At 39.0% G+C, this 57671-nt stretch carries 53 protein-coding genes (2 of these 53 cut by a window edge); 52 read left to right on the top strand and 1 reads right to left on the bottom strand.

Annotated features, from left to right (window positions below; genetic code table 11):
• From folE to ftsH, 12 genes are all read left to right on the top strand, one after another.
• Positions 1–188, top strand: the end of a protein-coding gene (gene folE, locus NE668_RS07950) for a GTP cyclohydrolase I (protein ID WP_004695394.1). The gene continues 382 nt to the left of window position 1, outside the view; the window shows 188 of its 570 coding nt (coding positions 383–570); the start codon falls outside the window, past its left edge; it ends in the stop codon at positions 186–188.
• A complete protein-coding gene (gene folP / locus NE668_RS07945; RefSeq protein ID WP_004695397.1) occupies positions 181–1014 on the top strand; it encodes a dihydropteroate synthase in 834 nt (277 codons plus the stop codon). The genes folE and folP overlap by 8 nt, the downstream gene beginning before the upstream one ends.
• Positions 1014–1376, top strand: coding sequence for a dihydroneopterin aldolase (folB, locus tag NE668_RS07940; RefSeq protein ID WP_004695400.1), 363 nt, complete (start codon positions 1014–1016; stop codon positions 1374–1376). Before folP ends, folB begins: the two co-directional genes overlap by 1 nt.
• The gene (gene folK / locus NE668_RS07935) at positions 1376–1846 is read left to right on the top strand and encodes a 2-amino-4-hydroxy-6-hydroxymethyldihydropteridine diphosphokinase (protein WP_004695402.1); all 471 of its coding nucleotides are present in this window, start codon (positions 1376–1378) and stop codon (positions 1844–1846) included. The genes folB and folK overlap by 1 nt, the downstream gene beginning before the upstream one ends.
• Before the next feature lie 101 nt (positions 1847–1947).
• Positions 1948–2763, top strand: a complete 816-nt coding sequence (locus NE668_RS07930; RefSeq protein ID WP_004695404.1) for a hypothetical protein — start codon at positions 1948–1950, stop codon at positions 2761–2763.
• A gap of 94 nt (positions 2764–2857) precedes the next feature.
• Positions 2858–3805, top strand: a complete 948-nt coding sequence (locus NE668_RS07925; RefSeq protein ID WP_227037919.1) for an L-lactate dehydrogenase — start codon at positions 2858–2860, stop codon at positions 3803–3805.
• Between the two features lie 177 nt (positions 3806–3982).
• Positions 3983–4315 (top strand): FtsB family cell division protein, encoded by a 333-nt coding sequence (locus tag NE668_RS07920; RefSeq protein WP_004698500.1) that lies wholly within the window; start codon positions 3983–3985, stop codon positions 4313–4315.
• Positions 4316–4384: 69 nt separating this feature from the next.
• Positions 4385–4786: a S1 RNA-binding domain-containing protein gene (locus NE668_RS07915; protein ID WP_004695410.1), complete on the top strand. Its 402-nt coding sequence runs from the start codon at positions 4385–4387 to the stop codon at positions 4784–4786.
• 97 nt (positions 4787–4883) lie between these two features.
• Positions 4884–5780, top strand: a complete 897-nt coding sequence (locus NE668_RS07910) for a Ppx/GppA phosphatase family protein (RefSeq protein WP_227037920.1) — start codon at positions 4884–4886, stop codon at positions 5778–5780.
• The gene (gene tilS, locus NE668_RS07905) at positions 5749–6747 is read left to right on the top strand and encodes a tRNA lysidine(34) synthetase TilS (RefSeq protein WP_105087045.1); all 999 of its coding nucleotides are present in this window, start codon (positions 5749–5751) and stop codon (positions 6745–6747) included. The genes NE668_RS07910 and tilS overlap by 32 nt, the downstream gene beginning before the upstream one ends.
• 23 nt (positions 6748–6770) lie before the next feature.
• Entirely contained in the window at positions 6771–7316 is a 546-nt protein-coding gene (gene hpt, locus NE668_RS07900) for a hypoxanthine phosphoribosyltransferase (protein WP_004698467.1), read from the top strand.
• Between the two features lie 88 nt (positions 7317–7404).
• Positions 7405–9333 (top strand): ATP-dependent zinc metalloprotease FtsH, encoded by a 1929-nt coding sequence (gene ftsH / locus NE668_RS07895; protein WP_227037921.1) that lies wholly within the window; start codon positions 7405–7407, stop codon positions 9331–9333.
• A 53-nt stretch (positions 9334–9386) separates the two neighbouring features.
• Here the strand turns inward: ftsH and NE668_RS07890 are convergent, their stop codons facing one another.
• On the bottom strand, positions 9387–10730 hold the full coding sequence (locus tag NE668_RS07890) for a threonine/serine exporter family protein (RefSeq protein ID WP_004695419.1): 1344 nt from the start codon (positions 10728–10730) through the stop codon (positions 9387–9389).
• 171 nt (positions 10731–10901) lie between these two features.
• Between NE668_RS07890 and NE668_RS07885 the strand changes: the two genes are divergently transcribed.
• The 40 genes from NE668_RS07885 to NE668_RS07690 all read left to right on the top strand — a co-directional run.
• Positions 10902–11876 carry a biotin--[acetyl-CoA-carboxylase] ligase gene (locus tag NE668_RS07885; RefSeq protein WP_008715815.1) on the top strand — a complete coding sequence of 325 codons (975 nt, stop codon included), beginning with the start codon at positions 10902–10904 and terminating at the stop codon, positions 11874–11876.
• Between the two features lie 9 nt (positions 11877–11885).
• The gene (locus NE668_RS07880) at positions 11886–12653 is read left to right on the top strand and encodes a type III pantothenate kinase (RefSeq protein ID WP_227037922.1); all 768 of its coding nucleotides are present in this window, start codon (positions 11886–11888) and stop codon (positions 12651–12653) included.
• Positions 12654–12747: 94 nt separating this feature from the next.
• Positions 12748–13734, top strand: a complete 987-nt coding sequence (gene dusB, locus NE668_RS07875; protein ID WP_008603473.1) for a tRNA dihydrouridine synthase DusB — start codon at positions 12748–12750, stop codon at positions 13732–13734.
• 123 nt (positions 13735–13857) lie between these two features.
• Positions 13858–14331: a transcription elongation factor GreA gene (greA, locus tag NE668_RS07870; RefSeq protein WP_227037923.1), complete on the top strand. Its 474-nt coding sequence runs from the start codon at positions 13858–13860 to the stop codon at positions 14329–14331.
• Positions 14332–14360: 29 nt separating this feature from the next.
• Positions 14361–15878, top strand: a complete 1518-nt coding sequence (gene lysS, locus NE668_RS07865; protein ID WP_227037924.1) for a lysine--tRNA ligase — start codon at positions 14361–14363, stop codon at positions 15876–15878.
• 589 nt (positions 15879–16467) lie between these two features.
• Positions 16468–17811 carry an NCS2 family permease gene (locus NE668_RS07860; RefSeq protein WP_004695433.1) on the top strand — a complete coding sequence of 448 codons (1344 nt, stop codon included), beginning with the start codon at positions 16468–16470 and terminating at the stop codon, positions 17809–17811.
• Positions 17812–17912: 101 nt separating this feature from the next.
• Positions 17913–19193, top strand: a complete 1281-nt coding sequence (gene guaD / locus NE668_RS07855; protein WP_004698462.1) for a guanine deaminase — start codon at positions 17913–17915, stop codon at positions 19191–19193.
• A gap of 242 nt (positions 19194–19435) precedes the next feature.
• Positions 19436–20389, top strand: a complete 954-nt coding sequence (locus tag NE668_RS07850) for a cation diffusion facilitator family transporter (RefSeq protein WP_227037925.1) — start codon at positions 19436–19438, stop codon at positions 20387–20389.
• Positions 20390–20514: 125 nt separating this feature from the next.
• Positions 20515–21795 (top strand): serine--tRNA ligase, encoded by a 1281-nt coding sequence (gene serS, locus NE668_RS07845; protein ID WP_227037926.1) that lies wholly within the window; start codon positions 20515–20517, stop codon positions 21793–21795.
• A gap of 13 nt (positions 21796–21808) precedes the next feature.
• Positions 21809–22453 (top strand): fructose-6-phosphate aldolase, encoded by a 645-nt coding sequence (gene fsa, locus NE668_RS07840; RefSeq protein WP_227037927.1) that lies wholly within the window; start codon positions 21809–21811, stop codon positions 22451–22453.
• Between the two features lie 59 nt (positions 22454–22512).
• Positions 22513–23475 carry a class II fructose-bisphosphatase gene (gene glpX, locus NE668_RS07835; protein WP_004695442.1) on the top strand — a complete coding sequence of 321 codons (963 nt, stop codon included), beginning with the start codon at positions 22513–22515 and terminating at the stop codon, positions 23473–23475.
• A gap of 202 nt (positions 23476–23677) precedes the next feature.
• The gene (murA, locus tag NE668_RS07830) at positions 23678–24943 is read left to right on the top strand and encodes a UDP-N-acetylglucosamine 1-carboxyvinyltransferase (protein ID WP_004695444.1); all 1266 of its coding nucleotides are present in this window, start codon (positions 23678–23680) and stop codon (positions 24941–24943) included.
• On the top strand, positions 24924–26309 hold the full coding sequence (locus NE668_RS07825; protein WP_038125913.1) for a rod shape-determining protein: 1386 nt from the start codon (positions 24924–24926) through the stop codon (positions 26307–26309). The genes murA and NE668_RS07825 overlap by 20 nt, the downstream gene beginning before the upstream one ends.
• Before the next feature lie 228 nt (positions 26310–26537).
• Entirely contained in the window at positions 26538–27878 is a 1341-nt protein-coding gene (locus NE668_RS07820; RefSeq protein WP_227037928.1) for a phosphodiester glycosidase family protein, read from the top strand.
• A gap of 88 nt (positions 27879–27966) precedes the next feature.
• Positions 27967–28251, top strand: a complete 285-nt coding sequence (locus tag NE668_RS07815) for a biotin/lipoyl-containing protein (protein ID WP_004695449.1) — start codon at positions 27967–27969, stop codon at positions 28249–28251.
• Positions 28252–28263: 12 nt separating this feature from the next.
• A complete protein-coding gene (locus tag NE668_RS07810; protein ID WP_227037929.1) occupies positions 28264–30246 on the top strand; it encodes a SpoIVB peptidase S55 domain-containing protein in 1983 nt (660 codons plus the stop codon).
• A 30-nt stretch (positions 30247–30276) separates the two neighbouring features.
• Positions 30277–31038 (top strand): MlaE family ABC transporter permease, encoded by a 762-nt coding sequence (locus NE668_RS07805; protein ID WP_004695453.1) that lies wholly within the window; start codon positions 30277–30279, stop codon positions 31036–31038.
• Between the two features lie 21 nt (positions 31039–31059).
• A complete protein-coding gene (locus NE668_RS07800; RefSeq protein ID WP_004695454.1) occupies positions 31060–31818 on the top strand; it encodes an ABC transporter ATP-binding protein in 759 nt (252 codons plus the stop codon).
• A complete protein-coding gene (locus NE668_RS07795; RefSeq protein ID WP_024061015.1) occupies positions 31818–33077 on the top strand; it encodes an MlaD family protein in 1260 nt (419 codons plus the stop codon). Before NE668_RS07800 ends, NE668_RS07795 begins: the two co-directional genes overlap by 1 nt.
• Positions 33078–33119: 42 nt before the next feature.
• Positions 33120–34580, top strand: coding sequence for a TolC family protein (locus NE668_RS07790; RefSeq protein ID WP_227037930.1), 1461 nt, complete (start codon positions 33120–33122; stop codon positions 34578–34580).
• A gap of 178 nt (positions 34581–34758) precedes the next feature.
• The gene (locus tag NE668_RS07785; RefSeq protein ID WP_227037931.1) at positions 34759–39048 is read left to right on the top strand and encodes a translocation/assembly module TamB domain-containing protein; all 4290 of its coding nucleotides are present in this window, start codon (positions 34759–34761) and stop codon (positions 39046–39048) included.
• A 176-nt stretch (positions 39049–39224) separates the two neighbouring features.
• Positions 39225–41393 carry a BamA/OMP85 family outer membrane protein gene (locus NE668_RS07780; protein ID WP_004695462.1) on the top strand — a complete coding sequence of 723 codons (2169 nt, stop codon included), beginning with the start codon at positions 39225–39227 and terminating at the stop codon, positions 41391–41393.
• Between the two features lie 106 nt (positions 41394–41499).
• Positions 41500–41988 carry an OmpH/Skp family outer membrane protein gene (locus tag NE668_RS07775; protein WP_004695463.1) on the top strand — a complete coding sequence of 163 codons (489 nt, stop codon included), beginning with the start codon at positions 41500–41502 and terminating at the stop codon, positions 41986–41988.
• A 29-nt stretch (positions 41989–42017) separates the two neighbouring features.
• Complete coding sequence (locus NE668_RS07770) at positions 42018–42989, top strand: coiled-coil domain-containing protein (RefSeq protein WP_227037932.1); 972 nt, start codon at positions 42018–42020, stop codon at positions 42987–42989.
• An 11-nt stretch (positions 42990–43000) separates the two neighbouring features.
• Complete coding sequence (locus NE668_RS07765; protein WP_012864064.1) at positions 43001–43528, top strand: OmpH/Skp family outer membrane protein; 528 nt, start codon at positions 43001–43003, stop codon at positions 43526–43528.
• 30 nt (positions 43529–43558) lie between these two features.
• Positions 43559–44590: a UDP-3-O-(3-hydroxymyristoyl)glucosamine N-acyltransferase gene (gene lpxD / locus NE668_RS07760; protein ID WP_012864065.1), complete on the top strand. Its 1032-nt coding sequence runs from the start codon at positions 43559–43561 to the stop codon at positions 44588–44590.
• A 6-nt stretch (positions 44591–44596) separates the two neighbouring features.
• The gene (locus NE668_RS07755; protein ID WP_128114131.1) at positions 44597–45499 is read left to right on the top strand and encodes a lysophospholipid acyltransferase family protein; all 903 of its coding nucleotides are present in this window, start codon (positions 44597–44599) and stop codon (positions 45497–45499) included.
• A gap of 263 nt (positions 45500–45762) precedes the next feature.
• Positions 45763–46602, top strand: coding sequence for a UDP-3-O-acyl-N-acetylglucosamine deacetylase (gene lpxC, locus NE668_RS07750; RefSeq protein ID WP_227037933.1), 840 nt, complete (start codon positions 45763–45765; stop codon positions 46600–46602).
• A complete protein-coding gene (fabZ, locus tag NE668_RS07745) occupies positions 46599–47024 on the top strand; it encodes a 3-hydroxyacyl-ACP dehydratase FabZ (protein WP_004695477.1) in 426 nt (141 codons plus the stop codon). Before lpxC ends, fabZ begins: the two co-directional genes overlap by 4 nt.
• Positions 47025–47044: 20 nt before the next feature.
• Complete coding sequence (gene lpxA / locus NE668_RS07740; RefSeq protein WP_004695481.1) at positions 47045–47857, top strand: acyl-ACP--UDP-N-acetylglucosamine O-acyltransferase; 813 nt, start codon at positions 47045–47047, stop codon at positions 47855–47857.
• Positions 47858–48185: 328 nt separating this feature from the next.
• Positions 48186–49022, top strand: a complete 837-nt coding sequence (locus tag NE668_RS07735; protein WP_227037934.1) for an LpxI family protein — start codon at positions 48186–48188, stop codon at positions 49020–49022.
• Positions 49022–50164, top strand: coding sequence for a lipid-A-disaccharide synthase (gene lpxB / locus NE668_RS07730; protein WP_227037935.1), 1143 nt, complete (start codon positions 49022–49024; stop codon positions 50162–50164). The genes NE668_RS07735 and lpxB overlap by 1 nt, the downstream gene beginning before the upstream one ends.
• Positions 50157–51887 (top strand): ABC transporter ATP-binding protein, encoded by a 1731-nt coding sequence (locus NE668_RS07725; RefSeq protein ID WP_227037936.1) that lies wholly within the window; start codon positions 50157–50159, stop codon positions 51885–51887. Before lpxB ends, NE668_RS07725 begins: the two co-directional genes overlap by 8 nt.
• Positions 51888–51889: 2 nt before the next feature.
• Complete coding sequence (locus tag NE668_RS07720; protein WP_012864072.1) at positions 51890–53194, top strand: 3-deoxy-D-manno-octulosonic acid transferase; 1305 nt, start codon at positions 51890–51892, stop codon at positions 53192–53194.
• Between the two features lie 54 nt (positions 53195–53248).
• Entirely contained in the window at positions 53249–54361 is a 1113-nt protein-coding gene (lpxK, locus tag NE668_RS07715) for a tetraacyldisaccharide 4'-kinase (protein ID WP_227037937.1), read from the top strand.
• Between the two features lie 44 nt (positions 54362–54405).
• Positions 54406–55137 (top strand): 3-deoxy-manno-octulosonate cytidylyltransferase, encoded by a 732-nt coding sequence (gene kdsB / locus NE668_RS07710; RefSeq protein ID WP_004698512.1) that lies wholly within the window; start codon positions 54406–54408, stop codon positions 55135–55137.
• Positions 55138–55956 carry a 3-deoxy-8-phosphooctulonate synthase gene (kdsA, locus tag NE668_RS07705; protein WP_008715784.1) on the top strand — a complete coding sequence of 273 codons (819 nt, stop codon included), beginning with the start codon at positions 55138–55140 and terminating at the stop codon, positions 55954–55956. It abuts the gene before it with no gap.
• An 11-nt stretch (positions 55957–55967) separates the two neighbouring features.
• Positions 55968–56939, top strand: coding sequence for a KpsF/GutQ family sugar-phosphate isomerase (locus NE668_RS07700; RefSeq protein ID WP_227037938.1), 972 nt, complete (start codon positions 55968–55970; stop codon positions 56937–56939).
• The gene (locus NE668_RS07695; RefSeq protein ID WP_227037939.1) at positions 56939–57460 is read left to right on the top strand and encodes a KdsC family phosphatase; all 522 of its coding nucleotides are present in this window, start codon (positions 56939–56941) and stop codon (positions 57458–57460) included. Before NE668_RS07700 ends, NE668_RS07695 begins: the two co-directional genes overlap by 1 nt.
• 14 nt (positions 57461–57474) lie before the next feature.
• On the top strand, positions 57475–57671 hold the start of the coding sequence (locus NE668_RS07690) for a lysophospholipid acyltransferase family protein (protein ID WP_004698446.1). It continues 736 nt past the right edge of the window; 197 of the gene's 933 nt are visible here — the first part of the coding sequence; the start codon lies at positions 57475–57477; its stop codon lies beyond the right edge, outside the window.

Raw genomic sequence — 57671 nt, 5'->3', positions numbered from 1 at the left:
TGAATGATTTATCTGCTCATGGTGTTTTTGTACGCATTACATCGACTCAATTATGTATGCTTATTAAAGGAACTATGCAGCAAGATTCAAAGGTAATTACATTAGAAAGCCGAGGCGTATTAGCTGAAACAGGTACAGTAAGGGATGAAGCGTTGGCAATGTTAGGCGGAGGACAGGTAAATGTTTAAACGTAGAAATTATACATGGAATGATGGCAAAAACTTATCTTTGTGTGATCGTACCCTTATCATGGGTATACTGAATGGTACACCTGACTCCTTCTCTGATGGGGGGCAATTTAATACACCAGAAACAGCTACTGCTCATGTGAAACAAATGATTGAAGATGGTGCAGATATTATCGATTTAGGCGTTGAGTCTACACGACCAGGTTCTACACCTTTGACTACGGACGAAGAAATAGAACGTCTTTCTTTATTGATAGAACCTGTGTTAAAGGCCTCTACCGTTCCTGTATCTATCGATACATATCATGCAAAAACCGCAGAATATGCTTTCTCAAAAGGGGCACATATTCTAAATGATGTATGGGGCTTACATTATGACCCTGACATGGCCGCGGTGGTGGCTAAATATAAGGTACCTGTTATCATCATGCATAATAGTAATGATACAAACTATGGTGATATCATTGAAGATATGAAAGCTTTCTTCTTCTGCGCTATTGATAAAGCGTTGAAAGAGGGTGTAACGCCACAACAAATCTGGCTTGACCCAGGTATTGGCTTTGGTAAAACTGAAGAACAAAATATTGAAGTTATGCAACGCTTGGGTGAGTTAACTGCTTATGAATACCCTGTTTTGCTTGCTCCAAGCCGCAAGCGTTTCATCGGATCTATGTTAGGCGGATTGCCTCCAGAAGATCGCGATGAAGGTACGGTAGCTGCTTGTATTACAGGCGTATTCCAAGGCGTCGATATGGTGCGAGTTCACAATGTGAAAATGCACAAACGCGCCTTAGCTGTAGCAGACGGCTTGTTACGAGGTGAATAATGGATAGAATCGTTTTAAAAAATATGGCATTCTACGGATATCACGGAAATTTGGCATCTGAGCAAGAACAAGGACAACGATTTTTTGTAGATGTAGAAATAATAACTGATCTTACAAAGGCTGGTCAAAGTGATCAATTAGAGGATTCCATCAATTATGTAGAGGTATATGAAACTGTAGAATCAATTATGACTGGTGAAAAGCATAATCTGTTAGAACGATTAGGGGCGCTTATTGCCGACTCCTTGTACCAATATTATCAAGGCATCGTAGGTCTATCTGTAACGGTGCGTAAACCATCTGTACCGATTTCAGGTATTTTAGATTATGTTGAGGTTATCACCACAAGAGGACAAATTTGATGTATACCTATTACATCGGTGTAGGCTCGAATATGGGGGATAAGAGAGGCTACATCAGTTCTGCTTTTCAATCCTTACTACATCATGAGGCAATTTCCAGGCTAGTCACTTCTCCTCTGATTGAAACTGAGCCGTGGGGATATACGGAACAAGACACCTTTGTCAATGGCGTATGGTCTTGTGAAAGCACTCTAGATCCACATCAAATGCTCAGCCTTATTCAGCAATTAGAGCAGGAGGCTGGACGAAAACGATTGATTCATTGGGGACCTCGCACATTAGATTTGGATATTATTTTAGTGTACGATATAGAGGGAAAGATGATTTCTTTGTGTGATGAGAGTCTTGTGATACCGCATCCTCATTTTTGGAATCGTAATTTTGTACTAGAACCGCTATCTCAGCTATTACCAACATTCACATATAAAGGGACTAAGATTGCTGACCGATTAGCTCAATTGGGTGCATAAGCTAGAATCGTATATAATCTAATGTTAGATACACTGTAAACACGATACATATTGTACGCATGCTTTTACGTTTTATGATTGGAAAGTCGTGGAGAGCGTAGATGAATATAAAACGTATTGGATTATTTGTACTGGCACTTATTATAATGGGGATATCTTACTGGCTTGCTGTAGGAGCAAATTATGATAGTAAAACAGTACGTATTGATCCAGAAGCGCATACACTGGTTAATTCTAGTGATGCCATTATTTCAAAACGAATATTAGCTATGAAGACTAGTGGATCACAAGTGTATTTCTTAGGTTATGAAGGACTAGGGATTTATAATTTATCTGATAATGCACTTCGTTTAATGCCAATAACCTTTAGGGGGCAACATATAGAGCCAACTAAATCGGATGATTACCAACGAGGTTTACGGAATATAACAAAGCTAAAATCTTTATCCGATTTCAGTGCTGAAGAGCAAAAAGAATTTAAAGGCTTGTTGGAGTCTACTGATGGAGGGGCCCATTATTATGGTGACTTTTACCATTCTGGTTATGAGTCGTCCCTCATTGATTTGAAGGACCAGTATTTTATTACGAATACAGTACGTGCATTAAAACGTGTTAATCATACATTATATGTGTATGATGGATCAGGTTTTATTATTATAGATTTAGGTAATCGTCGTATCCAAGGGTTCTTTAATAACCGCATTAGTGGTGAAGGCTCTAAGGGTGTACCTGATAGCTTACGTGGGCACTATGGTTCTGACTTTACTATGATATATGCATTATCAAAATTGGATCCTACAGATTTGGATATTTTATGGTCCATGCGTAAACAATATTTAGAAAAATCTCCTCAAGCGATGGAAGGAAAAGATTTGTTCCCACTCAATTTGGATGAGATGAATTTAAATGAGTTATGATTCTATTAAGATAAATCATATACAGATATACGTGATTTAAATAATTGGCATTTGAGGATATGCTATCGTTTTATGCTAAGGTATGGAGGCTCTTATGAAGTTACGTAAGGTAGGTATTATTGGCACTGGCCATGTAGGCTCTCATGTGGCATTTTCTTTAGCCTTGCAAGGTGAGGTTGATGAATTATATTTGATGGATATTGACGAGAAAAAAGCTCAGGCGCAAGCTATGGATATTAATGATGCCGTTAGCTATATTCCACATCAAGTAACTGCTACATCAGGTCCTATTGAAGAATGTGGAGATTGTGATATCCTCGTTTTTAGTGCGGGGCCTTTGCCGAATTTGTATCAGGATCGCCTTGAGAGCCTTGGTGAAACAGTGGCTGTACTAGAAGACGTTATTCCACGTATTAAGCAGTCTTCTTTTCAAGGTTTCATCATTTCCATTTCTAATCCTGTTGATGTAGTAGCTACCTATTTATGTAAACATCTTGAGTGGAATCCTAAGCGTATTATTTCAACGGGAACCGCTCTAGATTCAGCTAGATTGCAAAAAGAATTAGCTCATATCTTTACTATTAGTAATCGCTCTATTACGGCCTACTGTTTAGGTGAACATGGAGGTAGTGCCATGGTGCCGTGGTCCCATGTCTGTGTACAAGGTAAACCACTTTTAGAATTATATCGAGAGCTACCTCATAGATTTCCTAAACTTGACCATACAAAAGTACTAGATGATGTTAAAATTGGTGGCTATCATGTACTAGCTGGTAAAGGCTCTACGGAGTTTGGTATTGCGAGTGCTACCACAGAATTGATTCGCGCCGTATTCCATGATGAAAAGAAGGTATTGCCTTGCTCCTGTTATTTAAATGGACAATATGGAGAAGAAGGAATATTTGCATCTACTCCTGCTGTTATTGGTAAAGATGGTATCGAAGATGTTTTTGAACTGCAACTAACTAATGAAGAGCTAGCTTTATTTAAAGCTTCTTGTGCTGTCATTCGTGAACATGTTGCAAAGGCTGAGGCTATGTAAGTGGATATTTACTTTTGTATATAGAAAGTTTACATTGCATATGGAGTTTTAAATTTATACGGATTTATGTTACCGTTCTTAATGAGAAATATCTGTAATTTTCTTTAGTCCCAAGCTCTGTTATGTGGTATAATCTAAAAATGACAGTATACAGATGATGAATATTTGGGGGACATTATGACTCAGGACACTATGGATGTACAACGCCCAAAAAGGCCACGCAAACGGGTTCGTCCTAATCGCAAAGCACAGGACCAGCGTATTATCCTCATGTGGATCAAGCGAATTGGCATAGGGATTATGGTGCTGTTACTGTTAGGGCAGGCTTATCGCTTGGTGGCTGTATATCAAGAAAAACAACATATAGAGCAACAATTGCAAGAGTTACAGCAGCGAAATGAAGAGTTAGAACAGGAAAAGGCTAGGTTACAAGATCCAAAGACCATAGAAGGGGTTGCTCGTGAGGAGTTAGGATTGGTAAAGCCTGGTGAAGTACCATATGTAAAATAGAGTGTATTCTATTATTTTTTCTTTGCATCAGTTTGTAGTTTAAGGTTTCCGCATTAATTAGGAGGTTGCATGGCAATCGAAGTTGGTAACATTATTGATGGTACCGTATCAGGTATTACAAAATTCGGCGTATTTGTTGATTTAGGAGAAAAGCAAACAGGGTTAGTTCATATTTCTGAAGTAGCTCATGGGTATATTGAAGATATTAATACCCTTTTAAAGGTTGAGGATCCAGTAAAGGTTAAGGTTTTATCTATTGATGGGAATAAAATAGGACTTTCCATTCGTCAAACACAACCTAAAGAGGGGATGGATGAAGAAAAACGTCCTCATCGTGTTCAATCGAAACAAAGCATAGAGTCTTTCGAAGCGAAGATGAAATCATTTTTGCGCGATAGCAATGAACGATTACACGATTTAAAACGTAATACCGAAGGAAAACGCGGAGGCCGAGGTGGTCGTCGAGATTAATAGTGAGAGATGGCATCTAGCCATCTCTTTACTTATGTATAGAGTATTAACGCTATAATAGTATTAGGAAAAATCTATTTATATGTAAGGAGCAATTATGAAGTTAGCAATTATCGATATTGGCTCTAATTCGGTGCGCTTATTATTGGCTACCTATGAGAATAACGAGTGGCGTTATGAGCCTAAGCAGTTGTGGACTACTCGTTTAGGTCAACGAAATACAGATGGTACCTTGCGAGATGAATCCATGGAAGCATCCTATCAAGCCTTTACGGATATACAAAAAATAGCAAATGAATACAGTGCTGACTATTGCTTTGGTTTTGCGACGAGCGCTGTTCGTGAAGCGGCTAATGGACTTGCATTTATGGAACGTATTAATACATACTGTCCTATGGAGTGGCGAATTTTATCTGGTGCTGAAGAGGCCATGTATGGCTTTTATGGCGCTTTAGGAAATCAATTAGAGGATGGACGTCATTATACGACCATTGATATTGGTGGAGGTAGTACAGAACTTGCATTAGGTAACAAGGATGGAGTGTACTGGAGCCGTTCTTATCCTGTGGGAGCGGTACGCCTTCAATCTATATCTGACGAAGGGCCTCAACGAGTGTGGGAGGAAACCCGTTTTCTTTGGGATCCGATGATGATTGAAGGTGAATTTGGTGAATTCATTGGTATTGGAGGAACCCTAACAACCTTGGCTGCTATTGATTTAGGTTTAGACCATTATGATGGCACAAAGGTACAAGGTCATAAATTGAGCCGTGAAACGGTGGAAGGCATTATTATGAATTTGCGGTATATGAGTCGTGATGAGAGACTACAAGTAAAAGGTTTACCCGCTGGGCGTGCCGACATTATTGTTGCTGGGGCAGAGATTTTAACGTCCTTTATGGATTCCTATGAGGTCCCTCATGTATTTGTGAGCGACCAAGATGGTATGGAGGCGATGGCCCGTGAATGTGAAAGCACTCATTCGAACCGTTAATCACACTTTAAAATTACATGATATATTTCCTGAGAATTGTCGTATCTTGGTAGCTTGTTCTGGTGGTCCTGATTCGATGGCTTTATTGCATTTATTGCAAGATATTGCTACACATCGCCATACAGTATATGAGCTTGGAGTTGCTATAGTAGATCATTGTATTCGTCCTGAAAGTAAGGATGAGGTCCTATGGTTACGAAATCAAGCGGACGTACTAGGACTGCCATTTTATACGGCTGTCTTTGACGTGCCTAAATTGAGTCAAGCTCAAAAGCTATCAGAGGAAACTATAGGCCGCCAAGTTCGGTATCAATGGCTAACCGGTATAGCACAGTCTGAGGGGTATGACTATATTGCAGTAGCTCATCATAAAGATGACCAAGCAGAATCAATTTTAGCACATCTTATTAGAGGGACTGGACTTAATGGTTTGACAGGCATGGCCGTTGTTAGTAATGATTATACTGTTCCAGTAGTAAGACCTCTGTTAGATGTCACAAAAGAAGAATTACTTCTATATTTAAAAGAGAAAGATATTTCTTACTGTATAGATAGTACAAATGAGGATGTACGATATCAAAGAAATAGAATTCGTCATCGCATTATACCTGAGTTAAAAGCCATTAATCCTATCGTTAGCGATGCCATAGTAAGGCTAGGGGCTTCTGTACGCGAAGACATTTCTCTTATTTCTAATTTAACGGATATGGCGTTTGATGAGTTAGTAACTATCTCTGATGAGGGCGCGTTTATATCTCGTAGGGGGTTACGTAAGAAGCCGTTGTCTATCCAACGTCGATTGTGGCAAAGACTGGTGAGCATCTTTGATCCTGAAATCAAGCTTACCACTGCTCATCAAGAGCAATTACTCGATATTGTTAACACTGGGGAAGGGAAAACTTTCAATATTAAAAGTATAAAAGTAAGTGCTCAATGTGATACAATAAAGGTATATTGCAAACATTAATATGAATCGCGGAGGTCATATAGATGCATCAAGATGCAAAAGATATTTTATATACAGAGGAACAATTAAAGGCTCGTGTGGCTGAATTAGGTCGTCAAATCAGTGCTGACTATAAAGGGGAATCCGTAGTTCTCGTAGGTGTATTGAAAGGTGCTATCGTTTTCTTTACAGATTTAGCTCGCTCTATCGATGAGAATGTGGATGTAAGCTTCGATTTTATTTCTTGCTCTAGCTATGGCAGTGGTACAACTAGTACAGGTGTAGTTCGAATTTTAAAAGATTTAGATCGCTCTGTAGAAGGAAAGCATGTACTCGTCGTAGAAGATATTGTAGATACGGGTACAACATTACATTACTTGCTAGAAAATTTACATGCTCGTGGAGCTAAGAGTGTACGCCTTGCAGCGTTGTTGAATAAGCCTGAACGCCGTAAAATGGATGTAGAAGTAGACTATGTGGGCTTTGTCATCCCTGACTACTTTGTTATCGGCTATGGTTTAGACTATGCAGAAAAATATCGTCACTTACCTTATATAGGTATTTTAAAGGAAGAAATGTATCAAGATTAAAAATATGATATAATATATGAGTGCATCTCTCAACGAGATGTACTCAATTCGTTTATGCCACTAAACTATTATTGAAAGGGGTAATATTTTGGGTCGATTTACTAAAAATATCGTCCTTTATTTACTTATCATTGCCGCTTTCGTTATCGCCATTGACGCTTTCTCTGGTCAAAGTGCGAATAAATCTGAACTCAGTTATACAGGATTTATTCAACAAGTACAACAGAAAAAGGTTGAGTCCGTAACGATTACCAATGATCATGGTATTAAAGGTAAACTAAAAAATGGAACAGAATTCAATTCTTATGCGCCAACTGATGAAACATTAATCAAAACTTTACAAGATAATGGTGTAGAAATTACTGCAGCTCCACCTGAGCAACCTGCTTGGTGGATGAGCTTGTTAGGTTCTGCTATTCCGATTATCATCTTGGTAGTATTATTCTTCTTCATCATGCAACAAACGCAAGGTGGCGGTGGCCGAGTGATGAACTTTGGTAAAAGCCGTGCTAAATTGATGGGTGAAGGCAATGTAAAGGTTAGCTTCAAAGATGTAGCTGGCGCTGAAGAAGCAAAACAAGAATTAGAAGAAGTAGTAGAGTTCTTAAAGGATCCAGGCAAATTTACAACTATCGGTGCTAAAATTCCGAAAGGTGTATTATTGGCAGGACCTCCAGGTACAGGCAAAACATTACTTGCTAAAGCTGTTGCTGGTGAAGCAGGGGTACCATTCTTTACGATTTCTGGTTCTGACTTTGTAGAGATGTTCGTTGGTGTTGGTGCTTCTCGTGTGCGTGATCTTTTCACACAAGCGAAAAAGAACGCCCCATGTATCATCTTTATAGACGAAATTGATGCGGTTGGTCGCCAACGTGGTGCCGGCCTTGGTGGTGGTCACGATGAACGTGAACAAACATTAAACCAATTGCTCGTTGAAATGGATGGCTTTGGTGCCAACGAAGGTATTATTACTATCGCTGCAACAAACCGCCCAGATATTCTAGATCCTGCACTTTTACGTCCAGGTCGTTTTGACCGTCAAGTTATTGTAGGTCGTCCAGATCTACGCGGCCGTGAAGCAATTTTGAAAGTTCATGCTCGTAATAAGCCTTTGGCTGATGATGTAGACTTGAAAACGATTGCGAAGAAAACTCCAGGCTTTACTGGTGCAGACTTGAGCAATTTGTTAAATGAAGCAGCTCTTTTGGCGGCTCGTCTTAACAAAAAAGTAATTACTATGGCTGAAGTTGAAGAAGCCAGTGAAAAAGTTAGTATGGGACCTGAACGCCGCAGTCATATTGTGAGCGATAAGGATCGTAAATTGACAGCATACCATGAATCTGGTCATGCTATCGTGGCACATCTATTGCCTCATGCAGATCCTGTTCATAAAGTAACGATTATTCCTCGTGGTGCAGCTGGTGGCTACACTATGATGCTTCCTACTGAGGAACAAAACTACAAAACAAAATCTCAATTATTAGCAGATATTCGAGTTGCTCTTGGTGGTCGAATTGCAGAAGCCTTGATTTTAGATGAAATCAGTACAGGCGCTTCTGGGGACCTTCAAAGTGTAACTAATACTGCTCGCGCTATGGTAACGCGTTGGGGGATGAGCGATGAGCTTGGTCCTATCGTGTTTGGTGAACAACAAGAACAAATCTTCTTAGGAAAAAACCTAGGCCATGAGCGCAACTATAGTGAAGAAATCGCTGCGAAAATCGACTCTGAAATTCATCGTATCGTAGAAGAAGCTTATAAAGATGTAACAAAACTTCTTAGCGATAATGAAAAATTCTTACATGACATGGCAAATGCTTTGTTAGAAGAGGAAACAATCGATGCGAAAGCGGTAGATAATCTTTACAAATATGGTACAACAAAAGAACCTGAAGCTGAGGAGCCTAAAGTAGCTTCTGAAGTAGAAGGTAGCGTAGTACCAGAGAGTGTTGATGCTAAAGAAATAACTAGTACTGTAGCAGATCCTAGTGAAGCATCATCTAATGAAATTAAATAATGGATTTCGTCCAAATGAAAAAGAGCTAGCCTTTTTAGAAGGCTAGCTCTTTTTTACTGTCCATCGTTTATATGACGTGTGGCAAGAAGTTCTGTCATGCGTTGTTCTTTTAGTTTTTGCAAATATTTTTGTGCCAAAACATTTGGTATAGCTACACCGATTGCTATAGCTATAGTTGTAAATGTGCCAGTTACACCATTTTGTATCATAAGGATTAGACTAGCATCATTTAATGCATTGATGTGTAACATATCGAAGAGAAATCGGTAGTACAGTATACCGGGCATTAATGCGATGGCAGACGGTACGATAATGATAGTGCTAGATGTTTTTAACCAAGTAGAAACTTTTACAAAAATAATACTCATAATGGCAGCACCAATAAAGGTAGCACCTGGTGTAGAAAATCCTAATTCTACGGATAGTATATTGCGAATACATACACATAGTACGCCACCAATACCAATGGATACTAATAGCCTGACAGGAGCATTAAAAAGTACCGCAAAAGCGGCTGCAGCTGTAAAAGAACCGATAACTTGCTCTATGGAAATAACATGAGGTTTAATATCAACGAAATTAAATGCTGGTGCAGGACTAAAGTAGAGTGCCATGGCCATACCTAAAGTCATGCTACCCACGATGAGTAGTGTTCTAATAGCGCGTGTCATACCCGATAAAATATGATTATTAATAATATCGATGACACAATTGATCAATGGCACCCCAGGAATCATAAACAAGGTGCAGCAAACGAGTACATATAGTAAGGATTCATTATTTACATGACTATAAAAAGCGTAAGCCGATATCATGGCACCAAATCCGCCTAATGCGATTCCTACATATTCATTAAGCCCTAATCTGCCTGATAGGGTACGCGTAAAATAACCAATACTAGAACATATGATAGTAACGATGAATGCGATGATATCGCCACTGTAAAGGTATGCAAGACCTGCTGAACCTAGTGCACAAGCTAGTCCTTTTATCCAGTTTGGATACGTTGGTATAGTTGTATCCAGTTTGGCAATTAGTCGTTCATAGGTCGTTAGTGAGTAATGTCGCTCAAAGGCGCGCCATGTGAGCTTTGATACGGCATTGATCATAGCCATATTCGGAATGTGAACTGGTGTTTTTCTAAATACAGTTATGGATCGTTCTTTGTGTAATAGATTGACCATAATAGTGGTATATGAAATATGGATATTTAAGTAATCATGAGGAATTCCCATAAATGTTGCGGCTTTTAGCATTTCCTCAATGATTCGATTTGTATTTGCCCCACATTCCATTAGTAACTTCCCTATATTGAGTAGTACATCCAGTTTTCGATGAATATGAATAAAAGGGTTCTCTAAAACTTGATTTTTTTCTTCTAATGTAAACTGTTTCATATATCTCTCCGAAGGATAATAGATAGCATTATTGTTATCTATTTTTTTATGTATACCTTTATACTATATACATTATAACATTAATTATTTTAAATAATCCTTGCATTTTACAAGGTACACTTGTACAATCGAATTGTAAACCTAGGTTGACAAAGAAAGGGGCTCTAAACTATGCGTGATGAAGTGCTAGAATTCTTGAGACAAAACCAAGGTAGTTTCGTATCGGGACAAGATATGTCCGAAGCCTGCCATGTTTCGCGCACAGCTATTTGGAAACATATCAAGGCGTTACGTCAAAAAGGCTACAAAATTGAATCTTATACCAAGAGAGGGTATCGATTATTGGAAGAACCTGATTTGTTGAGCCCCTTGGCAATGAAACAAATCTTAAAAACAGATGTATTTGGTAAACGATATGTTTATATGGATACCACGGAGTCTACGAACTTAGAAGCTCGTCGTTTAGCTCAACAAGGTGCAGAAGAAGGTACGGTTGTGGTTACTGAGGAACAGGCTGCTGGTCGTGGGCGTTTATCTCGCGGTTGGTATTCTCCATTTGGCAAAGGCTTGTGGTTTAGCTTGATTTTACGCCCTGATTTTCCACCTGTAGAGGCTCCAAAATGTACTTTGATGGCTGCAGTGGCTTTAACAAAGGCCTTTCATAAGATGGGGCTCACTGATGCGGGGATAAAGTGGCCTAATGATATTCTTGTGAATGGTCGTAAGCTAGTAGGTATTTTGACAGAAATGTCTGGTTCTATGGAAGAAATTTCTCATATTGTAATGGGCATTGGGGTCAACGTAAAAACAAAACAAGAAGAACTACCAGAAGAGTTAAAATTAATTGCTACATCCCTTGCGATGGAAGATATTGATATTGAGCGCACAGAAGCATTTAGACTTATATTAGAAGAATTAGAACATCAATATTATGAAGTGCTCGATAGTGGCTTTGACGAAACCCTTAATGAATGGCGGCAATTATCTGTTACTCTCGGTGAAGAAATTGAAGTGCGTGCTCCTGGCAATACCTATGAAGGGGTGGCTACAGATATTGATGAAGATGGTAATTTATTAGTAAGAATCTCAGATGGGACAATTAAACGTATTGTGGCAGGGGACGTATCAATTCGTCCGCGTAAATAGGAGGCATTAATGTTATTAGTAATTGATGTGGGAAACACCAATATTGTTCTCGGTGTATACGACAAGACAGAACTTGTGGGTCACTGGCGTATTTCCACAGATCGGGTCCGTACCACCGATGAATATGGCATGCTGATGATGAACTTATTCTTTCACGACCGTAAGGTTGATGTAAAAGATATTAATGCTATCATTATTTCCTCGGTTGTACCACCATTAATGCCTACATTAGAGCGCGTGTGTTTGCGCTACTTTAATGTAAATCCTCTTATTGTAGGTCCAGGTACTAAAACTGGCATCGCTATTAAGTATGATAATCCTCGTGAAGTAGGGGCTGACCGTATTGTAAATGCTGTAGCAGCACATGAGCTTTATAAGGGCGATTTAATTATCATCGATTTTGGTACGGCTACAACTTATTGTGCGGTACAAGGTAATGGCGATTATATGGGCGGGGTTATTACTCCAGGGGTAACAATTTCTGCAGAGGCTTTATTCCAACGGGCGGCCAAATTACCTCGTATCGATGTGAGAGACCCGGGGCAAGTCATTTGTCGAAATACGGTGTCCTCTATGCAATCTGGTATGTTCTACGGTTATGTAGGTCAAGTAGAAGGCCTCGTGTCTCGTATGAAAGTGGAAATGGGAAATCATGTAACTGTAGTTGCTACAGGTGGTTTGGCACAGCTTATTAGCAGTGCTACAGACTGCATTGACCATGTAGAACCTATGCTTACATTAGAAGGCTTACGCCTTATTTACGAAAGAAATAAATAATGCTACTATAATATAGTTACGTATATGTAACGAAGTAGTGTACATTTGGGTACAGCTTATGCTGTACCTTTTTTATTAAGGGAAATAGAATTATATGAATAATAAACAGTGGCAAATTGGGGCTGTCAAAATTGATGGTCAAGCCATATTAGCGCCTATGGCAGGGGTTAGCGATATTGCGTATCGACTACTGGCTAAAAAACATGGTGCAGCCTTGGTATGTACCGAAATGGTCAGTGCTATGGGTATTAAATATAAGAATGAACGTACTCATGAATTATTGCGCATTGAAGAGGCAGAACGTCCTGTATCCATGCAAATTTTTGGCTCTAATCCAGAAGCAATCGCTTTGGGGGCTAAGGTTGTGGCCGATGCGGGCGCCGATATTGTAGATATAAACATGGGCTGTCCTGTAAAAAAGGTAGTTACCTCTGGCGATGGTTCGGCACTTATGAAAAATCCTGATCTAGCGGCTCGTGTTGCAGAAGCCGCTGTTGAGGCTGTTGATGTACCGGTTACTGTAAAAATGCGTATTGGTTGGGATAGTGACTCTATCAATGTCGTGGATTTTGCAAAGCGCATTGAGTCTACAGGTGTGGCTGCTATTGCTGTACATGGTCGTACAAAGGAGCAAATGTATAGTGGACATGCGGACTGGTCTTATATTAAGGCTGTGAAAGAAGCGGTATCTGTACCTGTACTTGGCAATGGTGATATTGTGGAGCCTGAAGATGCTAAGCAAATGCTTGATGAAACAGGCTGTGACGCTGTAATGATAGGTCGTGGGGCACAAGGGAACCCTTGGATCTTTGATCGCATTCACCACTATCTAGCTACTGGTGAAGTGTTACCTGCACCGACCGATATAGAGCGTCTAGATATGTTATTAAAGCATTTTGACTTGTTATGCCAATACAAGGGTGAAAGTATGGCCGTTAAGGAGATACGCACTCATGCGGGCTGGTATATGAAGGGACTTCCGGAATCTGCATATTGGCGCAATCGAGTGAATACAATTCATACTGTAACGAGCTTTCACAATGAGCTAGAATCATATCGCAAAATACTGTCCGAAGGGTAGTCAGATTGACAAATAAATAGTATTTTTATATAATGATTGAGATAATTTAGAAACAAGAGATAAGGTGTCATCTTATTATGACACTTTTTCTTATTATTTATATGTAGAAAGAGTGGGGTACCCATGGCAGACGTAAAAGAAACATTACTCACCGCCGAAGGTTTAAAGAAGTTAGAAGAAGAATTAGCGTACTATAAATCTGTACGCCGTATTGAAGTATCAGAACGTATTAAAACTGCTATTGAATATGGCGATATCAGTGAAAACTCTGAATATGATGATGCAAAAAATGAACAAGCTTTTATTGAAGGTCATATTGTAGAGTTAGAGAATAAGATTAACACTGCGAAGATCATCGATGAATCTGTAAAAGGTGACGTTGTATCTGTAGGTAGTAAAGTTACTGTACTTGACACTATGTACAACGATGAATTGGAATATGTTATCGTTGGTTCCTCTGAAGCGGATCCATTTAACAATCGTATCTCTAATGAATCTCCTGTAGGTAAAGCTATTTTGGGTAAACGTAAGGGCGATGAAGTAGAGGTTTCCACACCAGATGGTCCTGTAACATTCAAAGTGTTAGCAATCGAATAATTTACAATTACCGACAAAGAGGCGATAACATGAGTGAAGAAATTAAAAATATACAAGAAGAGCTGAATGAGCAAATGCAAATTCGCCGCGATAAATTAGCCGAATATCAAGCTGATGGTATTTACCCATTTGGACAACGTTTTGTCGTAAAAGATTACGCAAAAGATATTAAAGAAGACTTCTTCTTGAAATATGATGGCCAGCCTGTAGTTATTGCAGGTCGTTTGATGACAATCCGTTCCCATGGTAAAACGGCATTTGCGAATATTCGTGATAAATCTGGTGATATTCAAGTATACTTCCGTAAAGATGTATTGGGCGAAGAAGCTTATAAATACGTTAAAATGCTTGATATCGGTGATATCATCGGCGTAGAAGGTCACGTATTTAAAACGCATACCGGTGAAGTTACCATTAAAGTTAACAAATTAACATTGTTATCTAAGTCTTTACGTCCACTACCAGAAAAATGGCATGGATTAAAGGATACAGAACTTCGTTACCGTCAACGTTATGTTGATTTGATTGTAAATCCTGAAGTGCGTGATACATTTGTAAAACGCTCTCAAATCGTTGCTAAGATTCGCGAATACATGATGCGTGATGGCTTCATGGAAGTGGAAACACCGATGATGCATGCTATCCCTGGTGGGGCTGCTGCACGTCCATTTATCACTCACCATAATGCGCTTGATATCGATATTTACATGCGTATTGCACCAGAATTGTATCTCAAACGTTTAATCGTTGGTGGTATGGACCGCGTGTTCGAAATGAACCGTTGCTTCCGTAACGAAGGTATCGATAATCGTCATAATCCAGAATTTACTACTATCGAATCGTACCAAGCTTATGGCGATGTAGAGGATGCGATTCGCTTAACAGAAAATCTTGTGTCCTACTGTGCTCAAGAAGTACTTGGTACACAAGAAATTACATACCAAGGTACAGAAATTAATTTGACTCCTCCTTGGAATCGTATCACAATGGCTGAAGGTGTAAAAAAATACACTGGTGAAGATTTTGATGCAGTCACAACTATAGAAGAAGCTCGTGCTATTGCTGATCGCTTAAATGTAGAATACACAGAAAATGATGGTATTGGTAAAATCTTAAATCTTTGCTTCGAAGATTATGTAGAAGAAAACTTGATTCAGCCAACTATCGTATATGGTCATCCTAAAGAGATTTCTCCACTTGCTAAAGCAAGTCGTGAAAATCCATTGGCTACAGAACGTTTTGAAGCTTTCATCTATGGTCGTGAATTGGCAAATGGCTTCTCCGAGTTAAATGATCCAATCGACCAAAAACAACGTTTCTTGGATCAATTGAAAGAACGCGAAGCGGGTGACGATGAAGCTCATCGAATGGATGAGGATTTCGTTACTGCTCTTGAGTACGGCTTGCCTCCAACAGCTGGTCTTGGTGTTGGTATCGACCGTCTTGTTATGTTCTTAACAGACTCTGCATCTATTCGAGATGTATTATTGTTCCCGTTGATGAAACCAGAAGCTCCTAAGCATTTTGAAGCTGAAGAAGCAGAATAATAATCGACACTATTAAGGCTCCCTATTCTTTGAGTAGGGAGCTTTTTATATATTTATGAAATAGTTAGTATCATATAAAAATCATTTTAAACCTGTTACTACGATACTGCCTTTAAATATGTATTGAAACATGAATGCTATATGTAATTTTATACGATGGATTAATGGAGTGGTTAATATGTTGAGCTCCTGTAGCAGTCTATAAGTATATAACAAAATTAACGATATAAAGTCTATAGAAAATAATTTCTAGGATAAAAAATAGTTTATGATTATTCATCAATTGTTATTGACAGTGTATAAAAATAATTTTATACTAAGTGTGAGATGTGGTATTTACATAATATATATGATATAAATTCATGCATATAAAGTTTTTCTTATTTATCTTTGCTTTATCGAATCTGAATGTGATGATATAGATTAACTGTATAGAACTACTACATACCTTGTATAACCTTGACGGGATGGGTCAAGTCTCTCTAGCGTGAACCGAGATTTACGGCTACAAGAGCTTATTTATGATGCTCTTGTAGCCGTTTTTTATTTAACTAAATTTATATTTCTAAAAGTTTAGGAGGTAAGTGCGATGAGTTCAATGGATTATGAAAGAGGTAATCAAGCCAATGGTTGTCTTGATCGGTTTTTCAAGTTAACCAAACATGGAACATCAGTAAAGACTGAGATTTTTGCGGGTATTACAATGTTTATTGCATCAGTATACATTCTGGCAGTAATACCCAATCTATTATCTGTATCAGGAATGCCTCATGGTAGTGCTGTAGCGGCTGTAATTTTAACAACTGCCTTTGCGACAATGCTAATAGGTTTTGTTGCTAATGTTCCAGTTATCGTAGCACCTGGACTTGGCCTAAGTGCATTTTTCTCGTATACCATTTGTGGTGCTATGGGCCTTAGTTGGCAAACTGCATTAGGTGCCGTTTTTATTTCCGGTACAGTTTTTGTTATTTTAACAGTTACTAAAGTTCTTAATAAAATAGTAGATGGTATTCCACAAGTGCTGAAAACCTCTATTGGCGTAGGTATTGGTTTATTCGTTGCCTTCATTGGCTTTAAAAATGCTCATATAATTATTTCTGATAATGCTACATTTGTAACCCTTGGGAACATGAAAGATCCTGCAGTACTATTAACATTGTTAGGCTTGTTTATTACAAGTATTTTATTAGCTAAGCAGGTTAAGGGTGGATTGTTAATTGGTATGGCCTTCACTACGATTTTGGCTATGGTGTTAGGTTTGACTAAGGTTCCTATATCTAGTTCGGATATCTTTAACTTGGTACCACCATTTCCAGTAGACACATTTGGTCAACTTGATGTAATGAGTGCTATTGGGTATGGCTTTTTCTCCATTATCTTCTCCATTACTATTGTGGATATGTTCGATAATATCGGTACATTGATTGGTGTAACGAGAAAAGCAAACTTAGTAAATGAAGAAGGGAAATTTGAAGGTTTGAATCGTGCCTTGCTATGTACGTCTATTGGTGCCGCAGCAGGTGCCGTTGTAGGTACCTCTACAGTTACTTCTTATATTGAAAGTGCGGCAGCCGTTGCTGATGGTGGTCGCACAGGTCTTACGGCAGTAGTAACTGGCCTTTTATACTTGGTATCTTTATTCTTTGCACCATTGTTCTTATTGGTACCGGTACAAGCGACTGCACCTGTACTGATTACTATTGGCGTATTTATGATGAGTGAGGTAACGCATATTGATTTTACTGATTTCACGGAAGCATTGCCTGCGTTCTTAACAATTCTTCTTATGCCATTAACATTTAGTATTGCTCAAGGTTTATCCTTTGGTTTTATTTCTTATACATTAATTAAATTGGCCACAGGTCGTCATCATGAAATTCATCCTATTATGTACATCATGACTGTGGCGTTCATCATTCACTTTGCTATTTAAATAGCATATACTATGAATCATATAGCATAGTCTATTAAACGAAAATCTAGCGTAGTATATGGGCGCAGTACTTTAGGGCTCTAATCACGCGAGGAGGTTATATGAATTCAACGATTATTTTAAAAGGAAATATATTATATACACCGAATCCATCAGCACTTGTATCTATTCAACAGGGTTATGTTATTGCTGTAGATGGGGTGGTTGTTCATTGTGGTGAAAGTATTCCTACAGTTTATACAGAGTATGATGTTGTTGATTACGGTGATAATCTCATTATTCCTGGTTTTGTGGATACTCATGCGCATGCACCACAATATTGTAATCGTGGACTTGGTATGGATAAGGAACTGTTACCATGGCTTGAAACTTATACATTTCCTGAAGAGGCAAAATTTATTGATCCTGACTATGCTCGTCTAGTATATGGTGCCTTTGTTCACGATTTATGGCGCAATGGTACGACGAGAAGTATTTTGTTTGGCACAATCCATAAAGACAGTACATTGGTGTTGATGGAGCTTTTACAAAAAGCAGGATTGTCAGCTTATGTGGGCAAGGTAAACATGGACCGTAATAGTCCGGAATTTTTGATTGAAGAAACGAATCAATCATTAGCTGATACTAAAGTATGGTTAGATGCATCAGCTCAATTTGGACCTTTAGTTAAACCTATTATTACACCGCGCTTTGTACCATCTTGTACGAGTGAACTCATGACAGGACTTGCTAAATTAACGAAAGAATACGATGTTCCTGTTCAATCTCATTTGTCGGAAAATCACGGCGAAATTGATTGGGTCGCATCATTACATCCTGAGTCGTCAAACTATACAGATGTGTACTATGAACATCATTTGATGGGTACCGTGCCAACTGTAATGGCCCATTGCATTCATTTGAGTGACGTAGAAATGGATCGCATGGCTGAAACGCAGACCATGGTATCTCATTGTCCATATTCGAATGTAAATCTTTCTAGCGGAATTGCACCGATTCGTAAGCTGATTGAGCGGAATATACCAATTGGTTTAGGCTCCGATATTTCTGGTGGACATATTGTATCGATGGCAAAGGTCCTTACTGAAGCTATTGGTCTATCGAAAATGAAATGGGCTGAAGTAGACCCAAACTATGCACCTCTTACCTTGAGTGAAGCCTTCTATATGGCTACCAAGGGTGGTGGACAATTTTTTGGCCACGTTGGAAGCTTTGAAAAAGGCTATGAATTAGATGCCCTTATTATCGATGATACGTCCCTATTCGACCTAAATGAACGTTCTTTGGAAGAGCGTTTAGAGCGCTGGCTATATGTAGGGGATGATCGTCATATTATTGAACGCTATGTAGCTGGTCGCGTAGTTCCGAGTCCAAAAGGGTAAAGTTTATATCTTACAGAAAAAAATACTGATATATTTAAAGCAGCTAGTTTGTATACCCTTCAAACTAGCTGCTTTTTGGTGCCTCTTTCAGAAACTGACCGAGGTGTTAGATAAACTTTTGATTATGGTTTATGGTAGGTTTTATAGGCTTCCTGTTTATATTATTGAACAGGGCGATTTTGCTCATCAATTCACTTGGTGTATAATAAAAAAATGTACAAATTAAGAAAGTGGGGGTCTTAATGGATATATTAGGAGCAAGACGCTCTATTGAACAAAAGCTACTAATGCAATCTGTTGCTTTGATGGCGCTAGTTGCGGTGAGCGGTACTGTAATGGGGATTGTGACAGGATCTAGTGCAGTGTTGTTAGATGGGGTATTTTCCTTCGTTGATGTTGTTATTAAGATTATGATGCTTATGACAGCTAAGTTAGTTGCTAGAGAAACGAGTAAGCGATTCCAATTCGGTTTTTGGCAATTTGAACCTCTGGTGCTCGCCGTGGAGGGCTTTTTTATTCTTCTCATAGTAATTTATGCCTTATCTAGTGGGATTACAGATCTTTTATCTGGTGGACGTCACGTAGACTTCGGACCAGCTATTTTCTATGCTATATTCTTTACTGTTGCAGATACTGCTTACTATCTTTATGTACGTCGTATTAATAAAAGTTTACAGTCTAACTTGATTAAATTTGATAATGTAAGCTGGTATGTCGATGCTTTGTTAGAAGCGGCTATCTTGATTAGTTTCGTTGTAGCTACTATGCTAGAAGGTACTGAATATGCTAGATGGGCTACCTATATTGACCCTATTGTATTAATTATTTTAGCGGTACAGATGATACCCTCTGCATTTCGTATCATTGTGCCATCCATGAAACAAATATTGGGATGGGCACCGACTTCATTGCATAATGAAGTGCAAGAAATTATGGATCGCTTTATGGAAAAGTATAATTTTAAAGATTATGTGACGAGCGTGCAAGTATACGGCAATACTCGAATCATTGAAATTGATATTTTAGTTCCTAAAAGTTTTCCATATCAAACCATTGCTGAAATTGATGCTATTCGCAATGAAATTGACCAAGAAATCGGCGGTAACCCAACGGAAAAATGGGTGACCATTTCTTTTACAGGCACGCGTAAATGGATGGCAAAAGATTATTTGCTAGATGAAGAAGAGGATGAATAATATAAAATATTGATGAGAAGTCTAGTATATAGCACATAATTTAATGATAAATACACCAATATATGGTATACTTAAACGTATTGAATATATTGTGCGTAACATAGTTGGAAAATGAGGTTTATAGTATGTTAGATTTAAAATTTGTCCGTGAAAATATTGATTTAGTGCAACAAAATTTAGATAATCGTCATACAAAAGGCGATCTGAAAACCTTTGTATCCGCTTATGATGAACGTCGTCAATTGATCGGCCAAGTAGAAGAATTAAAAGCACTTCGCAATTCTGTAACAGAAGAAATTAGCAAATTAAAACGCAACAAAGAAAATGCTGATGAAAAAATCGCAGAAATGAAAAAAGTAGGTGATGAGATTGCTGAGCTTGATAACCGTATTCGCGAAGTAGAAACAAAATTGCGCGATGCGGCATTGATGTTGCCAAATATGTGTGATGCATCTGTTCCTGTAGGTGCCGATGAAGATGAAAATGTGGAGCAACGCAAATGGGGTGAACCACGTCAATTTGATTTTGATGTACAGGCTCATTGGGATTTAGGTGAAAACCTCGATATCCTTGATTTCAACCGTGCAGGCAAAATGAGCGGTGCTCGCTTTACTGTGTATAAGGGGTTAGGGGCTCGTTTGGAACGGGCTCTTATCAACTTCATGGTGGATCTTCATGTAGATAAACATGGCTATACTGAAATGATGACTCCATATATGGTAACGCGTGAAACTTTGACGGGCACTGGGCAATTGCCTAAATTTGCTGAAGATATGTACCATGTAGAGGGAACGGAATATTTCTTGATTCCAACTGCTGAGGTTACATTGACTAATTATCACGGTGGTGAAATTTTGAGCGAAGAGGAATTGCCTAAATACTATACTGCATTCACCGCATGTTTCCGTGCTGAAGCGGGTTCCGCGGGGCGTGATACTCGTGGCCTTATTCGACAACATCAATTTAACAAAGTTGAAATGGTTAAATTAGCTAAACCAGAAGATTCTTTCAAAGAATTAGAAACATTAACAGATAATGCAGAAGAAGTATTGCGCTTATTAGAATTACCGTTCCGTGTTATCACTCTGTGCACAGGTGATATGGGCTTTGGTTCTGCTAAAACCTATGATGTAGAGGTGTGGATGCCTGCACAAGGCAAGTATAGAGAAATTTCTTCTTGCTCTAATATGACTGATTTCCAAGCTCGTCGTGCTAATATTAAATTCCGTCGTGGACCTAAGGGTAAACCGGAATTCGTTCATACATTAAATGGATCTGGCCTTGCAGTAGGGCGTACAGTAGCTGCTATCTTGGAAAACTATCAACAAGCCGATGGGTCCGTTGTAATTCCAAAAGTTCTCGTGCCATACATGGGTGGCGTTGAAGTGATTTCACCGGCTAAATAAGAGGGGGCATTTTATGAGATTCTTTATTGATACAGCAGAATTTGATGAGATTAAAGAGGCCTATGACTTTGGTTTTATTGATGGCGTAACTACGAACCCATCGCTTATCGTGAAAGCTAAACGCGATTTGAAACAAGTTATTTCTGAAATTGCAAACCTTGTTGATGGACCTGTTAGCGCAGAGGTCATTTCCTCTGATGTAGAAGGCATGGTGGCGGAAGCACATGACCTTGTGAAATTAGGCTCTAATGTGGTTATTAAAGTTCCTATGACTCCAGAAGGCCTTAAAGCCGTTGCTATTTTGAGCAAAGAAGGCATTAAAACGAATGTGACTTTGATTTTTTCTGCAAACCAAGCCTTATTAGCTGCTCGTGCAGGTGCAAGTTATGTGAGTCCATTTGTGGGTCGTATTGATGATATCAGCATGGATGGTCTTACATTGATTCAAGATATTGCAGATATTTTCGCTATTCATGAAATTGAAACTGAAATTATTGCTGCAAGTGTGAGAACTCCGCTACATATTATTCAATGTGCTAAAGCAGGTGCTCATATTGCAACTGTTCCATTTAAAGTACTCATGCAAGCTATGAAACATCCGTTGACTGATGCAGGACTTGCAAAATTTATGGAAGATTGGAAACAAGCTAATCAATAAGTTAGAGACTCTAGGTAAGAGTCATATCAATACATAGAGGACTTATAAGGAGGCCCATTATGGATCGTACATTATCTTTGGAATTTGCTCGTGTCGTTGAAGCCGCAGCTTTGCGTAGCGGTCGTTTGCTTGGCCGCGGGCAAAAGGATGCAGCCGATGGTCTTGCTGTAGATGCTATGCGTCAAGCGTTTGATTCTGTTCGCATTTCTGGTACTGTGGTTATCGGAGAAGGCGAAATTGATGAAGCTCCTATGCTTTATATCGGAGAACACGTAGGTGCTGGCGGACCAGAAGTAGATATCGCCGTTGATCCTATTGAAGGGACAAACTTGATTGCTAAAGGTCAAAATGGTGCTATTGCAGTTATGGCGATTGCAGAAAAAGGTGGTTTGTTACATGCACCGGATATGTACATGGAGAAACTTTGTGTTGGTCCTCGAGGTGCAGGTGCTATCGATATTACGAAATCTTTGACCGAAAATATCAAAAATGTAGCGGCTAAAATGGAACGTAATGTAGATGAAATCACGTTGGTTATGCTTGATCGTGAGCGTCATCAAGGCTTAATGAAAGAGGCTCGTGAAGTAGGGGCTCGTATTATGCTCATTTCTGATGGTGATGTTAATCCAGCTATGGAATGTTGTATCGAAGGTTCTGGGGTGCACATGGTTGTAGGTACTGGTGGTGCACCTGAAGGTGTATTAGCGGCTGCAGCCTTAAAATGTGTAGGCGGCGATATGCAAGCTCGCTTAAAACCAGAAACGGAAGAAGAAATTCGTCGTTGCCATGAAATGGGCATTGCCGATGTAAACCAAGTGCTCACATTAAATGATTTAGTTCGTACTGATGATGTTATCTTTGCGGCTACTGCTATTACACGTGGTAACTTATTAAATCCAATTCAATATTTCCCAGGTGGTGCGCGTACACATACTATTGTGATGCGGTCTAAAACTGGTACGGTTCGTTTCCTTGATACAGTGCATATGGATCATAAACTTAAAACATTAAAAGCAAAATAAGAATAAAGCCCTGAAATATACTTAAAAATTGGACATAAATTTTTGAGATATATTCAGGGCTTTTTTTTTCTTTGTATTTTCTCTCATTCTCTTGATGAGATATATCGAAAAATAGTATAATAACATTTAGTATATGACGTTATAAATACAAGGTCTTGTAGCTTATACAAGATGAACGATATAAAGTGTAGGAGGAATTCTGTTGGAAAAGTTAATCATTCAAGGTGGCAATCGATTGGAAGGACGTGTACGTGTTAGTAGTGCTAAAAATGCAGTACTCCCTATTATTGCCGGTACTTTGCTAGCATCAACGCCTAGTAAATTGCTTGAAATTCCAAATTTAGAAGATGTAGGCACGATTTGCCAAGTTATCGAGTCTTTGGGGGTTAAAATCACTCGTAATAATGCAGATGGTGAAATTGTTTTCGATGCTTCTACATTGACTGCTACGGAAGCTCCTTATGAACTTGTGCGTAAAATGCGTGCATCCTTCCTTGTCATGGGTCCACTTTTGGCTCGTAAAGGGGAGGCTAAAATCTCAATGCCTGGTGGATGTGCTATCGGTGCACGTCCCATTGATCTTCATTTAAAAGCATTTGAAGCATTAGGTGCAAAAATTGAAATTACTGAAGATTATGTATATGCTCATGCTCCGGAAGGACTTAAAGGGACTCAAATTTATTTGGATTTCCCAAGTGTGGGGGCTACAGAGAATGTAATTATGGCTGCTTCTATGGCGGAAGGTAAAACCGTTATCGAAAATGCTGCAGAAGAGCCTGAAATTGTTGATTTAGCTACATTCTTAAATGCTATGGGTGCTAATATTCGCGGAGCTGGTACAAATGTGATTCGTATTGAAGGTGTACCTCAATTACACGGTGCTATTCATACAGTTATTCCTGATCGTATTGAAGCTGGTACATATTTAATCGCTGCTGCTATGGCAGGTGGTGATGTATTCGTAGAAAATGCATTGCCAGAACATCTAAAACCAGTAGTGGCTAAATTAAAGGAAGCTGGTGTAACAGTAGAGGAAGAAATCGACGGCATTCGCGTTATCAGTAGTGGTAAAGGCATTAAAGCTGTCGATATTAAAACTTTGCCATATCCTGGATTCCCAACAGATATGCAAGCTCAATTCATGGCTCTTACCACGATTGCGGAAGGCACTAGTACAGTAACAGAAACTGTATTTGAAAATCGTTTTATGCATGTTGCTGAACTTCGTAAAATGGGGGCGCATATTGACATCGATAATCGTCAAGCTATTGTCGAAGGTATGCCAAGCTTACACGGGGCTATAGTGAATGCTACTGACCTGCGTGCTGGAGCGGCGCTGGTATGCGCTGCATTGACTGCGGAAGGTAGAACAGAAGTCGGTCGTTTACATCATATTGACCGAGGTTATGATGATTTTGTAGGTAAATTGCAAAGGTTAGGTGCTGATATTGTTCGGGTTGACGAATAAGAGTACACAGCCAAAACAAAATAAAAAGAAAAGAAGCCGGCGCTCTAAAGGGCCGGCTTTATACAACGAGCAACAGAACTTAGGTGCTGCAAAGGTTGAGAATTCGAAAGCGAGTACTACACGTAAACCATTGAGAAGGACAAAACGTAAGTCTACTAAGCTTTCAAATGGCGTGGCAAAGCAAGCTAATCATTTGGCCTCCAATATGCGCGAGACCATGATTAAAGTTACAAAAATGCGCCGTGCTGAACGACGTAGTCGTGAGACTGTAGCGATTGCTAAAACAACGCCAGCCATGACATTAAAACGTTTAGTTCGACCTGAGCAAGTTGGAGATTTTATGAGTCGTTTGAATCGATCCTTAAACTTCGATTTGGGAATTGATTTAGGGACTGCAAATATCCTCATTTTTGCGAAGGGTAAAGGCTTGGTATTAGATGAACCTGCGTATATTGCACGGGATGATAAAACCGGTGATATTCTTGCTTTAGGTGAGGCTGCACGTTCTATGGTAGGCCGTACTCCAAAAGGGATTTCCGTCATCCGTCCAGTTCAAGCGGGCGTTATTGCAGATTATGATATGACAGAATTCATGTTGAAGTACTTTATTCGCTCCGTTGTACCTGCTTCTAGATTGATGAAGACGCGTATTATCGTATGTGTGCCATCAGGCATTACACCTGTAGAGAAACGCGCCATTTTAGAGGCCTTACTCAGAACCGGTGCAAAAAAGACAGTCCTTATTGAAGAGCCATTGGCTGCTGCTATGGGGACTGGTCTCAATGATGCTAAGCACGTAGGGGCGATGGTTGTCGATGTTGGCGGTGGCACTACGGATATTGCCGTTCTTTGTGATACGGGTGTGGTTGTAAGTGAATCACTTCGCATCGGTGGAGATTCTTTTAATGAATCTATTATCCGTTATATCCGCCGTAAGAAGCGCCTCGTTATTGGTCCGCTAACGGCAGAGAAAATTAAAATTTCTGTAGGGACTGTGGATCGTCGTGCAAAGGAGCGTACGATTGAGGTACGAGGACGAGATGCAAGTTCTGGATTACCAAAGATGGTTGCGGTGAATTCTTTAGAGATTCAACGTGCTCTAGAAGCACAAGTGATGAATGTTTTGGAAGGCGTTAAGTCCATTCTAGAAAAAACTCCACCAGAACTTGTGGCCGCTATCAATGATCATGGTATCATTCTTACTGGTGGTGGCGCGCTCATCGATGGATTAGACCGTGTTATCACACGTTCTATTGGAATCGCGGCATACCTTGTAGAATCTCCAAGATATGCAGTAATTAAAGGTGTTGCAAAGGCTTTAGATGAAATGTCACAGCTTCGTGATACATTAGATGAGTTACAATAATATAGTTACAATAATATACCATGATGATGTAAGCTTAAATTGACGAGGTTATGGTCTACAGTTATTCTATTTTATGTATGGAGTATCTTTAGACTGTAACCTCGTTTTTCGTTTATTTTTTTGAATTTTTCATCTTTATGCTGTATACTATAGTAAAAGTATATTGCGTAAAATTGATGTAATGATATAAGGCCATTATTATGGTTTGTAGCTATAGAGGAATTAAAGATGAAACGATATCTGTATATGACTTTTGCTGTTTTAGGTCTACTGGGTAGTACCGTTCCTCATGCTGAGGCCGGTAATTTAACAGGGGTGCGCGTATCTAATCATGAAGGTACAAGCCGAATTGTTTTAGATGTATCTGAAATGCCTGTATCTTGGACTCAATCCTATAATGAAGAAACACATGCTCTTACATTGAACTTAGGGGGTACTACAAATGGTTTAACTGGCCCCATATCACAAAATGATAAAAAAACGGGAGTTCTTAAAGGCATTGGCTTACAACCGGTTAATGGGGCCTTACGAGTAACATTAACAGCGAATAAGGATGTACAACATCATGAGTTTGCATTAGAAAAGCCTTCGCGTATAGTAGTGGATTTATTTTCTGGCTATGCGCAACAGACTACAAAAGATGTAAATAAATCTGTAACGTATAGCAAAATTAATAACACCGTAGCTGAAGGGAAAATTCAAGCCTTTGCATTGACCGTAGATAATGATTCACCTATGGTGGTGGCGCATGTTCCAGAAGGTAAACCATTATCTTCTGTTACTCAAGCTCATACAGCTATCATTGGAGCAAAGGTAAAAGGGGGCAGTTTTGAACGACCTTACTCAGTGACGAGTGATGGAGCCATTGATTTAGAGCGTATTTCTAATCGTGGTACGTTACGATATACGCCTAATAGAGGATACTTTATAGAAGAGAAAAAACCTTTACTTCAAGCTAAAACAAAGAATGAGAGTTTTGTAATCACCTCCGTTGATACGGTTCGTAAAGAGAATGCCTTGACCCTTTATACGTCAACTTATGGTCCTTCTACAAAGACCAATGAATATGGTTATGAAGTGACTGTAGCTAATGGCAAGGTTATTAGTAAACAAAAGGGAAATTCTAAAATTGGGGAAAACCAATACGTATTGTCTGGTCATGGCGAATCTGGAAGCGCTTTACGTAAATTAAAAGTTGGAACACCTATTACGATTCAAAATAGAGAAGAACTTGCTCAAGTTAGTACTACCGGTGGGGCTAGTTTAGAAGTGGGCACTATGGTGATGAAAGGCGGTCGCTATGTAGGAGCTGATGAATCTAATAACAAAGGTCGTAGTTTCATTGGAACCACAAAGGAACATGATTTAGTTGTGCTAACAGTTGATAAATCCGAACTTCAATCTGTAGGTGTGACTCAAAAAGAAGGAGCTCAGTTATTGTCTAAATTAGGTGTTGTTGATGGCGCTGAATTATCAAATCAAGGTAGCATTGATATAGTTATCAATGATGATTATGTACACAAATCTTCTGCACCTATGAGTTATGAGGATATAGTAATCATAAAATAGATTCGTTGCATACAATTTTGTTTGAAATATTACTAATAATTTAGTATACTATAAATACATAACTAATTTTGTAAAAGGAGGGATCGTTATGAAAAGAGTAGTGTTAGCTTTAGCTGCATTAGGCATTTTAAGTGTTAGCTCTGTAATGGCGGCCCCTGTATCATACCAAAGTGTATTAACAGGTAAAGTTGCTTCTACAGTTTCTGTTGGTACTTCTGTAACAGAAGGCCAAACATTGGTGACTGTAGAGACATTGGCTGGTCCTATGGCTGCTGCTAAATCTACTGTAACTGGTACTGTAACGGCGGTTAATGTTACAGTGGGTTCAGACGTTTCTCGTGATCAAATCGTTGTCACTGTAGAAAGTAAATAAAGGAGAGAAGGAATGAAGTTTTCTCATTCTTGGCGTCGGTATAGAAAAGCGATACTGGCGCTTTTCTTCTGTACTTCACTTACAACTGCACAGGCTATTGATTTTATGCCTGTCAATGATGTAACAACAGGTATGGAAGGTATTGCAAAAACTGTAATCGTAGGGGATACTATTTCCACCTTTGATGTAAAGGTACTGGGTGTCATGAAGGATAAGGGACCATCTGGTCATCTTATTTTAGCCAAGTTTTCCGGCCCCGTTATGGATCAAACTGGTGGCATTGCGCATGGTATGAGTGGTAGCCCTGTATATATAAATGGTAAACTCGTTGGGGCTGTTGCTTATGGCTGGGGGTTTGCGGATGGTACGATAGGTATGATTACTCCTATTGAGGATATGGTCAAACTATGGAATATACCATATGAGAAAAACTTATCTAAACCTTGGGATGATACACAATTGATTCCTTTAGGTACTCCACTTATGGCATATGGCTTCGATGCGGCATCAATGGAATACTTTAAATCGAAGTTACCACAATATAAATATGAAACATATGACACCGCAAGTGCTAGTGGTGATGAAATTGCAAAACCTTTAGAAGCTGGTGGCTCAGTAGCGGCTTTGCTAGTTGATGGTGACCTTAAATTGGGCGCTATTGGTACTGTTACTCATGTAGATGGTGAAAAGGTTGTTGCCTTTGGTCATCCATTCTTAAAACATGGTTCTTCTAACTATTTTATGCACAATGCAAGTATCTTTACCGTTGTAAAAAGCTATAATGCTGCCTTTAAGCTTGGCTCTATGGGTAAAGAGATTGGCTCTGTTACCGAAGATAGAGGTGCCGGTATTGCAGGTGTATCAGGCGTGATTTCGCCAGGTATTCCATTGCGATTCCATTTAAAGGATATTGATATGGGCCGTGATAGAACTAGTTCCGTCAAGGTTATTGAAGATGGTGAAATGACACCAACTTTAGCAGCTACAGCCTTATACAATATGTTGAATAAAACATTGGATCGCAGTGGCTCTGGTACGGCTACAATTTCTTATACTATTACGCCAAAAGGGAAAGAACATAAGCCATTAACGCGGACAAATATGTTCTACAGCTCTGATTCCATTAGTGAAAAAGCAGTTGATGAATTTTATAATGTCATTGATGTTCTTATGAACAATCGATTCATCAACTATGAAATTTCGGATATTTCGGTTGAAACAAACGTAACGAAAGATAAGAAAACAGCAAAGCTTATCGATGCTTCTGCTTCGTCTACTGTAGTTTCTCCTGGGGATACTATCGTAGTAGATGTAACATTAGAGCCGTTCCGCGGTGAAAAGGTTATTAAACAAATTTTCTTTAAGGTACCTGAAGATCAAGCTATTGGTAAGTATACCTTAGAGGTGCGTGGCGGGGGCGAGATTCCATTGCCATACGTATTGGAAAAACAGAAATATAATTTAACAGATGAAATTTTACGCCGTTTGAAAGTTCATAAAGATTTTGATGAGCTTTATGATGAAATTCAAAAGACAGATACAAATAATCAAATCGTTGTAGAATTTTTGGAAGATGGTATCAGCTTAGTTGATGAAGATGGCTCTCAATCTGTTAAAAAGGCTAAGCTTAAAGATGTGGAATCAAAACCTATGCCAGGGGATGTAAAGAAAAAAACAGGTCAAGAAGATTTGAGTTCTAGTAAGGATGATGAAAAGAAACCTGAAAAGACTGCTGTTGATACTGAGTACATTGTGCAAGGTGATGGTCAATTTACGATTCATGTAATGAAGCCTGCTGATCGGGATAAAGAATTAGCAAAACGTGTCAAAGAAGCGAAACATCAGATTAAGATGGAACGCAAGTTAGAATTGGAAGATCAATCTAAAAAAGATAAAACGGATAAAGCTGAGTCTAAAAAGGATTCTAAAAAAGAGTCGAAAGAAACCAATAAAAAAGATGAGGCTAATGCTGGTGGAACAAATACAGCTGAATAAGTTGAAACTGTAAGGGAAAGGGATAGACTGTTGAGTTGGCTAGAATCGATAGGTCGAGTCGTCATAAACGGCTTATCGCAGATGGGTAGTGCTACATTATTAGTGTGGCAAACAATAAAACAATTAAAAATGATTAATCTGTGGCATGTATTTCAACAGATGGCTCACTTAGGGGTAGACTCCTTGCCTATTATTAGCTTAACTCTACTCTTTGCTGGTGCCGTTATGACCTTACAGATTACAGATGTACTCATTACCTATGGTGCTCAAAGTACAGTAGGTGGCCTTATGGCTGTAGCTATGGGCCGTGAATTGGGCCCTATCTTAGTTGGTGTAGTATTAGCCGGCCGTGTTGGCGCAGCTATCACGGCTGAAATTGGTACAATGAAGGTAACAGAACAAATTGATGCCTTACGTGTTATGGCCGTTGACCCTGTTGGTTACCTCGTGGTACCGCGTGTAGTAGCGTGTATGATTATGGTGCCAATTTTGGCATTTTATGGTGTTGTTATCGGTATTGCCGGTGGTTACTTTGTTGCCACTGTTATCAAGGGTTTGGCGCCTAGTACATATTTAGATTCTATTCAAATGTTTTCTACCATTTCAGATTTCACCTTAGGACTTATAAAGTCTAGTGTGTTTGGTGCTGTCATTGCATTGGTAGGTGCTTATAAGGGCATGGAAACTAAAATGGGTGCAGAAGCTGTTGGTTTTTCCACTACTAGTTCTGTAGTAACTAGTATTATTCTAGTATTTGTATTAAATTACTTTTTATCTACATTGTTATTTTAGTGGATATTTTTAGAGGGATTTATGATTGAACTACGCAATGTTGTAGTTGCCTACGAGTCACGTGTGATTTTAGACTCTGTTAATCTCACTATTAATGATGGGGAGACGTTAGTTATATTAGGCGGCAGTGGTAGTGGTAAAAGTACATTACTTCGCTTATTAATAGGTTTACAACGTCCTACATCAGGGCAGATTATCGTAGATGGCACAGATATAACTACATTATCTGAAGATGAATTTAATACGGTACGAAGAAAAATGGGGATGGTATTCCAATATTCAGCTTTGTTTGATTCTATGTCGGTAGGTGAGAACGTAGCTTTTGGTTTGCGTCAACATACGAAGTTAAAGGATGACGAAATCAAACGCATTGTGGCAGAAAGACTTGATTGGGTTGGTTTAAAGGGATATGAGTCCTATATGCCTAATGAGTTATCTGGTGGTATGAAAAAGCGGGTTAGCTTAGCTCGTGCTATAGCACTAGATCCGAGTTTAATTCTTTATGATGAACCTTCATCAGGGTTAGATCCTATTACATCAGGTACGATTAGTATGCTAATTAAGGGGATGCAGAATCGGCTTGGTTGTACTTCTATCGTGGTAACACATGATATGCAGTCAGCATTTTATGTTGCTGACCGCATAGCTTTACTCGATCAGGGGCATTTTGTAGAAATTTCTGATACAATAGAATTTAAGAATTCTACAAATAAGAAGGTACAACAATTTATTCATGGTGAAGCAGAGCCGATTAACGAATCTGCGATGGGAGATATATAATGAAGTGGACGACGGAGGCCAAGGTAGGGGCTTTTACAATAATAGGTATAGTTCTATTTATTGCAGGCATACTATTTGTAGGCCGTATCGATATTTGGGCTAAACCGCAAATGACAATTACAGGTGATTTCACTCAAGTAAATGGCCTAAAAAATGGGAATCAGGTTAAATTTTCCGGCGTGGCCATCGGGACTGTTTCTGATATTGAAATTACACCGCGTGGCGTTGTGGTTAAGATGAAACTTGATGAAAAAACGCAGATTCCAAGTGACTCAATCTTTTCCTTGGGGTCAGATGGTTTTTTAGGTGATAAATTTATTCAAATTTCACCAGGACAGTCTAAAGTATATTTACAAGATGGTGACTCCGTTAAAGGTGAAGGCGTTGATGCTGTGGATAAGGCCATGCAGAGTGCACAAAAATTAATGGATGGTACTGAGAAGATGCTACAGTCTATTAATAGTATTATTGGTGATCCTGCAACTCAAAGTGCACTTAAATATTCTTTGCAATCTACAGCTGTGATGGCTGATAATGCGGTAGCTATTACACAAAATATGGCGGATGTAACGGCTCAGCTAAATCAAGCAGCACAACAGTTTAATGCTGATGGTAATGCAGGCAATGATATGCGTGCTATTTTAACTAATTTAAAACAAACTACTGATCGTGTAGATAATATGGCTCGTACCATGGAATCAACTGTAACAGATCCTAAAGCACAAGAAAATATTAAGGAGACTTTACATAATACGGCACAGATTTCAGCTCGCATCAATAAACTGATGGGCGGAAAGGCGTACCAAACGGATGTAAATGGAAATAGTGTAGAGGTTGGTATGACTGAAAAAAAGTCATCTACCAAGATTGAACCATCTGTAGATTTGTTGTATAACACAACGGATAATGAATTCCGTGTCAATGGTAGAGTACGTGCCTTTAACAATAAAGGAATGGCTGAAATTGGCCTTTCTAATATGGGTGATGATACTACTTTTGATCTGAATGCAGGTCGATTTATTAGTTCTAAATGGTTAGTGCGTGGTGGTATTTTTGAAAGTGAATTGGGTCTTGGGGTGGATTATAACCTCCGTGGTCCTGTGTCCTTATCAGCCGCGCTATATGACCTTAATCATCGTAAATATCGTATTCGTAGTGATATACGTTTGCATAAAGATACCTATGGCGTTATTCAAATGACCAGACCGTTCAGTTCTACGAATGGAGGTACCTATTTCGGTATTAAACAAGTATTCTAATGACTAACACATTTACTCTATATGAGTATGGAGGTACATATTATGAATAAAAAGGTTCTTTCCTTAGGTGTAATGCTTTCTTTAGTTACTACTGGTGCATTCGCCGCTGATGTAGTAACTACATCCGTTAACAACGGAGACCAATTAAGCAAATATCAAAAAGAAGCTATTCAATTAACACAAAAGCAATTAGCAGAAAAATCTGTTTTAGACAGTAAAACCTATGAACGTACATTAGCTTTAAACGAAGCCCGTACGGTTGATTTAGCATTAGCTAATAATCGTACAGCTAAGCAAACTAAATGGGGTTATGAAGCTGCTAAATCTGCAGTAAGCCAAGTAGCAGCTGGTAAGAATCCAAGTGTTAGTTATGGTTGGAGTGCTCAAAAAATGGGCGGTGACACAGGTAGTGGCAAATCTGGTAGTCATAACTTCTCCATTAGTGCGCCTGTATTCAATCCACAACTCGATGCAAGCATTGATTCTGCACGTTATACTCGTGAAGGTACTGGTGCTAGCTATGAAGAGGCTTTACAACAAGCAAAATATGATGCTCTTAACGGTTATTATACATTGATTATGAGCCGTAATATGGTAGATGTAGCACAACAAGCTGTTAAAGATTATCAAGGTCATGTAACCAATGTAGAGGCACAGTATAATGTTGGTTTAGTGGCGAGCTCCGATGTATTGGCCGCTAAAACAAATCTTGATGATTCTCAAACATCTCTTGTAAAAGCGCAAAATGCTGCAAATTTAGCAGAGGCGAACTTAAATCAAGTTATTGCATACCCTGCACAAACGGCTATTACTACAGCAGAGCATGATTTACAATATAAACCATATAATGTAACCTTGGAGCAAGCGAAAGCATATGCTATGCTTCATCGTTCCGCTCTTGTTAAATCAGCTCTTGATGTAAAATCTGCGGAAGAAGCTGTAAAATCTGCTAAGGCGGGTTATTTGCCTACGGTTGCTGTAAAAGCTGGTCGTGGCTATGGTGATCCAGATGGTTACTTTGGTACAAGTACAAAGTCCTGGAGTGTTGGTGCTAGTGCTACTTGGAACTTATGGGATGGTGGTGCAACACAAAATGCTATTAAAAAAGCAAATGCACAACTTGAACAAGCAAAAGAAGCTAACTTGGCAACTGTTGATGCTGTATTGTTAGCCGTACAAAAAGCATACTTGAATTTACGAGCTGCTGAACAAACAATCCAAAGTACACAAACTGCAGTCGCACAAGGTCAAGAAAGTTTCCGTATTGCTACGCTTCGTTACCGTGCAGGTGTTGGTACGAACCTTGATGTACTTGATGCAGAAACTAAGTTGACAACAGCTCGTAATAACTATGTAGAAGCTCTTTACAATTACAATATTAGCATTGCGGCTCTTGAACAATTAACAGGCGTTCCATTGTCTACTCCTGTAGGTCAAGGTGCTGAAGTTATCGCTAATAGTGGTGCTGTTGAACAATTGTCAAAACTAGGCGGCAATCAATAATATGATCTTTAAAAAGACGACTTCGGTCGTCTTTTTTCTTGTAATGGACATTATAGACAATGAGTGTTCTTGATAGGTTTTATAAAATTCACTCTGAAAATACTATAGTTATTACTGTGTCTGTGGTAAGATTAGTATATATATTTATATTATTCATAATGTGTATGGGAGTATCATTATGACCCGTAAAAAGTGGCTCCTTATCGGTGCAGCGATTTTAGGTTTGTCTGGTATTGTTGGTGCCAGCATTAATCCTATGGCTCAAACTTACATTGCACCTATGGTTAAAGAACAAGTAAATAATGTCATAAACGGTTCTATAGACTATGATTCTCTCCGAATTAATTGGAATGGTGATGTTGTTCTAACAGATGTGACTATCAAAGATAGAGATGGTCATTTAGTTGGAACTGCTCAAGAGGTAGCTGTAGGAGTTAAACTATCTTCTTTGCCGAAGATTGTCGGTGGCAACACATCAGGGGCTACGGCTATTTCTAGTGTAATCGTTGAGGCGCCAGATTTTCATATATGGCAACTAGCTGATGGGGCGTGGAGTATAACTAAGTTAGTAAAACCATCCGATCCAAATAAGTCGGGTACTTTTGATGGCTCTGTGACTATTAATAATGGTCGCGTAGCGCTACGTACTAAAGATGGAATAAAGAGGAATGTAGAAAATCTTGATGGGACTATGGCGCTTGATATGAGTGGCATGTCTAAAGGTGCCTTTACTGCTGATGTAGATGGTTCCGCAATTACCTTGAATGGCAAAATTGATATGAACAATGTATCTAATTTTGATCTCTTTGTACAAGCTGATGAAATTGATACTGCTGGTATTATGAGTTTTGTTCCACTTCGTAAGGATCTATCTGTAACGAGTGGTAAGTTACAAGATTTACATTTAAATCTTAAAAGTGAAGATGGCAAATACATTATGAGTGGTAATGTAGGCTTTAAAGGTTTAACAGGCACTTATAAACGGGGTAATACAATTTATAATATTACCGATGGCACGGGTCGCATTATGCTTAATAATGATCAAATCGTTATTAGTCGTAGTTCTTGGAGGGTAAATGATCAAGTAACAAAGATCAATGGCTTAGTTACACTAGGCAAAGATGAAGAGTATTTAAATCTTAATGTTGTGGCCGATAAAGTAGATTTAGAGGCGATAACAGACGTCGGTGTTTCTGGTATTGTAGGTGGGCGTGCACATATTGGTGGTACGACAGTAGCTCCTCGTGTAGATGCAACGATTGCTAGTGATGGTATTTCTTATAATGGTTACTATATTGATCGTTTACAAGGTGATATTGTATATGATAACGGTTTAGTTCGTACGGATGATGTGCGCCTATCAGTAGGCGAAGGTAGTGCAAAGGTTAAGGGCCAATATGTGGTTGATACAGGGGATTTTGATACTACTATAAAGATTCAAAATTTACCTTTAGGCACTTTCACAAAAGATATGATCTCACCGGTTACAGGTAATATCGATGGTGAGATGCGTATCTTAGGAAAAAATAATCAAGTTACAGATGTTGTAGGCTCTGTTAAAGGTCGCCAAATAGGCATTCGCGGTGTTGTAGTTGATACTGCAAAAGCTAACTTTACGCATGCTGATAATAGTACAAATATGACCGTTGTAGGCACTATAGGAGATGGGGCGCTAAGCGGATATGGCTATATCCAAAATGGTAATATAGATGCCACTATTTCCGGTAATGCATTGCCATTGACCGCACTAAGTCTTATTATTGGTCAAGATGTTGATGGCACCTTGAATACCTCTTTTGCGATACAAGGTACATTGGATAATCCAAATGTAATGGGCACTGTATGGGGGCAAGAGGTACATTATAAAGGGGCTCGATTCAATAATATCCATGGAGATATTAAGCTAGATAACCATATTCTCACTATCACCAATGGACATATTGGTGATGGCGATGGGGGCTATGATGTTAATGGTTGGTATAATCTTAATACAGATGTGTTAGATCTAAATGCCAAGGCTCGGGCTGCTCGTATTGAAAATGTGATTCGTACTGTTACAGATGTTCCTATTACAGGTTGGTTTGAAACAGACAATCATATTACAGGGACGGCTGCAAATCCGATTATAGAAGGTCGTGCTCATTTGTGGGATGGTTCTGCTTATGGCAAACTCGTGACCAATGCGTTTGCAAAATATAACTATCAGAATGATACATTAGAGCTTTATAGATTTGATATTGAAGGTTATGGTGCAACTATCACAGGTGGCGGTACAGTATCTAAAGAAGCAATTAATATTGATTTTGAAGGCAAAAAAATTGATATGGGCAGATTGCTCATTAATACGGATTACAAAGTTGATGGTTTGCTATCTGGTCGAGGACAAATTACTGGATCTGTGGATAACCCTCAATTCAATGGCTATATTTCATCCGATGCCTTATCAGTTAATGGGGAATTATTGAACGATATTCATGGTCGTGTTTATGCAGATAAATCGGTTGTAAATGTGCAAGATTTCACCTTTGCTGAAGCCGATGGTGGTCGCTACACTGCTAAAGGTGGTATGAAGTTTGATGATAGTAGACAACTATTTGGTGTATTAGATGTTACTAATGGTAGCGTAAAGAATTTGCTAACCTTGCTAGACCGGTCCAATGAACACATTGATGGCAAATTAAATGGTTCTGTTGAAATCGGAGGTACACGCGACAATCCAAGCGTTAATGTAACAGGCAAGATTAATGATGTAAGTATTGATGAAAAGATTGTTGGTGATGCAACTATCGATGCAAGTCTTGCTAATCGTAAATTCAAAGTTACAACTTTGAAACTGCCTGTTGATGAAGGTCTCATTGCAATAGGCGGTACGATGGATCTTGATGGTCAAGCGGACTTACAGGTTGCATTAAAGGATGTTGATATAGTACCGTTCTTGCCACTTATGGGTAAGGATATTCAAGCTACTGGTTGGGTGACTGGCGTTGTAAATATCACTGGGGAAACTAAGAATCCTAAAGTAGAATTATCCGGTGCTGTAGAGTCGGGGTCCTTTAATGGTGTTGGTATTGATGAAGGTTTTGTATTGGCTACAATGCAAGATCAAGTTATTCAGATTCAACGAATTCAAGGTGCCAAAAGTGGGTATAAGCTAAGTGTCTATGGTAAGATTCCATTAGCGGCAATCTTTACGTCTGGGTATATTCCAGCAAATGATAGCAAATCTATGGATGTAACTATTGATTTTAACGAAGCAGATATGGCTGTTATCCCTCTTCTTACAACTAGTGTTAAGGAGGCAACAGGTCCGTTAAAAGGCACGGTTCACATTACAGGCACTATTGATCAGCCTGAAGCATATGGTACTGTATCGGTACGTAATGGTACGATGAAATTGGCAAGTGTAGAAAATCAAATTACTGGTATTGATGGTGACTTAATTTTCTCTGGTCAACAAGGTGATTTCCAATCCCGTATTAATATGGGCAAAGGCTCAGCTGGTTTGGCTGCTAAAGTAAATTGGTCTGGACATACTCTTACTAATTACAAGGCGGCAGTTCAGCTAGAAGACTTAGAGGTTCGCAGTGAATATGTAAGAGGACCTTTGAATGGTGAACTTTATATTGCTGACCGAGATGGATTGCTGACCCTTATTGGTACTTTAAATCTTGAAAAGATTCAATTCAAAATTCCTCTTTCCTTACAATCTAGTGAAAGTACCAAAGATATGGGGGTGGATGTTACTGTTCATGCGGGTAAAGGTGTACGTTTATATGATCGCACCTTATACAACATGTTTATCAGTGGCGATGTTCATTTTGGTGGATCCTTACAAAATCCAACTGCTAGTGGTCAATTCGATGTTAGAAATGGCACGTTTAAGTATTTGAGCCATGTATTTAATATTACAAAAGGGAATGCTCATTTCGTAGGTGGCTCTTATTTACCAAACTTACAATTAGAGGCTGAAACAAATGTAAGTAATTACACTATTATGCTTGGCGTAAAAGGGACAGTGGATCATATGGACTTATCATTGTCCTCTAATCCTACATTGTCTAGAAAGCAAATCATTTCCATGTTGACCTTCGGCCGCGGTGCAGATTCAAATAGTAGTACTTTGACAAATGAAGATGTGAATGCTGTGGCTACAGCAGGGCTTCAAATGTTTGCTTTTGGCTATGTACAAGATGCATTACAAAATACACTTGGGTTAGACCGCATCAATATTACAACAGGGTCAATTGATCCCGATGAGCCAACCAATAGGGATACGGCAAGTAATTATAATATTGAAATCGGTAAATATGTATTACCGAGAGTCATGTTGACTTATTCTCAAGGTATTAATAACAAACAAAATAAATATGGTATAGAATATTCTGTTAAACGAAACCTTAAGTTCACGGGATGGCATACATCAAAAGGGAACAATTATATAGGTGGTCGTTGGACACGTAGCTTTTAAGAGCATGGCTAGAATGTGTAAACCCCTTAGGTATGCACATTCTAGTCATATTAATTTCATAAAATTTGTTTAATATAGTACTCATTCCAAGCAATTTATGCTATAATGATAAAGATTTATTAGTCTTTATAAATAAGATGTAAACTCTTTATGGGGATGAGTTCTAGGAGGAATTTATGTTTAAACCAAAAGCTTATAAAAGTATGCTTGCAGCGTCCGTGTTGACCGCTGTCATGGGGACAGGCAGTGTATTTGCTGCTGAGGTACAAGCTGGCTATACTCCAGATTTAAATAGCACAACGACGACTAATGCTGCTACAACAAATGATGCAGCTACTACACAAGCTGTTTATAATGCTGATGCAACTACTACAACTATACAAGATGAAACTGATGCAGCTATCTTAGCTGCTCGTGGTGATACGACTATATCTAGTGACGGCACTGTAGTAAAAGGTTCTGATGGAACTGTTACAGTCAATAATGCTGCTTTAAAAACTGATGATAAACAAGTAAAAATGGTATCTAAAACTACTGGTGGTACTGATCTTGATAAGGCTGCTGAAAATGGCCAAACTCAAGCTGTTACGACAGTAGAAGCACAATATGTTACATCTGCTAGTGCAGAATCTGTTAATCCTTACGTAGGTAAATTGATTACCGGTTTGTCTATATCTGGGGTTACAGCTGAACAACAAGCAAATTTATTGCCAATTTTAACTGAAAAAGTTGGCGATGCCGTATCTGTTGATGGTGTATTTAAAGATGTAACTAATCTTGGTAATACTGGGTACTTCTCTGAAGTAAATCCTGTATTCACTTCCGTGCCTGAAGGCGTAAAACTGGACTTTGCTGTAACCGTAAATCCAGTTACCACTGGCGTTTCCTTTGAAGGTAATACTGTATATTCCTCCGAAGTATTGACTAAGTTCATGGACATTCAACCAGGTCAAGTTCTTAACTCTGTATCCGTAGGGCAAAAAGTTCAAGGTATTAATGCTGCATATGCTCGTGATGGCTATATGTTAGCACACGTTGATGGTGTCCGTGTAGATGACCAAGGCGTACTTCATATACACATTGTTGAAGGTATCGTAGAAGATATCATTCCAGCAGGTAACAAGAAAACCCGCAATAAAGTTATTACTCGTGAATTTGTTCAAAAGAAAGGAAAACCTTTTAATAAATTCTTGGTACGTCGTTCTGTAGAACGCGTATATAACTTAGGTTTCTTTGATGACGTAAACGTTCGTATGTTGCCAGGTGAACAAGATCCAAATAATGTAATTATTGAAATCGATGTATTGGAACATAAGACTGGTACCATCACATTAGGTGCTGGTTACTCTAAATCTGATGGGTTGATGGGTATTGTTGAATTCGGTGAAGATAACTTCCGTGGTACTGGCGATAAATTTAAAGTTCACTGGGAAATCGGTGGTAAGAAAAAATATAAGAACTACCAAATCTCCTACTTGAAACCTTGGATCGATAGCAAAGGTACATCTCTTGGCTTCTCCTTCTTCAACCGCGAAGATGAATACACAGATTACAATGAAGATGGTAATGAAGTAGCAGAATACAATAAGAAATCTCGTGGTTTCAATATTTCCTTCGGTCGTCAAACTGGGGAATATACTCGTGATTACTTGACATTAGAATCCCGTAAAGATTCTTATAAATGGGATGATGATGATAGCTCTGGTTTCCGTTATGATAAAAATGCGGGTAAAGGTACAAACTGGGATAATGGTTCCTATAACTTCGCATCTGACAACTATGTAAAAAATAACTTCGGTCGCATTAACTCTGTAACATGGCAAAAAGTATACGATTCTCGCGATAATATCTATGAACCAACTCGTGGTCGTCGTATTTCCTATACTACACAATGGGCTGGTCATGGTTTGGGCGGTGACTTCGACTTCTACAAATTCACAGCTGAAACTCGTATGTACAAGAAATTGGGTGCTAAAAATGTATTGGCATTCCGTGCACGTGCTGGTTTCATCCAAGGTGATGCTCCTTATAGCCAATTGTTCACATTGGGCGGTGCTGATTCCTTACGTGGTTATGAAGATGATCAATTCCGTGGTAAGAAGATGTACAATGCTACATTGGAATTCCGTTTCCCAATTGTTAAGAAAGTTAGCGGTGTGTTATTCGGTGATATTGGTGATGCATGGGATGCACCAAATGTTACATGGTATAACAGCAAAAAATCCTTTAACTATGGCGTTGGTGCTGGTGTTCGTATTACAACTCCAATTGGTCCTGTTAAACTTGACTATGGCGTGGGTAAACACAAAAATAAATTCCACTTCAGCTTCGGTACACAATTCTAATATAGTAAATGTATATGGTGAAGGCCTCTTTTTAAAGAGGCTTTCACCAATATCTCTATATGGCATCCTTTGATGCAGTGATTTAAAGAAATGAGGGCACTCTATTATGATGCGAATGATGAACAACAAGGCGAATGTAAAGATTTTTTCCATCGTCATTGCTGCAATTTTTATTGTTGGTATTGGTGCGTTAGCTTATACGCAAATGGCTTCGCCTAGTAGTAATAGTGGGACTAGTACTATTGGGGTTATCGATACATCTCGTATGTTGTCTCAAGATAATCCAATTTATATCTCTGCAGCTCAAGAGTATATGAGCTATCAAAGCCAATTACAACAAGAAACGCAAGCTAAAATTGATGCAGCACAAGATGATGCTACTAAACAAAAAATTGCTGAAGAAGCGCGTCAAAACCTAGCTAAAAAAGATCAAGAAATTGCTAAATCCGTTCAAGATAAAGCTATGGAGGCTGCAAAAGCGGTTGGTGATGCTAAGGGTCTTAGCGTTGTTATGACTAAAGATACTGTACTATATGGCGGTGTTGACATTACAGATCAAGTATTGAAAAAACTAGCTACTGATGCAAAAAAATAAACTGTAGTTCTATGTAAGGGAGAACGACAATGAACGGGAAACAACGATATATAGGACTAGTCATATTTCTCGTTGCTGCAATAAGTGCTATGGTTTGGGCCTATGGCTTTGTAACAAATCGCCAACAGGGTCCTGATGGCATGTCAATAGGTGTTGTACGCATTGATGATGTACTAGAGTTTAATCCATCCTATGCGGATTATAAACAAGCCAAGAATGAACTGGAACTTTTACAACGTCAATATGAACTTGAACAACAAGCCTTAAATGCCAAGTCAGAGACACAAGATGAACAGTTGAAAACACTTGCACTGGATTCAACCTTGTCAGATGCTCTTACGGTAGAATTGCAAACTCGTATTGCAACAAAAGAAAATGAACTAAATCAGCAATTAAATTCGAAGCGCAATGAATTGACTCAAAAGTATTTAGCTGAGTTAAAGGTTAGTACTAATGAATATGATCTGGAAATCGTAAACCTTCAATTAGACTTATATGCCTATGATGCACGTGTATATATAGATGATGCACAAAGGGCGGCGGCTATGGCTGAAAAGGCTAAAAAAGAAGAAAGATTAAAAGAATTATTAGCTAAGAGAAAACCGTCGGATTTCGATGTGGATTCAATTAAAGCAAAGGTACAGGCTGAGCTTGCTCCAATGCAACAAAAAGGGCAGGAAGAGCTCAATCAATACGCTGCATCCCTACAGAAGGAATTAGCTGAGAAACGTGACTCCATGATGCAACAACAAGCACAAGCCATCATTGCTAATAATAATCTGCCTGTGGCGCAAGATTGGAATGATACATGGGCAAAAAAACTTTCAGATAAAGAAGCTGAAGTGAGTGCACTTCATGAGGCCATTTTAGAAGATGTTCGTATGCGCGTAGCAATTATTGCGGAGGAACAACATTTAGATTTAGTCATCATCGATGATGGTGGTAATATTAAAGGGCTTGATATTACTGATGCAGTGAAGGCGTCCTATCGAGTTCAATAAGGAGTTATATTATGAATAAACGTATTAAATCTTTAGTATTAGGTGCATCTTTAGTAGCTTCTATGGCTATCTTAGGTGGTTGTGGTTCTAATAATGTTGGTTATGTTGATAGCGTGAAAGTGGCAAACAGTACTGAAAAAGGCATTGAAATTACTAAAGAAATCAATGCTAAAAAAGCGGAATTAGATGCTAAAATTGCTGCTGCCGATGAAGCATCTAAACAAAATGTATTTAATCAAGCGAATCAAGAATTAAATGCCTTTGCGAATGCAAAAGCGCAAGAATATCGTCAATATCAAGAACAAAAAATCAATGAACTTGTGAAAGAAAAAAAACTTGATGTTATTATTGAGAAAGGCGCTGTTGTTGGCGGTGGCTCTGATGTAACTGATGATTTGATTACAAAAATGGGTAAAGCTTCTGACGACCAAATCAAAGAAGTTGAAAATGCAGCTAAAGCCCAAGAGCAACAAGATGCTCAGCAAAATGCACAACAAGCAGATCAAGCTGCAACAAGTACAACTGAAGCTGCACAATAATTGAGGATTACCACGGGGGAGGAGTTTGCCTTGGAAAAAACTTTACAGGAACTCGCAAATTTAGTAGGCGGTCAACTTATAGGGGATGAGTCTATTGTCATTACTGAGACACGTAGCTTTGAGCAAGCAGTAAAACAATCCATAACTTTTGCAATAGGTGAATATGTTGAACATATTGCATTATGCCAAGCGGGTGCTGTTATCGTTGAATCGGAAGTAAAAAATGCACCGATGGCGCAAATCGTAGTTGATAATGCAAAAGCCGCATTCGCCCAAGTGCTAGAAGTATTCCATCCACCTGTTGTAGTTCCCCGTGAAGTGCATAGTACAGCTATTATTGGCAAGAATGTTACACTTGGTAAAAATGTAGCTATTGGTGCCTATTGTGTTATTAATGATAATGCTGTTATCGGTGATAATGTAACGATTCGACCTTATGTATATATTGGTCATAATGTACGAATTGGGGAAGATTCTGATATCTATGCAGGTGCTATCGTACATGAGAACTGTATTTTGGGTAAACGCGTTGTATTGCGTGCTAAAGCAGTTATTGGTGGTGAAGGTTTTGGCTTTGCCACAGAAAATGGTATTCATACGCATATTCCTCAAGTAGGCAATGTTATTCTTGAAGATGATGTAGAAATTGGCTCTTGCACTACTGTTGATAATGCTACAATGGGATCTACCTTGGTACGTCGCGGTACAAAAATTGACAATCTTGTTCACCTTGGCCACAATGTTGAGATTGGAGAAGATTGTTTCTTGATTGCACAGGTTGGGATTGCAGGTAGTACAAAATGTGGTAACCATGTAATCTTTGCAGGACAAACAGGCTGTACTGGTCATATTACAATTGGAGATAATGTACAATTTGCAGGTAAAACAGGAATTACTGGTAATGTACCATCTAATTCTGTTATGGCTGGATATCCAATGAGACCTCATAAAGAGTGGTTAAAATTGGCTGCTTACGAGAATCGTTTGCCAGAAATGGTGAAAACTGTAAAACAATTACAAAAAGAAATTGACGCTTTGAAAGCACAGCTTAAGGAGAGCTAATAATCCATGTATAGGTTTATGAAAATCTTTAGTGCCTTTATTTGCTTATTACCTAAAGGTTTGCAATATGCTATTGGTACATTGCTAGGTGAAATTGCGTGGCTAGTGGTGCCACCTAAACGCAAGCGCCTGGCGATAGGCCAAATTTTATTCTGTAATATTACAGATGATCCTAAAGAAGCTCGACGTATTGCGAAAGCTAGCACTACACGCTTTGGCCGTATGATTATTGATGTATTGCGCTATCCTGAAATTAAAGATGGCGCATACAAAGATATGGTAGAGTTTATTAATCGAGAGTACTTAGATGATGCCTTAGAAAATGGTCGAGGTGCAATCTTAGCCGCTGTTCATAGTGGTAACTGGGAACTCCTAGGTGCCGTTCTTGCTTCTGAAGGGTATCCGTTGATTTCTGTGGCTATGAAACAGAATGGTGATGCCGATAAGTTTATCAATGAATATCGTCGGATTATGCATCAACATGTGACCTATAAAACAGGTGTTCGTGAAATGATTAATGAACTAAAAAAAGGTGCATTTTTAGGCCTTATTATGGATCAGGACCCTGGTGATGATGGCGTTCTTGCACCATTCTTTGGTTATGAAACATTGACGGCTGCGGGACCAGCTGTATTGGCTCGTATGCAAGATGTGCCCATTATTTTTGTAACCATACATTATAGTCCGTTTTCTGAGAAACATGAGATTGAAGCGCATCCACCAATTTATGTGGAACGCACAGATGATAAAAAGCGTGATATAGCGGTAACAACAACTCGTCTAAATGAGTTTATTGAAGATTATATTCGGCGATATCCTGAAGATTGGTTTTGGCTTCATAACCGTTGGAAATGGACTCGTCGTTTTTATGGTGAACAAATAGATACACCACCTGATGTTTTTCAATAGTTAATAATTTTAAAGAGATTTTGTTTATGCGATTGTGGAATGTCCAAGATGAAACTGATTCCTATTAGCATGGATGAAATCTCTTTTTATTTTATAACTTATAATTTAGTGTTTAAAAATAATCTATTAAAATTTTAAAGACTAAGAATAGTCTTTCCAATTAGCGTAATATATGGTAAATTTCTTGTAACGCCTATGCAAATAGGGTATAATACATATTGGTGTATAGTAAACGTGAATTCAGATTATGAAAGGACATTCTTATGAGTAAGCCACAACAAACAATAGAAAAGGCTGTTTCATATCAAGGGATTGGCCTTCATAGCGGTGAACCAGTACATATGGTTTTCAAACCTGCACCTGAAGATACAGGAATTGTGTTTGTCCGCACGGACATTGAAGGGAATCCTTTTGTGCGAGCACACATTGATAATGTGACGAACACTATGCGCGCTACCACGTTGGAAAATGGTGAAGCAAAGGTATTCACTGTAGAGCATGTAATGGCAGCGTTCAGTGCTATGAATATTGATAACTGTTATATTGAAATGGATTCTCCAGAACCTCCAGTAGGTGATGGCAGTAGTGCTATTTTTGTCAATCTTATTGAAGAGGCTGGCATTAAAGAACAAACAGCACCGCGTCAGGTATATAAAGTGACTCGATCCCATGCTGTTTATGATGGAGACCGTTTTGTTGTGATCTTGCCATATGATGGTTATCGTATGACGTTCACATCTATTAACAGTCATCCGTTGCTGGGCACTCAACAATGTGATTTTGAAGTATCACCAGAATACTTTAAAGAGCATATTGGGTCTGCTAGGACTATCGGATTTATGAAAGAATTAGAACAATTACAGGCCATGGGCCTTGCAAAAGGCGGTAGCTTAGATAATGCATTAGTCTATGATGATGAGAAATGTCTATCTGTACCACGCTTTGATGACGAATTAGTTCGTCATAAAGCATTAGATGTTATAGGAGATTTATTCTTATTAGGACCAATTGAAGGCCATGTAATTGCTTTGAAATCGAGTCATGAACTAAATTCAAGATTGGCTCGCAGTATAATGGAAGAAATAAGGGAGACACAGCCATGATTCTTAATCACGAAGATATTTTAGAAATTTTACCTCATCGTTATCCAATGCTTTTGGTGGATCGCATTGTTGAGTTAGAACCTATGAAACGTGCTGTGGGTATTAAAAATGCTACATTCAACGAATTATTCTTCCAAGGTCACTTTCCAGGGAACCCAGTTATGCCAGGTGTATTATTGACTGAAGCTATTGCTCAAGTTGGTGGTATTGCATTATTGTACCCTGAGGAAAATCGTGGTCTTACTCCTATGTTTACAGGTATTGATAAAGTGCGTTTCCGCCATCCTGTAAAACCTGGCGATCAAGTTCGCATGGAGGTAGATATTGTTAAAATTAAAGGTAAAATGGGCAAGGTTGAAGGCCGTGCCTATGTTGGCGACAAATTGTGCGCTAGCGGTGAATACATGTTTGCCCTTGTATAATAGAATGAGGAGTGATTGTAGTGATAGTTGTAGGCATGGAAAATGCGGAATCCAACATCCATAGTACAGCCATAGTCCATCCAAATGCTAAATTGGGCAAAGATGTAATCGTAGGTCCTGGCGCTGTTATCGGCGAACATGTCGAGATTGGCGATGGCACACAAATCGGTGCACATGTTGTAATTGGTGGTTGGACAACCATTGGTAAGCGTTGTGAAATTTATCCTAACGCATCTATTGGGTTGGAACCGCAAGATTTAAAATTTAAAGGCGAAAAAAGCTATTGTAATATTGGCGATGAAACGGTTATTCGTGAATTCGTAACTATTAGCCGCGCTACTGGTGAAGGTGAAGAAACACGTGTAGGCAATAATTGTTTACTTCAAGCCTGTACACATGTGGCTCATAACTGTATCGTTGGTAATAATGTAATAATGAGTAATTGTGCTGGTCTTGCAGGGCACGCTATCGTTGAAGATCGTGTAGTTATTGGCGGTCTTGCTGGTATTCATCAATTTGTTAAAATCGGCCGTAACGCTATGGTTGGCGGAATGGCTAAGGTGGTACAAGATATCCCACCTTACGTAATTGCTGATGGTCAACCGGCACGTGTTATCGGTCTTAACTCTGTAGGATTATCTCGTGCAGGGATTTCCGAAGATGTACGACGTGATTTAAAACAGGCATTCCGTATTATTTATCGTTCTGGATTCAGCTTATCCAAGGCAATTGAAGAAATGGAATTACAATTGGACTCTTCCGTAGAAATTGAAAATTTATTACGATTCCTACGCAATGCCGATAGAGGCATTATGCGTACTCGTCGTGACTAATTATGAGGACCTCGTACCATGTGCGAGGTCTTTTTGTGCATATTATAACTGGTTGAGTTTTATATTAATGATAATTTGCATTATATTTTCATAATTATAAAAAGTTTTGATAGATATATTCGTAGATGTTTTAGTGCTTAAAAGTAATAAGGAAATTTTAATAAAATGATGAAGAAAAGGGCATAAAGCTTGGCTTTTTAATGGTAAAAAGTAGCTATTTATAGTAAAATATATTGTATATGATTATGTCTATTTTTAGGCATTTTCATAGGGAACTTGAAATTACTAATTGATATATAGGCCGTGAGGTCATCTAGGAGGTATAGTCTTGGCAAAGGTAGGATTAATTGCGGGCATTGGTGTTTTGCCTGTAGAATTCATGCGTGCCGCTCATGTATTGGGCCACGAGGTGGTTGTTATCGGTGTAGTACCTGATATAGACCCAGCTCTAAAGGCTGAGGCTGATGCTTTCTATGATATTGGTGTTGCTAAACTAGGTAAAATCTTTAAAACCTTGAAAAAAGAAGAGGTTCAAGAGTTAACTATGCTTGGAAAAGTCACTAAAGAGATTCTCTTTAAAGGCCTTACATTTCCTGATTTAAAAACATTAGGCGTTTTAAAGCGGCTCAAAAATCGTAAAGATGATACGATTATGCTTGCCATCGTTGATGAAATCGAACGAGAAGGCTTTAAAGTATTAGATCAAACAGCATACTTGAAACCATTTATGCCAAAGGTAGGAGTGCTTTCAAAAGCACAACCTACAGATGAGCAATGGGCTGACATTTGTTTTGGTTTTGAATTAGCTAAACAAATGGGGGCCCTTGATATTGGTCAAACCGTTGTTGTTAAACATAAGGCGGTCATGGCAATTGAAGCCATTGAAGGGACTGACAAGTGTATCTTGAGAGGTGGAGAACTGGGTCGCGGAGATGCGATTGTTGTTAAAACAGAAAAACCAAATCAAGACGTACGCTTTGATGTGCCAGCAGTAGGCATAAAAACGCTCATGTCTATGATTGATAGCGGTTGTAAGGTGCTAGCTGTAGAAGCGGAAAAGACTATTTTCGTACAACAACAAGATGTGCTTAATATGGCAGATTGTCATGGTATTGTTATCTGTGCTGTAGACCAAGAATTTGTAAATTCCAGAAAGGATACATAATGAAAGTCATGTTTTCCGCCGGTGAAGCTTCCGGCGATACTCATGCGGCAAGTGTAGCCAATGCATTGAGAGAAATAGATCCTTCTGTAGAGATGTTTGGTATGGGTGGCACCCTGATGGAACGCGCTGGTGTTCGCATCGTGTATGACATTAAGAATCTTGGTGTCATTGGTATTGTAGAGATTGTGAAATCATTGCCAAAATTCTTTAAGCTGCGCACATATTTGAAACGTGTCATGATGAAGGAAAAACCAGATATTCTCGTTTGTGTAGATTATCCAGGTTTTAATATGAAATTAGCTGCGGTGGCTCATGAACTGGGGATTCCTGTTTTATATTATATTGCTCCAACGATTTGGGCTTGGCACAGTAGTCGTGGTAATACAATTCGTAAGTATGTAACCAAGGTAGCATCTATCTTCCCATTTGAAGCTGAAGCGTATCGTAAGTATAAATGTGATGTAGACTTTGTAGGGCATCCTTTACTCGATATCGTACACCCTACGATGACTAAGCAAGAGGCCGAAGAATATTTTGGGGCTCGTAAAGAGGCTAAAAAAGTATTGCTCATGCCTGGCAGTCGTAAACAAGAGGTTTTATCATTGCTTGATACGATGTTAAAAAGTGGTGAGCAATTGATAGCGAAGCATGACGATATTCAATTCTTCTTGCCTCGAGCACATACAATTGATCGAAGTGAGCTAGAAGCGTTTATCAATTCTCATAAGGTGCCTGTTACGATTACGGAAGACCATACATATGACTTGATGCAGATTTGTGATGTGTGCCTTGCCGCATCAGGAACGGCTACATTAGAAACGGCGATGATGGAATTGCCAACGGTATTATTGTATCGTGTATCTCCAATTACGTATGGTATTGGTAAGATGGTTGTGAATGTAACATATGTGGGCTTGCCTAATATTGTAGCGGGTAAAGAAGTCATTCCCGAATTATTACAAGATGCTGTCACTCCAGACGCAATTGTGTCTTTGGTAGAACCATTGCTCAGAGATGTAGACAAAAATGAAGCTATGCGCAGTGAATTGTGCGAAGTACGTCATAAATTAGGTGAGCCGGGTGCAGTAAAACGGGTAGCACATCTTGTATATAATCTCGGTAAGGAGAAATGTAATGAATAGTTATTCTAGGCTCTTATACTTTGTAAAGCCTTATTATAAGCGAATGCTTTTTGCAGTGTTCTGCATGATTGTCGCTGCTGCTGCCTATTTGGTAGTACCTTGGCTAATTAAGAATGTAGTAGACCAAGTATTAGATGAAAAGAATATGTTTATGTTGAACCTCATTGTAGGTGCTATTATACTCATTTTCCTAATTCGTGGCTTTGCTACCTATGGTCAAACTTATAACATGTCCTACATCGGACAGCGCGTGATTATCGATGTACGTGAGGCTATTTTTAATCATCTACAAAAATTAAGCTTATCCTATTTCGATCGTCGTAAGACGGGCGTTATCATGAGTAATCTTACAAATGACGTAGCTGCACTGCAAACGGCCGTGGTAGATAACTTGATTTCTTTTATCACTGAATCTGTAACACTTATCGGTTCCTTGGTGTCCATGCTTCTCATTGACTGGAAATTGACGTTAGTTACTTTTATTACGGTTCCCGTAGTTTTAGTGATTATCAATGTTTTTGGTAAGAAGCTTCGCGTGGCGGGGCATGATGTCCAAGGGCGCGTAGCTGATATTACGGCACTTTTACAAGAGGTAATTAGTGCAGTTCGCGTTGTAAAATCCTTTGCTCGTGAAGATTTTGAGCGTAAGCGTTTTGAAGATGAAAATGATCGCAATTTTAAAGCAGTTATCAAAGCTACTAAATTGACTAGCTTGTTAAGCCCAATGGTTGAGTTTTCTGCGGCAATCGCTGTAGCAGTCATCCTTTGGTACGGTGGTTACTCCGTAGTAACAGGTGCTATTACTGCAGGTTCTTTGATTGCTTTCTTGATTTATGCTATTAACTTGTCAAATCCCGTAAAACGTTTGAGTCAAGTATATGGTAATATTCAAAAGGCGTTGGCTGCTGCCGATCGTGTATTTGAAATTTTAGATACTAAAACAGATGTTGTGGAGAAACCTGATGCTATTACATTGCCTGCGATTACCGGCAATGTGGAGTTTAATGATGTTTCTTTCTCCTATGATGGAGAAAAGACTGCCTTAGAAAATTTTGCCTTGTCAGTTAAGGCTGGCGAAAGTGTAGCCCTTGTTGGACCATCTGGTGCAGGTAAGACAACTCTCGCTAACTTACTACCTCGTTTCTATGATGTAACCAGTGGTTCTATTACAATTGATGGTTACGATATAAAAGATGTTACTTTTAAATCTTTGCGTGAACAAATTGGTCTTGTACCACAGGAAACCATATTATTCAATGCTACAATTAAAGAGAATATCTTGTATGGCCGTTTAGATGCTACTGATGAAGACGTGTATGAAGCGGCTAAAGCGGCTAACGTACTTGAGTTTGTTGAGAAGATGCCTGATGGTCTCGATACAATTGTAGGCGAACGAGGCAGTTCATTATCTGGTGGACAACGTCAACGCGTTGCCATCGCACGCGCTATTTTAAAAGATCCTCGTATTTTAATTCTAGATGAAGCTACATCTGCTTTAGATACGGAGAGTGAAAAACTTGTACAAGAGGCGTTAGATCGTCTCATGAAAGGGCGTACGGCATTTGTTATTGCCCATCGATTGAGCACCGTTCAAAATGCTCATCAAATTGTTGTACTTAATCAAGGTCGCTTGGTAGAGCAGGGGACTCACCAAGAGCTATTAGCTGTTGACGGCGGATTGTACAATCATCTTTATTCCGTTCAATTCTCCAATAAAGGATAACCATGTACTGGATATATAACGTATTGCTCATATTTTATTGGATTGGCTTGATTCCGGTTATTTTATACCGACTTGCCTTTGAAGATGGCTTTTATGAGCGTATCAAACAAAGTGCAGGCTATATGCCCGCTTCGCTATTAAAGAAAATTGAAGGGCGTCGTGCTATTTGGATTCACGCCGCTTCCGTAGGGGAAATTGTGGCTACCAGTCCATTGGTAAAAGAGGTTAAAAAGGAATTTCCTGAAGCTGTTGTGGTTGTGTCAGTAGTTACTGCTACTGGTCATGCTATGGCTCATCGTATCATTCCTGAAGCAGAAGGAATTATATTCTTTCCCCTTGATTTGCCGTATTTAACTCGTAAAATTTTACATATTATTAAGCCGATTACTATTTTACTCGTAGAAACTGAAATTTGGCCAAACTTCTTGCGTATCGCCGAATCGGAAAACATTCCAGTTATGATGGTTAATGGACGCATTTCAGATCGCAGTATGAAACGTTATAAGTATATCAGTGCTTTTACGCGTGAAATGTTACGCTCTATTGAGCGTTTCTGCATGCAGTCCAAATTTGATGCGGCGTATATTGAAAGTTTAGGTGCTCATACACCTGATATTACCGTAACAGGTAATATGAAATACGATCAAACATATGCCACCGTATCATATGAAGAAAAACAAGCTCTTCTCGATGAATTTGGCTTTGGAAATAATCATCCTATCATTATTGCAGGTAGTACTCACAAAGGTGAAGAAGAGGCTATTTTTGAAACCTTCAAGCAAGTATTGAAAGAGTATCCACAAGCTCGTTTATTGATTGCGCCTCGTGAAATTTATCGCGGTCATGATGTGCAAAATATTGCAAAGCGTTATGAATTGAGTGCTATTTGTCGTAGCGATATGAAGGAGCCTGTTCATGAAGGTATTCCCGTTGTCGTTTTAGATACCATTGGTGAACTTGGCCGACTGTATAGCTTAGGCGATATTATCTTTGTTGGTGGTTCCCTTGTTAAAACTGGAGGCCATAATATTTTGGAACCAGCTGCACATGGTAAGCCAATTTTGGTTGGGCCTCATATGTTTAACTTTAAAGAAATTTTCGCCTTATTAAACTCTCGAAATGCTTGTGAGCAAGTGAAGAATGGAAAAGAGTTAACCGCTATGGTCTTGCGTTTATGTAAGGATAGAGACTTGGCTAAAAAGATGGGGCAAAACTGCCTGGATATCATTAAAGAAAATCGTGGTGCTACGCGGCGTAATACACAAGAGTTACGTTTGCTATTTGAGAAACATCAAATTATTCCGTAGTAAGACTAAATTTGTAGATTAGTTTACTGTATTACATAATAGGAGGCGTCACCTATGAGTGGGGAAGCATTATTCAAATCCATCGTTAGTGGTGAAGATCAATCCGTATTAGGTGATATAGCTCGCTCCAGTTTAGGCCTTTTGAGTAAAGGTTATGAGAAAGCTGTATCAATACGCAATGCTCGATTTGATGAGGGTAAAGGCGTTACGAAAGTTACAGTGCCTGTAATCAGCGTTGGCAACATTACGGCTGGTGGTACTGGAAAAACACCGATGGTGCGATTTATTTGTGATGTGCTTACTCAGAAGGGCCTTCATCCTACTGTTCTTAGTCGTGGATACCGTGCAGAAGATAATAACAAAAATATTATTATTTCTAAAGATGGAACAATGCTTGTAGAGCCATCTATCAGTGGTGATGAGGCTTGGTTACTGGCTAAGGTTTTACAAAAATCTAATGTAATCATTGGACGTGAACGTTCCAAATCTGCAGAAATCGCTATTAATGAGCTAGGTGCCGATTGTCTTATTATGGATGATGGCTTTCAACATCGTGCACTAGCAAGAGATATTGATATTGTACTAATCGATGCATCCAATCCGTTTGGCTATGAACATGTATTGCCACGGGGACTATTACGTGAACCCCTTAGTGGTTTACAGCGTGCGGATATTATCGTTCTTACTAAGGTTGATCAAGTAGCACCGGGTATTGTATCCGGCATTCGAAAGCGATTAACTCAGATGATTCCCAATATACCTGTCTATGAAACAACACATAAGCCGCAATTTATGTACACCTTAGATGAGTGGGCTAATGGTTCTGTTGGGGCTTCTGTAGATGCTTACAAGGAACAACGCATTATGGCTGTAAGTGGAATTGGAAACCCTCAATCCTTTACACAAACGTTAACTGATGTAGGGTATAACGTTGTTCATACCTTGCCATTTGGAGATCATCATGACTTTTCAAATGATGATGTAGTTGAGATTTGGAAACAAGCATTTGCTCATCAAGCTGATGCTATTTGCATTACAGAAAAGGATGCAGTTAAGTTAAGTCAGTTGCATGCAATTGAAGACTTGAAAATACCGATTCTGGTGCTATCTATAGGGATTGAATTTGTTCCTGGAAAACAAGAATTCATAGAAAATTTAGAGATTTAGTGTATAATAATAAGATACACGAATAACAGAAATGGGGTTTTATCGTGAAGTTTGGATGTGTTATTCCTGCGCGTTATGGTTCTACAAGATTACCGGGCAAACCATTAGCTGATATTGCAGGTAAACCTATGATTGAACGGGTTTATGCAAGGGTATCACAAGCTACAAAGACAGTATGTACAATTGTAGCCACTGATGATAACCGCGTATATTCTGCAGTACAACAGTTTGGGGGAACTGTTATGATGACAGATCCTAATCACCCTACAGGGACGGATCGATTAGCAGAGGTTGCGAGTCATTATACAGACTTGGATGTTGTTATCAATGTCCAAGGTGATGAACCGATGATTGATCCAAATCTTATTGATGACTTGGCACGTCTATTTGAGGAAGATCCAAACTTGCAGATGGCCACAGTAGCTACTCCTTTATTAGAGGAAGAGTACGAGGAGCCATCAGCGGTAAAGGTCATTTTAAATAATCGTAATGATGCGATGTATTTTTCTAGATCTTTAATCCCATATCCTCGCCATGATTTTGTGCGTCCGCCACTAAAACATATTGGCATCTATGCATATCGTAGAGAGTTTTTATTAAACTACGCTAAGATGGAGCCAACTCCGGCGGAGCGAACAGAATCTCTAGAACAATTACGTGCTCTAGAGAACGGTTATACAATTCGTGTTATTTTGACAAATAAACGATTTATCGGTGTTGATACACCTGAAGACTTAGCTCGTGTTAATGCAATTTACGAGCAAGAGGAGAAATAAATGAAAACAGTTCAAATTAAAGATATTACTGTGGGTGGCGGCAAGGGTTTATTTGTCCTTGCAGGTCCATGTGTTATTGAGGACTATGACCGCACATTAGCTATCGGTAAACGAGCAAAAGAGATATGCGAACGTTTAGGTGTTCCCTATATCTTTAAAGCTTCCTTTGATAAAGCTAATCGCTCTAGCTTTAGTTCCTTCCGTGGACCAGGTCTTGAGGAAGGGTTAAAAATGCTTGCTTCTATTAAGAAGGAACTCAATGTGCCCGTTGTCAGTGACATTCACTCTATCGAGCAAATTGAACCTGCAGCTGAAGTATTAGATATTCTACAAATTCCAGCTTTTTTATGCCGTCAAACTGATCTTGTTTACGGCGCTGCTAAAACTGGTAAATGCGTAAATGTTAAAAAAGGTCAATTCATGGCTCCTAAGGACATGGAAAATGTTCTTAATAAAATGAAAGAAACAGGTAATGAAAATCTTATGCTTACCGAACGTGGTTTTAGCTTTGGTTATAATAATCTCGTAGTTGACATGAGATCCTTCCCAATTATGCGTTCTTTCGACTATCCAGTAATTTTTGATGCTACTCATAGCGTTCAATTACCAGGTGGTGCAGGGACTAAATCTAGTGGTAACCGTGAATTTGTACCAAATTTGGCACGTGCGGCTGTGGCTAGTGGTGTAGATGGGCTATTCTTTGAAGTGCACGATAATCCTGAGGAAGCATTGTCTGATGGTCCTAATATGTTGTATTTAGATCAATTCGAAGATGTGCTTCGTGATTTAGTAGCTATTGATAAAATCGTAAAAGGTTAGGGGCGGTATTTGTGACTATTTTAGAACAAGCGGCACAGGTGCTTCATGAGGAAGCTCGTGCTATTGAAGAATTAAGTTCTCGTTTGGATCACAATTTTGTAAATGCTGTAAATATGATTTTGGCTTGTAAGGGCCGTGTAGTATGTACAGGAATGGGAAAATCTGGTCATATTGGTCGTAAAATTGCGGCTACCTTGGCTAGTACAGGGACACCGGCACTTTTTATGCATCCTGGTGAAGGCGTGCATGGTGATCTCGGTATGATTACTGAAGATGATGTAGTGTTAGCATTTTCTAATAGTGGTGAAACAGGAGAAATCATTAGTATTTTGCCGTCTCTGCGCCGCATAGGAGCTAAATTAATCTGTGTTGTAGGGAAACCAGAGTCTACATTAGCAAAAAATTCTGATATTGTATTGTTGGCAGAGGTAGAACGAGAAGCTTGTCCATTGGGTTTAGCACCTACTACAAGTACTACTGTTGCTCTAGCACTAGGTGATGCATTAGCAGTATGTTTATTGGAACGCCATCATTTTACTCCAGAAAACTTTGCTGTATTCCATCCAGGAGGTTCCTTAGGTCGTAAATTATTGTTGACTGTAGAAAATATTATGCATGGTGGCGAAGATAATCCAACAGTATTTAAAGGGGCTACCGTTCGCGATGCACTCTTTGTAATGACAGAAAAAGGGTTAGGTGCTACAAATGTTATTGATGAAGAAGGACATTTGTTAGGCCTAGTTACTGATGGTGATGTGCGTCGTGGACTTGATTCTGGCAGCAATTTTTTAGAATGGCCCGTAGAGGATATGATGACGTCTATGCCGCGTACGATTACAAAGGATAAACTGGCCGCAGAAGCGCTTCATTTGATGGAGAAAAATCAACCCCGTCCTATCACCGTATTACCAGTGGTTGATATTAATAATGTATGTCTTGGCATTGTTCACATCACGGATTTATTGCGTAGAGGCATTGTATAATGAATATTCAATGGATTGTTCTCGATGTTGATGGAGTTTTATCAGATGGAACTCTAATTTACACATCGACTGGAGAAGAGCTCAAAGCCTTTTCTGTAAAAGATGGTTTAGGCTTGACTGCGGCTCGTAAATCAGGGATAAAGTTAGCAATTATCACGGCTCGCGTATCTCCGATGGTAGAGCATCGTGCGAAGGAGTTACACTTTGATGAACTTCTTATGGGGTATGCTAATAAAACTGAAGCATTAAGAACTCTTTGTAAAAAACATCAAATCGACTTAGATTCGGTTGCTTACATGGGGGATGATCTTAATGATTTAGGAGCTCTTCAACTCGTAGGTTTGCCGATGGCACCAAATAATGCGGTATTAGAGGTTAAATCAATAGCTAAATTTATTTCTACCGTCAATGGTGGACATGGTGCCGTTAGAGAGGCTGTAGAATATATCTTGAAGAATCAAGGTTTATGGGATTCTGTTGTTGCAGATTATGCGCGAGAGGCCCATGCTCATGGACAATAAAGGAGGTGGGCAGAATGAATAACGAATGGCAATACCATTTAGTTAAAGGCATTAGTTGGCTTGTTTGTCGACTACCATACAAGCTCATTTTGCTCATAGGCGCTTGTTTAGGTCCTGTATATGGGCTAATAGCGAAGAAGCAAAAGCTTAGAGGCATAAATAATATTAAAATTGGCATGAATATGAACGATCAAGAGGCGGAACAATTAAT

Source organism: Veillonella parvula (assembly GCF_024461875.1).
Taxonomy (GTDB): domain Bacteria; phylum Bacillota; class Negativicutes; order Veillonellales; family Veillonellaceae; genus Veillonella; species Veillonella parvula_I.
The sequence above is the reverse complement of the archived record's forward strand: the minus strand, read 5'-3'. Positions and strand labels throughout refer to the sequence as shown.

Bases quoted from the DNA above. Each gene is read 5' to 3' on its own strand.
- NE668_RS07695 (WP_227037939.1), top strand. From the start codon at position 56,939: ATGAATATTCAATGGATTGTTCTCGATGTTGATGGAGTTTTATCAGAT.
- NE668_RS07860 (WP_004695433.1), top strand. From the start codon at position 16,468: ATGAGTTCAATGGATTATGAAAGAGGTAATCAAGCCAATGGTTGTCTT.
- hpt (WP_004698467.1), top strand. From the start codon at position 6,771: ATGCATCAAGATGCAAAAGATATTTTATATACAGAGGAACAATTAAAG.
- NE668_RS07850 (WP_227037925.1), top strand. From the start codon at position 19,436: ATGGATATATTAGGAGCAAGACGCTCTATTGAACAAAAGCTACTAATG.
- glpX (WP_004695442.1), top strand. From the start codon at position 22,513: ATGGATCGTACATTATCTTTGGAATTTGCTCGTGTCGTTGAAGCCGCA.
- folP (WP_004695397.1), top strand. From the start codon at position 181: ATGTTTAAACGTAGAAATTATACATGGAATGATGGCAAAAACTTATCT.
- fsa (WP_227037927.1), top strand. From the start codon at position 21,809: ATGAGATTCTTTATTGATACAGCAGAATTTGATGAGATTAAAGAGGCC.
- NE668_RS07755 (WP_128114131.1), top strand. From the start codon at position 44,597: ATGTATAGGTTTATGAAAATCTTTAGTGCCTTTATTTGCTTATTACCT.
- NE668_RS07925 (WP_227037919.1), top strand. From the start codon at position 2,858: ATGAAGTTACGTAAGGTAGGTATTATTGGCACTGGCCATGTAGGCTCT.
- NE668_RS07890 (WP_004695419.1), bottom strand. From the start codon at position 10,730: ATGAAACAGTTTACATTAGAAGAAAAAAATCAAGTTTTAGAGAACCCT.
- NE668_RS07915 (WP_004695410.1), top strand. From the start codon at position 4,385: ATGGCAATCGAAGTTGGTAACATTATTGATGGTACCGTATCAGGTATT.
- NE668_RS07810 (WP_227037929.1), top strand. From the start codon at position 28,264: ATGAAGTTTTCTCATTCTTGGCGTCGGTATAGAAAAGCGATACTGGCG.
- NE668_RS07885 (WP_008715815.1), top strand. From the start codon at position 10,902: ATGCGTGATGAAGTGCTAGAATTCTTGAGACAAAACCAAGGTAGTTTC.
- NE668_RS07775 (WP_004695463.1), top strand. From the start codon at position 41,500: ATGATGCGAATGATGAACAACAAGGCGAATGTAAAGATTTTTTCCATC.
- dusB (WP_008603473.1), top strand. From the start codon at position 12,748: ATGAATAATAAACAGTGGCAAATTGGGGCTGTCAAAATTGATGGTCAA.
- folB (WP_004695400.1), top strand. From the start codon at position 1,014: ATGGATAGAATCGTTTTAAAAAATATGGCATTCTACGGATATCACGGA.
- NE668_RS07785 (WP_227037931.1), top strand. From the start codon at position 34,759: ATGACCCGTAAAAAGTGGCTCCTTATCGGTGCAGCGATTTTAGGTTTG.
- kdsA (WP_008715784.1), top strand. From the start codon at position 55,138: ATGAAAACAGTTCAAATTAAAGATATTACTGTGGGTGGCGGCAAGGGT.
- fabZ (WP_004695477.1), top strand. From the start codon at position 46,599: ATGATTCTTAATCACGAAGATATTTTAGAAATTTTACCTCATCGTTAT.
- NE668_RS07820 (WP_227037928.1), top strand. From the start codon at position 26,538: ATGAAACGATATCTGTATATGACTTTTGCTGTTTTAGGTCTACTGGGT.
- NE668_RS07795 (WP_024061015.1), top strand. From the start codon at position 31,818: ATGAAGTGGACGACGGAGGCCAAGGTAGGGGCTTTTACAATAATAGGT.
- greA (WP_227037923.1), top strand. From the start codon at position 13,858: ATGGCAGACGTAAAAGAAACATTACTCACCGCCGAAGGTTTAAAGAAG.
- serS (WP_227037926.1), top strand. From the start codon at position 20,515: ATGTTAGATTTAAAATTTGTCCGTGAAAATATTGATTTAGTGCAACAA.
- lpxC (WP_227037933.1), top strand. From the start codon at position 45,763: ATGAGTAAGCCACAACAAACAATAGAAAAGGCTGTTTCATATCAAGGG.
- NE668_RS07780 (WP_004695462.1), top strand. From the start codon at position 39,225: ATGTTTAAACCAAAAGCTTATAAAAGTATGCTTGCAGCGTCCGTGTTG.
- guaD (WP_004698462.1), top strand. From the start codon at position 17,913: ATGAATTCAACGATTATTTTAAAAGGAAATATATTATATACACCGAAT.
- NE668_RS07910 (WP_227037920.1), top strand. From the start codon at position 4,884: ATGAAGTTAGCAATTATCGATATTGGCTCTAATTCGGTGCGCTTATTA.
- NE668_RS07790 (WP_227037930.1), top strand. From the start codon at position 33,120: ATGAATAAAAAGGTTCTTTCCTTAGGTGTAATGCTTTCTTTAGTTACT.
- lysS (WP_227037924.1), top strand. From the start codon at position 14,361: ATGAGTGAAGAAATTAAAAATATACAAGAAGAGCTGAATGAGCAAATG.
- NE668_RS07930 (WP_004695404.1), top strand. From the start codon at position 1,948: ATGAATATAAAACGTATTGGATTATTTGTACTGGCACTTATTATAATG.
- NE668_RS07880 (WP_227037922.1), top strand. From the start codon at position 11,886: ATGTTATTAGTAATTGATGTGGGAAACACCAATATTGTTCTCGGTGTA.
- NE668_RS07725 (WP_227037936.1), top strand. From the start codon at position 50,157: ATGAATAGTTATTCTAGGCTCTTATACTTTGTAAAGCCTTATTATAAG.
- NE668_RS07720 (WP_012864072.1), top strand. From the start codon at position 51,890: ATGTACTGGATATATAACGTATTGCTCATATTTTATTGGATTGGCTTG.
- lpxK (WP_227037937.1), top strand. From the start codon at position 53,249: ATGAGTGGGGAAGCATTATTCAAATCCATCGTTAGTGGTGAAGATCAA.
- NE668_RS07770 (WP_227037932.1), top strand. From the start codon at position 42,018: ATGAACGGGAAACAACGATATATAGGACTAGTCATATTTCTCGTTGCT.
- lpxB (WP_227037935.1), top strand. From the start codon at position 49,022: ATGAAAGTCATGTTTTCCGCCGGTGAAGCTTCCGGCGATACTCATGCG.
- NE668_RS07920 (WP_004698500.1), top strand. From the start codon at position 3,983: ATGACTCAGGACACTATGGATGTACAACGCCCAAAAAGGCCACGCAAA.
- NE668_RS07815 (WP_004695449.1), top strand. From the start codon at position 27,967: ATGAAAAGAGTAGTGTTAGCTTTAGCTGCATTAGGCATTTTAAGTGTT.
- NE668_RS07800 (WP_004695454.1), top strand. From the start codon at position 31,060: ATGATTGAACTACGCAATGTTGTAGTTGCCTACGAGTCACGTGTGATT.
- NE668_RS07765 (WP_012864064.1), top strand. From the start codon at position 43,001: ATGAATAAACGTATTAAATCTTTAGTATTAGGTGCATCTTTAGTAGCT.
- folK (WP_004695402.1), top strand. From the start codon at position 1,376: ATGTATACCTATTACATCGGTGTAGGCTCGAATATGGGGGATAAGAGA.